The following is a 57,671-nucleotide window of genomic DNA, read 5'->3' as shown; positions in this document are numbered from 1 at the left end:
AAACCTCATGCTGAGGATGAGCGGAAACTCCGCTTGTCGCAAGACGTCGGAATTCGTTGACAAGATTGTGGGTTACTTTCGGGTGAAGGTACGAACCGCCTTCGGCTACTACTTTCACTGCCTCAATTAAAGTATCCGCGTCCATCTCTTTCAGGAGATAGCCTCTTGCGCCTGTTTTTAAAGCATGGGTCACATAGTTTTCATCATCATGGATGGAGAGGATAATCACCTTAGATTCAGGGTACAGCTCAACAAGCTGTTTAGTAGCCTCTACTCCATTTACATTCGGCATATTGATGTCCATTATGACGACATCGGGATGATAATGCTCGACGATACGAGCCGCTTCATCTCCATCGTCACCTTCTGCTACCACTTCAAAGGTAGGTTCAAAATCCAATATTCTTTTTACACCCTCACGGAATAGTTGATGGTCGTCGATAATAACAATATTTACTTTAGTCACACGCTACGCCTCCTTATCCTATTGTTCTATATACGCCGCTGTTCGGTCAATATGTCTTTTGGCTCTATTTAACAAATTATAGGCCGAGAGATAACGGAACCTTAATCATGATAAATGTCCCAAGACCTATTTTAGAGTCTATCGTTATCGTTCCTTCAAGCAGATCTACTCTTTCTTTCATTCCCAGCAAGCCGAATGACTTGTTTTTCTTTTGTTTAGCTTCCTTAATATCAAAGCCTTTTCCGTTGTCCTTAATGATAAGAACGACAAAATCAGCGGTTACTTCCACTTTTACCGTAATTTCCTCTGATTCTGAATGTTTGAGAGCATTTGTGACGGCTTCCTGAGCGAGACGGAAAAGCGCCACTTCAAATTGCGGGGCAAGCCTTTTGTTCTCCGTGTCTCCGATACACTGAAAATGTATTTTCACCTTTCCGTTGTATTCTTCAGTTGTATAAAGATATTTTCTCAGCGTCGGAATCAGCCCTAAATCGTCCAATGCCATCGGTCTTAAATCATATATAATCCTTCTGACTTCGTAAAGGGCATTCCGCACATTCTGCCGAAGATTTCTGATTTCCTGAAAGCCGTCCTCCGTACCGCGGTCGCGGAAGATCCGTTCTATCAATTCCGATCTCATCATGACATTTGCCAGCATTTGCGCGGGACCGTCATGAATTTCTCTGGAAACTCTTTTTCTTTCTTCCTCTTGGGCTTCGATAATTCTTAAACCGAAATCTTGTTTAGCCTGCGCATCGGCAAGCAGAAGCCCTACTTGGCGAAGGTCTTGATTCAGGTAATTCAGAACGACGGTTATTTGGCTGACCAATGATTCTGACCGTTCAATGATTTCCTGAAGCCCTAAAAGCCGGCGTTCCAAATCATCCCTGCGCTCCCGCAGCTGTTTTTCACGCTGCTGAATCATCGTCAGTTCCACTTGAAGTTTGTGCGCCTTTTCATAGGCGTTGCGAATTTCTTCTTCGCTGAACTTATGGAAATTCCTGCTTACTTCAGACAAACGGTTTCTTGCGTGCCGAGTATGAACTTCAAGTTTGTCGCCCAGCTCAATCACTTCGTAGACCTGCTGTTTGATCTGTTTAAGTTCTTCGACCAGCTGCTCATATTGCTGGCGCGACTGCTCTCCGATTTGAAAAACCTCGTCTTTGCTCCCGTCCACGGTTTTCAGCATTTTCATGAGTATAGAATCCAAAACTTTGGAGTCCATCTTCGATTTATTCATCTGTCTCCCTCCGTAACGGTGTTGTTATGTATTTTTATTATAAATGTAATTGAACTGCAATTTATGTCGAATTATAATGAAAGAATGCGTATATTCTAGAAAAAAACATTTTTATATAGTATCTTACTCTTTCATGATACCAAAATATGCGCAAAAATTCTAAAGTCTGTTCGAATTTGTAGAAACAAGTCTTTTAATGCTTGTCAGGAGGGTCCAGCAATCATGCTGCACAGCTATTTAACTGTTAAAGAAACGGGTGAACACGAGATTGTGATTGAAAAATCACGTTTCATCTGCCACCTGAGCCGTGCTGCTTCTGAAGAGGAAGCGCAGGAATTTATACAAAAGATAAAAAAACAGCACTGGAATGCGACTCATAACTGCTCAGCTTATCTGATCGGAGAAACGGATCATATACAAAAGGCGAATGATGACGGAGAACCAAGCGGCACAGCAGGCGTACCCATGCTGGAAGTGCTGAAAAAACGCGGCCTGAAAGATACCTGCGCGGTGGTTACCCGGTATTTCGGCGGAATAAAGCTCGGAGCAGGCGGATTGATTCGTGCATACGGGAAGTCAGTGTCTGAGGGGTTAAATCATATAGGGGTTACGGAGCGGAAGCTGATGCGGATTATGCATACATCGGCGGATTATACGTGGCTCGGCAAGATAGAGAATGAATTGAGGGAGTCAGTTTTTTTACTGAAGGATATCCATTATGCAGATCACGTCGAATTTGAAACGTACGTTGAAGAAAAAGACAAAGACGAGTTTATAAAATGGATGACAGAACTGACGAACGGCAAGAGTAAGAATACAGAGGGAGAACTGACGTATTTAGAAACAGACGTCAGCCCTAAAGGAGACTAATGTAATGGCTGAACGTGTAAGAGTGCGTGTTCGAAAGAAAAAGAAAAGCAAACGAAAGATTATTTTCAAGCGAATTTTGCTGCTGCTTACCCTCGTTTTGTTAGTCGCTGCCGGGGTCGGCGGGTATAAAGTATACAAAACGATCAATGCGGCAGATAATGCATATGATGCCCTTTCCCGCGGAGATAAATCAAAACTTCGGGATGAAGTCATAGATATGAAGAAAAAACCGTTCTCCATTTTGTTTATGGGGATCGAAAATTATGCCACTAGCGGAAAAGGCGGACGATCAGATTCTCTTATTGTCGTTACCCTTGATCCGAGAAATAAAACAATGAAAATGCTGAGTATTCCGCGTGATACGCGGGTGACGCTTGCCGGCGACACAACCGGTAAAAAATCAAAAATCAATGCGGCTTTTGCTAAGGGCGGAGCGGATGAAACCGTGGCGACCGTAGAGGACTTGTTAGACATTCCGATTGATAAGTATGTCACTGTGGATTTTAACGGATTTAAGGATGTTATTGATGAAGTTGGCGGAGTCAATGTAAAAGTGCCGTTTGACTTCGACGAGATGAGTGACGTCAGTAAAAAGAAACGGATTTACTTCAAGAAAGGAAACATGCATTTGAACGGTGAGCAGGCTCTGGCTTACGCGCGGATGAGAAAGCAGGATAAGCGCGGAGACTTCGGCCGGAATGACCGTCAAAAGCAAATCCTCAATGCACTGATCGACCAAATGTCGAAGGCTGGAAATATTGCTAAAATCGATAAAATCGCTGAAACAGCGAGCAATAACGTACAAACGAATATCCGAATCACTGAAGGGCTCGCTCTTCAGCAGATTTACAGCGGCTTTACCAGCAAAAAAATTGATACACTGTCCATTACAGGATCAGATTTATATTTAGGCGGCGGCGGAACCGCATCTACGGGCGGAACGTATTATTTCCAACCGGATCCGGCCAATCTCGAAAAAGTACGGCAAACCTTGCAGAAACATTTAGATTACCCGTCCGGAAACGGCACCGCTGCCGATTCTGCTTCTGACAGCACCGGAACGGACAGTACGACTGGTTCAACTTCCGGCGGCACAGGAACAGACGACGGGACGACTGATTCGACTTCCGGCAGCACGGGAACCGGCGGCACAACTGATTCAACCAGCGGTACTCCAGGTGCAAACGGAACGGACAGCACACAGTCCGAGAGCACAAATTCAAACGGCACAACAGGCTATTAACAGCAAACCCGATCCTTTGAGAAGGATCGGGTTTTTCTATATAATAAGAGAATAGAAGAATCCATAAAAAAGCAGACCATTCGCATGATCTGCTCTTTTTAATTTTTCTTTACCAATCTCTTGTAAAACTTGGTAAATGGTTTAAATTGTTCATTTACTAACCCTGTGACCTCTGCTATGATTTGCATAAATACAATCAATACAAAAATAATAAACAGCGAAAGCCATATGGTCGCGCTTTTCAGCAGGATTGCACTGATGCTGAAAATAAAGCCGATTAAATAAATGATGATGACAGCCGTACGGTGTGAAAGCCCGAAGGCCATCAGCCGGTGGTGTATATGTGACTTATCAGGCGCTGAGATCGGCTGTTTGTTTAAAATCCGCCTGATGACAGCGAATGTCGTATCAAAAATCGGCACGCCCAAAATAATGATCGGAATGATGATACTGAATAAAGTAACGCTTTTATAAAGACCCAATAATGAGAGTACTGAGATGACGTATCCGAGAAAGAGCGATCCGGTATCTCCCATAAATATTTTTGCCGGGTGAAAATTATAAAATAAAAATCCGAGTGTGCTTCCTATCACTACGAGAGAAAGTGACAGAATCAGGATTTTGCCTCCGGACAACGCCATTACTGCAATGGTGGACAGTCCGATGACTGACAGGCCCGCAGCGAGTCCGTCCAAACCGTCTATCAGGTTCATCGCGTTCGTGATACCGACGATCCATAACACAGTCAGCGGGTAAGCGATCCATCCCAATTCTAAACGTTCCGTTAAAAACGGCACGGAGAAAAAGTCCATTTTCAGTCCCGTGCTCACAATCATAATGGCCACGGCTAACTGGACGAAAAACTTTACCTTTGCGCTTAATTGGTATTTATCATCAAGGATTCCTAAAATAACAATAATAAACGCGCCCACCGTGATAGCGGTCATCTTCGTTTCATTATATATGCCGGCCGCGAGCACCCCTGCCGCTACGCCGATAAAGATAGCCAATCCGCCCATACGGGGCATTATTTTATCATGTACTTTTCGGTTGCTGGGCTGGTCAACTGCACCTATTTTGATCGCAATTTTTTTCACGATAGGAGTTAGGATTAAAACCGTTAGCAGAGAGACAAAAAACGCAACAACTATGCGAAACATGCGTTCGTCAAGCATAAAGAAGTCTCCTTTGGAATTATATGAAGTCTTTTCTGATATTGAACCGTTCCTTCCATTATAATTCTTACTAGTTATTATAACAAGCATCATCAAAAAGAAACACGCAAATCAAAAAATGCGCTTTCCCTTTTAATGGGATTGCGCATTCTTCAATATACCCGTGCATTCGAGCATTCGGCCGAATAAAACGTTCCAATCCCGTCTCCGGGCCAATTCACGGCGCAACGCCTCATATGATCCGCTCCGTTCCGATGCCAGCAGAGCGTCGCAGGCTGCGATGAAATCTGCGGGGTCGCTGCCTTCAACGTATTCATAAACGAAAGGCCTTTTGATTTTTGCCGTAGAAGTAAGGTTGCACCCGACAACCGGTTTCCCGGCAGCTAAAAATTCAAAAAGCTTGAGCGGAAATACCGCGTCATTATAAGGAGAATTTTTATAAGGCATAATGCCGATGTCGACGAGCTGCATATAGGACGGCACTTCATTCGGCGCGGCGGGTCCCGTCCAGATAACATTCGGGCGCTCCAGAAGCGACTTGAAATCCGGGTCATCCTGAGCCGTGTTCGGGCCTACCAATAAAATCGTCCAGTCCGGCCGTAAATCTGCCGTTTCCGCCAAAAGCGCGAAATCAAGCTTCGGTTTGATTCCGCCGATAAAACCGAGAACGTTTCCGTTTCTTCCCCGTAAAATGTCTGCATCCGGCTGTTGATTTTCCCGTGAAAACAGGTCATATTCCACTCCGTTTTCAATGGTGAACACTTTCTGGCGCGGATTCTCCAGCTTTTTTCCGACCTCCTGGTGCAGAAAGTCAGATGTGCAGGTAATGGAATCCGCCCGCTGAATGATTCTCATTTCCGCCTGTTTAATGATGTTTCTTCTTACATTTGACAGCACACCGGCACGGCCGCTGATCGGAGCGGCCCACAGATCGCTGCAATCGTAAATGACTTCATCCCAAGGGTAAAGATCTGATAAAAGCGGAAAACCGGGGAAGGTGTACCATAAGCAGCAGCGGGCCCCTTCTCCTTCTTCCTTCAGCACGGCCAGCAACGGTGAAAGCTTATGCCTGTAACACATATCTGTATACCTGCCGAATCGGAATGCTTTTTGCCTGAAGAGATCCTTTACCGCGAACTGCCGGATTCCCTCGGAAATTCCGGTCATCTGTCCGTCATTTGCCCGCGGAGACGGACATACCCAAATGACGCTTTTCGTTTCTTTTTGCCGTGCGAGAAATTCAGCCAGCCGGTGCCGTCTGTATCTCAGCCGGTCATGACCCCATTCCGCCGCTCCGACGATTACGTGAACAATCGGTTCCACCTTCATCACCCAGCCCCTCTTACGCCTACAGCCTTTTCATGACCGCGTTTTTCGCATATTGCATAAAACACCATGAAGCCTTGATAAAGTGCAGGCGCTCAATTTCTCTATAGACAAACCATGTTTTTTTGGCGGCTTTCCACTTGTTGCTTGAAATCGAATTCTGCACAAGTCTGTATTCTGAAAGACACTCATTCAAGCCGTAAGCTGTAAATCCCCTTTTCAGCAGGGAAAGCCAAGTCGCCAAATCCTGCCGCGTTCTGATATCAGGCATTTGAATCTGCCCCGTCTGCTCTCTGTCAATCATGACCGTTAAACATCCGATAATCGTGTTTTTTAAAGCTTCATCATATGACAGGCTTTCAGGCGCTTGAATCGTTTTATCCGTCGGCGTTCCGTCCTGCTCCATGACGCTGTAGCCCGTGAATGAAAAGGCGCAGGACCGCTCTGACATAAACGTCAGCTGTTTCTGAAGCTTTTCCTTCTTCCATCTGTCATCGCTGTCCAAAAATGCGACATAACGCCCCTCGGCATGCTCGAGGGCTGTATTTCTGGCAGCCGCGGCTCCCTTGTTCTCGTCTAAATAAACGACGCGGATCCGCTCATCCTTTTGTTCATATTGCCGTAAAATATCTCTCGTTCCGTCCGTTGAACAATCATCCGCAATGATCATTTCCCAATGCGGATGGCTTTGATGTAAAACGGATTGAATCGTGTCTTCGATATATTCACTTGCATTATAAGACGGTGTAATGACAGATACGAAAGGTTTCCAGTTTGTCATGGTCACATCTCCATCGCAGATTTTTAAAAGGACTCTCTAAAAAACTCAGGAATGACAATGAACATAAATGCAACTGCAATGCCGATCAAAACACCCAGAACCGCTTTCTTTTTCGGCGGCATGCCTTGTCCCGCCGTTTCACTCACCGGCTCTGAATTGATGACGGCGGCTGATTTCAGGTTCAGCTGTGTATTTTTCAATTCGTATAAAAATCGTTCCTTATCCACTTTGGCATCCGCGCTGACGGTTTCTCCTTCAAGTGCATCAATGCTCTGCCGGACCACTTTTGCCCGTTTCTCAAACAGCTCCTGATCATTCTTCAGAAATGTCTTCATGACGGCCTGAAACACCGATTCGGTCTCCTGCTTGTTTTGATCGCTGTAGCTGACCGTGATCAATGAATCTGATTGTGTTTCGACAGTCAGTTTACTTTTCACGGCCGTCCTTTCTTCGTCTGTTTTGTCAGGCAGAGCCTGTTTTAAAAAAGCATCGCTCGTCAAAAGGAGCGGAATTTCTTTTGTGTTGTTATAAAGCGGATGATCATAGTTTCCGGCGGCAATCGCGGCTTCCGATGTGAAACTGCTGCTTCCGGTGATTTTTGACGGCAATAGATAACCCGCCGCCCCCAGCACTACGGGCAGCGCAATGATCCAAATGATATTCTTTTTGATACGCCGGATTATTCTTGTCAACATATCCTTCATCTCGCATCTCCCTGTTTTTCATAGTACGCCGTAACGGCAGGCTCCTTTTGTAAACGCCTCAGAATATTGACCGCCGCAATTACGAGTGAGAGAAATACCCAGTGGAAAAATAAATTTGATACGGAGCTTGGGCTGATGCTGCTTACCAAAAAACCGGCCATTGCCGTGATGAGTCCTTCTGTGATCAGTCTTGACTGATTTACCGATTTTCTTTCATGGCATTTATAAAGTGTCCAAAAAAGGTACAAATAGACTGTCAAATAGCCGAGCATCGCAAGCACGCCGAAGTTCGCCATAATCTCGACGAGCCAGTTATGCACCTCAACTACGCCGCCCGTATCATAAACGGGCTCGGCTTTTAAATAGTACGAGACGTTTCCGGCACCCACTCCGAACCCCCAGGAATCAATCACGTAGTAAAAGGCGTTCTTTAAAAGATTCGCCCGCGCGAGGTTCGATGGAAGCGGGTGCTGTCCCGGCATCGCCTGCGGAGCTGAAAACAGATTCAAGACGGCATTTGTGATACGGCCCGCAAATAAAACCGCAAACAGCGCAGCACCCGCTCCCGCTGCGTACAGCGCGAGTTTTTTCAGCAGAGAAGGCAGCAGGATAAAGACGTATACAGCCGCCCCCGCGCATATGCCCAGCAGGCTCGCGCGCGAACCGGTCAACATGATTAAATACAAAGCGCTGATCGCAAAGAGCAGGCTGACGGCTTTTACATAGCCGTTTTTCACATTTTTCACCGCCGCCGCGTACAGAAAGAAACTGATGCACAAAAACGTCGCAAAATCATTTTGATTAAAGAAAACGGACGTCGGATAATGCTGTTTGTACTGCGGCCCGTTATAAAGCGTAGAACTCGGCAGTTGGTGGTGAGTAAAATGGTTGTAAAAGCCGATCGCCATCACAAAAATGGTCATCACAAGCCATATGCCGTAAAAAACCATCAGCTGATCAAAGCGCTGAATAAACATGACGATGAGATAAATCAGAAACATGCCCATCGCCATTAAAGCTAAATATTTGATCCCGTACGTCACGGATTTTGCCCACAATAACGATATGAGACCGTATGTAAACCATAAGGCGAAGAACATCAGGATGCCTTTTACATTCACCCGATTCCATCTGTCAATATGATGACGGTTTGTCAGGATGCCGGCGATGTGAAGAGCACCCGCCCCGATTAATAACAGACGGTATATAAATAAGCTGAAAAACCCGAGATGGATCGCAAAGAAGGCCTGATTTAAAAATGTACACGCGATCAAGACATAAATGAGCCCCATAAACATCTGACCGTTTGCGGTAAAGGCGGATAGCAAAGCAAGACCGGCAATCCCGATCATGGCGGCAAGCAGCAGCACGGTGATTGTTCCGAAGCCGGCATCCGCCCTGACCGCCTCCACCATGATAAATCCTCCTGTAATGACAGCGGCAAGCAGCACAAGAACATGTGCCGCTGAACGTTTGATAATCACATGGCAAACCCCTTTCCAAAACCGGCAGCCGAGCCGGGCCGCCGAGAGCCTGAAGACAAATCTTTTTCTATCTTGCCAGTTCTTTTATTTGCCGATCGGCATGAACCGCCGGACGTCCGACGGAATGATAAGTGAATCCTGAAACCCGCATATATTCCAGCGGGAACATATTTCTGCCGTCAATGATGACCGGCTGTTTGAGCAGCTGCTTCGCCCTCTGAAGATCCATCTCCCTGACTTCCGGCCAATCGGTTGTAATCAGGCATGCATCCGCATTTTTGATGGCGCTGTACAGCTCTGTGTAATAGTCAATGCCGCCGTTTCCTAATGCCGCAGACGCTTCGGGAATCGCGATCGGATCATACGCTTTTACGTGAGCGCCCTGCTCTTTAAGATGCGGAATGATATCAAGAGCCGGGGCGGAGCGGACGTCATTTGTGTGCGGTTTAAAGGCCAGCCCCAGTACGGCCACGGTTTTCCCTTTTACCGAACCGATGGCGCGGTTTAATTTTTCCGTTATTAGAACCCGCTGCTTCTGATTGGTTTCTATGACGGCTTCCATCATTTGAAACGGATATCCGGCGCTGTTTGCGATATGCAATAAAGCCGTTGTATCTTTCGGAAAGCAGGACCCGCCGAACCCGATGCCCGCCTGGAGAAATTTATTCCCGATCCGGCTGTCAAGGCCGACGCCTTCTGACACGTGAGAAATGTCCGCGCCGACACGTTCGCAAATATTTGCGATATCGTTAATAAAAGATATTTTGGCGGCTAAAAAAGCATTTGCGGCATACTTAATCATTTCCGCGCTTTCAAGATTGGTCTTCACGATCTTCGTACGGAACGGCTTGTGAAGCTCTTCAATAACCGAAGCGGCATGTTCGCTTGTGGCGCCGATGACCGCCCGCTCCATCTGCATCGTATCCCGCACCGCCGAGCCTTCGCGGAGAAATTCAGGATTTGACGCGACATCAAACGGATATTTCCCCTTCGACGCTTCGCTGACGATTTGGTAAACGAGCTTTCCCGTCCCGACCGGAACGGTGCTTTTGCTGACAATGATTTTGTATCCGTTCAGCTGTTCCCCGATTGTTTGCGCCGCGGCCTTGATATAGGTCAAATCGGCTTCACCCGTCTTTGACATCGGTGTACCGACGGCAATATAGATGATATCAGCGGCTTTCACAGCCGGCCCAATTTCTGCCGTAAAGGACAAATGCCCGGCACTGACGTTTTTTTCAGCTAATTCCTCAAGCCCCGGTTCATATATCGGGATAACTCCGTTTTGCAGGCTTCTGATTTTCGCTTCATTGATGTCACAGCAAGTCACATGATGGCCGATTTCAGCAAAACAAGTTCCAGATACGAGACCTACATACCCTGTTCCTAATACAGCGATTTTTTTCACAGCTTCATCCCTCTTTCGAAAGGTTCTCCTCTTGCCCGGCCCGATTCATGACGGTCCGGTATTTCTCTTTCAGCGCTTTTGCGTTTTGGCTTGCGTCAAAATACGTGCGGACGGTTTGATAAAGTTCTTCGGCTGTTTGCGTTGTCCATGCCTCTCCTTTTTCATATTGCAGGATGGATTCCGCCAGCGTTTCGGGTGAACCCGGTCTGATCAGCAGCCCCCGGTGTTTACCGAATAAAGAAGCCGCTCCTCCGACATCAGTGCAGAGCACCGGCACCTTCAGAGCAAGCGCCTCAATGACCACGGTCGGCATGCCTTCACTGTAAGACGGCAGGGCCATGATATCCGACGCCAGCAGATAGTCCTGTATCTTGTCATTCGGCACTTGCCCCGTGACGATGTGAGCGGCTTCCCGCAATGAGGATGCGGCGGGTCCGTCACCGACAAAGACGGCTTCAAATCTTTCATCCAATGACTGAACGGCTTTTGATAAGTCGAAAACGCCTTTCTCTTTGACAAGCCTGCCGATGAACACGATCAGCTTTTTATCCGGAGGAAGGCCGAGGCGTTTTCTGATGGCTTCTTTCGTCTCGTTTCTTTTTTGGAAGGCGTCAAGCGTGATGCCGATCGGAAGCACGCTGCAATCCGCTGCGCTCAGCTTCTTCATTTGTTCACGCAGACTGCCGCTGACGGCATAAATGTCGGCAGCCTCCCGCACCGCAAATGTGAATGCGCGATGAGCGCTTTTGCTGTAATGCGGATAGACATTGACATCACTGCCATGCAAGGTCAGGACATACGGAATTCCCAGGGCCTTTGACACAATGGCGGCCGCTCCGCCTGACGGCATGGCGAAATGCGCGTGAATCAGATCAGGCTTCAGACCGTTCTTTTTGATCGCAGAAAGAACCGATGCCGCCATTCTTTTATGCGGCTGCGCCCATTTCAGCTGCCCGGGGACCGCCTGATAAAACGGCCGGTGTACGGACACGCCTTTCCGCCATTCATGCGCAGGCCTTATATCCTTTTGCCGATATGTCTTTTTCAGCAGCCGGAATGGCGCGGCGAGTTTCGGCCGCGGACAGATGACGGTCATCTCCGCGCCAAGCTTTCTCAGTTCTTGCGCCTGTGTTTCATGAAAAACGCCTTCCCCCGGCTTTTCACTGCTCGGATAGACACTTGTCATCCACAATACCTTCATAGCAAACGCCCTTTTCTTAATTTACTTTTCATCTGCGGATAAGCTTTGATTAAAAGAAATAAATAACACAATGCGCCGCAGGCTACTGAGATCGCCAGACGCAGCTTTACATCAAGGCTGATCCGCTCCGTTCCGAGGCTGGCTGTAAAGGCGATGACACCCATCGCCGCCGTAAGCAGAAACGGTTTGGCCACGGCTTTGAAGTAAGCCGACAGCCGCAGCTTAATGACATATGCCAACAGCCAGCGGCCGATCAGGAAATTCAAGATGCTGATGAATGCGTACGTCCAGGCTACCGTCAAGAGATTTCCGGACAGCACGGCGGCGTACAATGATGCACCATACAGCAGCATCACCCCGGCGTCCCAATAAAACGCCAGATCGGCCCGCCCTTTTGCCAGCAGCACAGATCCGTTCGGGTTCATCAGGACCCTTAAAATCCCGACAATGGCGAGAACATTTAAGACCGGGACAGCCGCCAGCCATTTTTCTCCGAATACCGACGCCACGAATGCATCCGACACTGAAACCAAACCGAGCAAAAGCGGAAAGGATATCAGCGCGAGCATTTTGGTCATATTGAGAAAGCCTTCTCTGATGGCGCTGTTTTCATGCTTGTTTTTCGCAAAGACGGGAAACGCGACTCTTGTAATGATCGGATTAATTTTTAATACCGGAAGCGTGACTATCTGATAGGCCAGATTATAAATGCCAAGGGCCTCGGCGCCGATAAAACTGCCGATCAGAATCATATCAGTATTCGCCCCGAGCCGGTTCACAAGCCGGGAAGACAGCTGAAAGGCTCCGAAAGAAAAGAAGCCTTTCATTCCCTTCAGATCAAAAACGAACGACGGACGCCATGTTTTTCTGCAGGCCATCCAGTACAGAATCCCCTTCGACGATTGCAGCAGCACCTGTGAAATCACATATGCGAGAATCGGGTCCGTATAAAAAACCGCAGCCGCCAAGTAAACGAAGGACAGCACATTTGAAAAGATTTCAATTTTGCTTAACGTGTTAAATGCCAGCGCTTTTTGCAGCATATACTGATATTGCTGACCGATCGGTGCGATTAAAAACATGACGGCCAGCACGCGGACTAAATAGTCAAGCTCCTCCCGCTGATAAAAATCAGCAATGAGCGGGCTGCTGAAAAACAGCAGCGCAAACAGTGCAAGCCCTGTTATGATATTCAGCCAGTACAAGGAAGACATCTGTTTTTCAGTGACATGATCTTTTTGAATGAGCGCGGCGCCAAACCCCATATCAAGCGCAATTTGGGCAAACACCGCTACCGTTGTGATCATGCCGACAAGGCCGAATTCAGCCAGTGACATGACCCGCCCGAGCAGGGCGAATTGAACGATTTGAATGACCGTAATACACGCTGTCGAAATACTTGTCCATTTGGCGCCGCTCAAAATTTGATTTGTAATACTAGGCATCGTTTTCCCTACTTTTTTGTCTGCTGACCAGAATTTTTATCGTGCCCCGTCACCGGTCCAGATTACTTTGCACGTTTTGAGCATAATCTTCAGTTCCAATGAAAAGGTCAGGTTGCGGATATAATATAAGTCAAACATCAGCTTTTCCCTCGGTGTCATGTCATATCCCCCATTGACCTGCGCCCAACCGCTTAATCCCGGCTTAACAGCCAGCCGCTCCGTAAATCCCGGGATTTCTGCCTGAAACTGTTCCGTAAACACGGGCCGTTCGGGGCGCGGGCCGATCAGGCTCATTTCTCCCCGAAGCACATTTACCAGCTGCGGCAGCTCATCAATACGGGTCCTTCTGATAAAAGCGCCGACCTTTGTCACGCGGGGATCCTTTTTCAGCGCCCAGACCGCACCCGATTTTTCAGCATCTATTTTCATAGAGCGGAGCTTATACAAATAAAACGGCTTCCCGTCTTTGCCTACCCGCTCCTGCTTATAAAAAGCCGGGCCGGGCGACTCCAAACGAATCAGTATGGAGAACAGGCCTATTATCGGAAGCGCCGCCAAAAGCCCCGCAAGCGCAAACACAATATCCATGAATCGCTTAAAAGCCAAATAACGGGCCGTTCTTTCCGTTACGGCAGCGGAAGTCCCCTGCCGCACTGCATAGTTATTATTTACATTCATGCTTTTCTCTGCTCCCACTGACACACACCTCACGATTTGTTGGGATGTTTGATGACCTATGCCGTGAGTTTAGCAGATGGATGTTAATTGGAAGTAAAGGAAACGTTAATGTTTATTAGAATGTTTCGATTATTGTTTTTTTATTGTAAATCTATTCATATCCATATTTGAGTCAAACCATAATGAAAAATAAAAAAACAGACCGGTATGAATCGGTCTGTTTTAAATGGAAAATACTATCTGAAATAGGAGGAAACGCCTTGGGTGATCCCCGCCGCGAGTCTGTCCTTTTTCGTTGATTGTTTTAAAATATTGGCATCAATCGGGCTTGTGACAAAACCGGTTTCTAACAAGACACTCGGCATTTTAGAATACTTAATGACGTAAAATCCGGCAGTTTTCACACTGCGGTCACGCGTGCCGAGAGCAGAAACCATTCTCGGCTGAATATTTTGGGCAAGCCTCAGACTGTTTGCGGATTGGTAGGTTGGATCATAATATGTCTCCGTACCGTTTGCACTGCTGTTATCATTCGCGTTTGCATGGACGCTGATGAAAATATCGGCGTTCGCCTTCGCCCCTTTGCTCACTCTCTCCTCAAGCGAATCAAAGGTGTCGCCTGTCCTCGACATTACAGTAAGCGCACCCGCACCGTATAATTGATTGTTTAGGCGTGTTGCGATATCAAGGTTCACATTTTTTTCAAGCAGGCCATTGCCCGTTGCTCCTGAATCCTGGTAGCCGTGTCCCGGATCAATAAAGACCGTTTTGCCGACAACTGGATTTTTAAGCTGCGATGCCGCATTGTTGCTTAAAGATGATGCACTCCCTATGACGGTGAAGCTGGTGATGCGTTTACTTCCGATATACGTCCGGACGTCCTTTGACAGACTGTCCCCATTCGTCATGAGGTGAACTCTTCCCTGTTTGGCACTTAAAACGCCTGCGACAATGGTATCCGGCTCTTTAAAACCATTGGTAACAAACGTATAGCCTGTGCTGAGGCCTGTCTTTTTCGCAAGATTCACAGACAGGTTATAGCGGTTTTTGCCGCTGACTCTTGAAGGATTCGGCAGCTTATTGTAAAGTGAGCTGCTGATGCTGCCGGTGCCGCCGATGACAATCGTATTTTTAATCCCCAGGCTTTTGATCGCATTTGACGTGGATCCATTCAGTGTTGAATCATTGGTAAATAAAATCGGATATTTTTTCGCAGATGCATAAGAAATCGCAGCCATCCCATCTGCATCAACAAACCCGTTTACCACTAAGGCTGTAGAAGATCTTGTCATTTCACCCGCCACTTTTGCGGCTGTGGCATATCTCGTGCTTCCTGATAAACGTTTGACGCTGATGCCTAATTTAGCAATTTGATTCTCGGTATTTTTCGAAACGGCAGGTGTACCGCCTACGATAATCACATTTTTCGTTTTTAAATCAATTAATCCCTTTTTTGTGCCGGCAGACAGCTGATCTTTATTGGTAAACAGCAGCGGCGCATTTTTTTGATATGAAAGCGGCGCAGCAGCAATCGCATCGGCATATGAAGTTCCGCCGGTGATAATAACCGTTTTTGCTTCGCTCCATGATTGTTTTGCCGCCTGTACAGCCGTATCATACCGGGTGCTTCCGCCGATCCTTTTGACCGTATTGTCAGCCAAAGCGGACGGGACAAAAAGAATGACCCCGAGAATGAAGACAGGGAGACATTTTATGATGAATTTCAATCCGATCTCCTCCACAGAAGTTTAGTAGTTTGTAAGTGCTGTATTAGGATAATAGAACGCAAGAATAGAAGTATACGGCTCTCCGGCCTCCGCTCTTTCTCTCGCTCCGTATTGACTCATTCCCACGCCGTGTCCGTATCCCTTTCCTGATATCGTGATTTTCGCAGAATCAGCGGACGCACTGGCGTATGTACTTTTAAAAGATGAAGCTCCGATCATCGTTCTGAGTTCTGACGCCTTCACCTCAAAGGATGCAGTCTTGTTCATGACATAGCCTTTCGACTTGTCATTCACATGGTATGTCACCTTCACCGCGGCGTCTTCTGCCCGCTGCCCTTTTGTTTTTCCGGTGAGCGAGAGATCAGAGATGCTTGCAATTTTTATGGAATTTGCATTGGTTTCTTTATTTTTCATCAGCCAATTTTTTATTCCGTTGAGCTGCGCAGCATTTGCTTCGTTTGTTTTGGACCACCAGGATGCGGGGTTTTTCATATCCAGACCTGCTGGCAGCTGCTGTTTCTGCAATGTTAAAGACCAGCTGATTTCCGGATCTTTTGTATCCTTTTTGGCTACTAAATACGGCACTTTTGAGCCCCATACTTCATCGCCGGCTTCAGTGTAGCCGCCATTGCTTGACGAGTAGGTGGCATCTATCAATCTGCCGGAATAAGTGAGCACTTTCCCCTTTGTTCCGTCAACGGCTGCGGTGGCGTTTGGATACCAGCTGTATCCCCCGTACACCTGAAAAGCCGTTGAATCCGCAACTGTTTGTCCCGTCTTGCTGATAGAGTAGGTGCGGGCGGCAACAGCCTGAGCCTTCAGCGCTTCTGTCGGCCAGCTTCCCGGCATTTCATTCGGCAGGACACCTTTCAAATAATCCTCAAAAGGAATGTTTTCATTTACAGGTCTTACATATTTGCCGGATTCCGCAGAAAAACTCATATTCCCCAAATACGGTTTTCCGTCAATGCTGATTGTGTTCGATGTTGAATATTTTTCAGGAACCGCCTTGAAAGACGTTTTTCCGCTGTTAATACCGGCAACGCCTAGTTTGCCGCCGGATGTTTCAATGCGGTACGTTTTCCCGTTTACGAGATAAAACTCTTTTGCGTAAGCATCCTTAACTGAATCTGCAATTGAATTCGTGCTGCCTATTAATGTATAAGAATAGGTGCCTTTTGCTTTAAAAAGGCTGGCTTCGTCGGCCGGCGTTTCACTTTTTTTGATGTATACAAGCGGCATATGATTTGCGGCGGCAATATTCGAGCCGACAACGATGTCCGCTAATTTTGTCCCGTTGGCAGCAACTGCTTTGCTTACATCCATGCCCAGCGAAGTGACTGCATTTGCTGATATTTGATATCTGTTTGAACCGGTAATTCTTTTTGTCACTGAAGCTTTCTTTTTAATTTGATTCTCCACATCTTTGCTGACGCTTGAAGTGCCTCCCATGATGATCACTTTTTTAGGCAGACTGTAGCTCGGGAGGGAGTCTTTTTTCGTCAGGAGAATCGGATAGCCGTTTTGCGCGGCATAAGGTGCGATTGCCAGCGCATCCGTATAAACATCTCCGGTTACTACGATTGCCTGGTCATAGCTGCCCATTTCGGCCGCGATATTTTTGGACAGATCATATCTGTTTTTTCCGCTGATCCGTTTCGTGCGGCCGTATTTTTTCAATGTTTTTTCCGCAGCTGACGAAATACTGTTCGCCCCGCCGATGATTAAAATATTATCCGGGTTGTATTTTTTGATTTGCGCTTCCGTGCTGCTGCTGAGTTTTTTCGATTCAGTCAGCAGAACAGGCGCTTTCAGTTTATTCGCTAAAGGAATGACGGAAAGCGTGTCCGCAAAATAAGCATCCGTATTAACGACGACTACGTTGGACGGATTTTTCCAATACTTTGATGTCGCGGCGTTTGCCGTATCATATTTGGATGCGCCTCCCAATCTGACAACGGAGGACACACCGCTTCCCGTCAGTTTATAAGTTCCGGAAGGTTCGATATTCAGAGTCGATTTATTACCAATATAATTCGTCAGTTTTACTGAGATATCAGAACTGGCCGCAAAAGTGCTTTCCGGTAATAAAGCCAGGCTGAATATCACAGAAAAACAGACAGCCCATATTGTTTTCTTCAATTTTTATCCCGCCTTTTGCTGATCATGATGTATTATTTTGCTTTCTCGATTTCCTTGATCTCTTTTTGGCCTTTATCATTTGTGAAATAAGTAATGCTGACTTTGTCATTTTCGCTGAATTTATTCAGAACATCAGAGAAGTCGTCAGAAAATTCAAAGCTGACAGGCTGATCATCGACTTTTACTTCAATTGTGTGCGTATCCGCCATACCGACATAATATGCCGTTTCTTTTTGAGCCTGCGTTTCCGAAGAACCGCTTCCCTTCTTTGATTGATCCGCCGTTCCGCATGCTGCTAACACAACTGAAAAAAGCAGTATTAAGAACGAAGCTGCAACAGTTTTTTTCATTTTTTTCACCTCATCTTTATGTATCGTCTTATACTAACTTTTTTTTAAGGTAATTTTAAGGTCTTTTTGTAACCTTTTTTTTAAGAATTTCGTCTATTACACGGTTAGAAGTAAAAATATGACTGGGTTTATAAAGATTAGTAAATTGCATCGTGAAAGTTAATAGAAAAGGTGATGACAAATGAGGGCTGAACGAAAAAGAAAGAAGAAAAAAGTTCTTCTGACAATCGTAACGATCATCGGGCTGTTAGTTTTATCATCAGGAGGCTACGTCTACTACTTGTGGCACAAAGCAGCTTCAACGGTGGCAAGCATTCAGGAAGACTTAAAAAAATCGGACAAACGTGACACAGATATAGATCTCGGAAAGAAGGACCCGATTTCTGTTTTAATCATGGGCGTCGATGAACGGAAAAATGATAAGGGGCGCGCGGATACGATGATTTATATGACCGTCAACCCTAAAACGAATACAACAGAAATGGTCAGCATTCCGCGTGATACGTATACGAAAATCTCCGGCAAAGGTACGATGGATAAAATCAACCACTCCTATGCTTTCGGCGGGACGCAGATGGCCGCGGATACCGTCGAGGACCTGCTTGACGTGCCGGTAGATTATTTTGTGAAAGTAAACATGGAGAGCTTCAAAGATACGGTGGATACACTCGGCGGGATTACGGTGAACAGCACGTTTGCCTTCAACTACGACGGGCACTCTTTCGGAACGGGGAATATCAGCCTGAACGGTGAAGAAGCACTCGCCTACACGCGTATGAGAAAAGAAGATCCCCGGGGGGATTTCGGCAGGCAGCAGCGCCAGCGCCAAGTGATTGAAGGGATTATATCTAAAGGGGCAAACATCTCGTCTGTCACGAAATTCGGAGATATGTTTAAGGTCATTGAAAACAATATGAAAACAAACATGTCATTCGATGATATGTGGACGGTTATGACTGACTATAAAAACGCCCGCGGCAAAGTTATTCAGCATGAACTGAAGGGAACGGGAACGAGAATCAACAATATCTATTATTACAAATTAGATGAAGCAAGCCTCGCTTCAGTCAAAAAAGAATTAAAAGAAAGCCTGAAATAATAAAAAACTCTGCATGCGATGCAGAGTTTTTTATTCTGTAAAAGGCTGCGGACGTTTTTTTCTATAGCCGTACCGATAAAGCAGCTCCTCCGCAATCCGTTTTGACGCAGATCCGTCACCATAGGGGTTGGACGCCTTTGACATCCGTTCATATTCGGCCTGATCGGTTAAAAGCCGTTTTGTCAGCTGATACACGGTTTCCTCATCTGTGCCCGCAAGCTTTAATGTTCCTGCTTTCACTCCCTCTGGGCGTTCGGTTGTATCCCGGAGCACCAGCACCGGCTTACCGAGGGAAGGCGCTTCCTCCTGCACTCCGCCTGAGTCGGTCATAATGAAATGGGCTTTCGCAGCGAAATTATGAAAATCCACAACCTCCAGCGGCTCTATTAAATGCACTCTGTCCGAATCAGCGAAATGGGCTTCTGCGGCCTCACGTACTGCGGGATTCAAATGGACGGGATAAACGACTTGTACGTCCTCAAACTCTTCAATGACTCTTCTGACAGCCTTAAACATCTGTTCCATCGGCCTTCCTAAGTTCTCACGTCTGTGCGCTGTCAGGAGGATCATCCTGCTTCCGTCCAGTTTCTCAAAAATCGGATGAAAATAATCTTCCCGCACTGTCGTTTGAAGCGCGTCTATCGCCGTATTTCCCGTGACAAATATAGAATCCGGCTTTTTATTTTCCGCAAGCAGATTCTGTTCAGCCTGGCTTGTCGGCGCAAAATTCACATCAGCGATCACGCCCGTCATCTGCCGGTTGATTTCCTCAGGGAAAGGAGAGTATTTATTTTGCGTACGCAGACCGGCCTCCACATGGCCGACCGCGATTTGATGATAAAAGGCGGCAAGGCTTCCCGCGAAAGTTGTCGTCGTATCTCCGTGGACCAAAACGATATCTGGTTTTACTTCTTGGAACAGCTTGTCCAGTTTCAGCAAGGCGTGAGATGTAATTTCAGAAAGCGTCTGACGCTCTTTCATAATGTTCAAATCATAATCAGGCTTAATGCTGAATGCTTCAAGCACTTGATCCAGCATCTGTCTGTGCTGTGCGGTTACAGTCACCAGTGAATCAATTTCCGGATATTTTTCAAGCTCTAACACGAGCGGAGCCATTTTAATTGCTTCAGGTCTTGTACCGAATACGGTCATTACTTTTAGTTTTTTCAACGGTTTGTCTGCACCTCGTTTTATATGTCGGATATTCCCTTCATGTTAACATATTTATGCCGTTTCTTAGATATTGTAAAGCTTAACGGCAAACAAAGCAAAATCCTTTACAAGACTCTTTGAAAGCGGATTAAAAGGTGTGAATTTTAATCAATTGTGGTAAAGTGGAAAAAGACTAGGTTATAGTTCTGAAAAAAAGATTCAGCAGAAACAAGGATGGTGTTATTCAGTGAAGAAAGTACGCAAAGCCATTATTCCGGCAGCAGGTTTAGGCACACGTTTTTTGCCTGCCACAAAAGCAATGCCTAAAGAAATGCTTCCAATCGTTGATAAACCGACAATTCAGTATATTATCGAAGAAGCTGTCGAATCCGGCATCGAAGACATTATTATCGTAACCGGAAAAGGAAAAAGAGCCATTGAAGACCATTTCGACAATGCGCCTGAACTGGAGCGCAATTTGGAAGAGAAGGGTAAAATCGAACTGCTGCAAAAAGTGAAAAAATCATCAAACATCGCGGATATCCACTATATCCGCCAAAAAGAGCCAAAAGGACTCGGTCATGCGGTTTGGTGCGCACGCAACTTCATCGGCGATGAACCTTTCGCCGTTCTTCTCGGCGATGATATTGTCCAGGCCGAAAAACCGGGACTTCGCCAGCTGATGGACGAATATGAAAAAACATTGTCTTCCATTATCGGGGTTCAGCAAGTTCCTGAAAGTGATACACACCGATACGGAATAATTGACCCGTTAACAAATGAAGGACGCCGTTACCAAGTCAGAAATTTCGTAGAAAAGCCTGAAGCGGGCACAGCTCCTTCCAACTTGGCGATTTTAGGAAGATACGTTTTCACTCCTGAAATTTTCATGTATTTGGAACAGCAGGAAGTCGGTGCAGGAGGAGAAATTCAATTAACGGACGCCATTCAAAAGCTCAATGACATTCAGCGTGTCTTCGCTTATGATTTCGAAGGAAAACGTTACGACGTCGGAGAAAAACTGGGGTTCATCGAAACGACGCTTGAATTTGCCTTACAGGACAAAGATATCCGCCATAAATTAATTCCGTTTATGAAGGATCTTCTTGAAAAAGAAGAAGCTGACGAATAGAAAAAGCTGCCGAGTCCGGCAGCTTTTTTTATGTGATCTTTACTTTTTAGATGTTACGGTCAGTGTTTGATCAGCGTTGTTCACAGAGAAAGTATATTTCTGGTTTTTAAGCATGAACAAGTTCTGATTGATTTTGCTGCCGCCTTTTTCACTTAAAGCTGAGATGTCTGCGGGACGCGATAAATGAAAAATCACTTCGGAGACTGTATCATTGTCAATCACAAAATCCGTTTTCGCATCGGATACTTTTAATACTTTCCGTCCGTCATCCGTTTGCCCGTCAGCTGGATTTTTCAATTTACTCCGCACGTCGTCAAGGCTCTTATTGATATATGAGAGAAACTCTTCTGTCGTTTCGCCTGATAAACTGCTGCTTAAATCACTGAGCTGAACATCCGTCGTTCTTAAAGCGTTCACTTTATGCAAATCAGTCTTTTTCATAAAGTACTCTTTATCGTTTAATCTCACTTTGGCCGCTTGGTTATTCTCGGCTTCTACCTGCACCTTCGTACCGAAATTTACACTTGCCGAGATTTTCCCTTTTATATCTTTTCCGGCGTAAAGATCCGCTTTTTCAGCTTTTACCAAAGCAGGTTTATTCACAGACTCATAAAGGCCGGCATCGCTCTGTTTGACGTCGCCGAAAGATGCGATCGCACGCAGAGGCTTGTCTGAAAACATCGAAGCAGCCGCTCCTGCAGCCAGCAATGCAAGCAGCGTAATCTGAATCGTATTGGCAATGAATTTGGGCTTCGCTTTCTTTTGCTGCGCCTGAGTGATTTGCTGTTCCTCGGCAGCCCGCGTTCTGCCTTCAATCTGCTCATTTTGATATTTCTTTTTTTCTTTCTTTGAAAGCTTGTTGAACCAATCCACAAAAGCTTTATATTCTTTCACAACCGCTTTTGTTTCATCAAACATACGCATTTCGCCGTAATGCATCCAAGCCACCCGATCACACATTTTCTCAATCTGTCCGATTGAATGACTGACGAAAAAGATCGTTTTGCCGCGTTCTTTAAATTCCGTAATGCGGTCCACACATTTTTGATAGAAAGTCTGGTCCCCTACTGAGAGCGCCTCATCGATAATAAGGATGTCAGGGTCCATATGCGCCGATATGGCAAAACCGAGACGGGATTTCATACCGCTTGAATAGCTTTTAACAGGCTGATCTATAAAGTCGCCGATATCCGCGAATTCAACGATTTTTTCATAAAGCTCGTCTATCTGCCGATTGCTGAGACCCATCATCAAGCATTTCAAACGAATGTTGTCCTTACCGCTTAATTGATTGTTTAATCCGGCAGAAATGGCGATTAAAGACGGCTGCCCGTTCATATCAATCTCACCGCTTGTCGGCGGAATGATTTTTGCAAGCAGATTAGACATCGTTGATTTTCCCGAACCGTTGATTCCTACGAATCCGATCGTTTCTCCTTCATAGACGTCAAAAGAAACATTTCGGACAGCGAAAAAACCTTTTTGATTTCTGTTTGGGAAAAACAGCCCTTTAATTTTGTCAGACTGTTTTTTATATAGAAAATACTGTTTTGAAACATTTCTGAACGAAACTTTTAGTTTCATCGTATAATCTCCTTACTATATTAAAGAAAGTCAACAAACTTATCTCTGAATTTCATATGAAGAAGTGAACCGACTGTTAACAACAGCAGTGTGACGAACCAGAAATACAGCGTATATTTCATATCGTGGAAAAACCACTGCCCTTCCATAAAGCTGTCTCTAAAGCCCTCAATAATATAGAAAAGAGGGTTTAACTTCAAGATGGTCAACACTTCAGGTCTGTTTCCAAATTTCTCGGCAATGTCCCAGAAAATCGGCAGAAGAAAAAAGAGAAGCCTTGTAACGGCCTGAAGCAAAAACTGATAGTCCCTGATTAATACGCTGATGGTCGAATTAAACAGGCCAAAAGCAAACATAAAACTGATCATGCAAAACAAGTAATAAATATATTGCAGCCAGTGAAGCGTCGGAAACAGCCCGTTGCTCAGCAGCACAATAATATAAATCGCCATCATCACAAAATAACTGAATAAATTCGAAGCTATCACTACAGAAGGCAGTGAACTGATCGGAAAATTCATTTTCGATACTAAATTTATCCGTTTAAAAACGCTGTTAGATGCATCCAATATCGTCGGACTGATAAAGAACCAAGGAATTAAGCCGGCCAGCATCCAGACGATGAACGGTACGCTGTCTCCATTTCCAAGCACCATATCATGTCCGCCGCGAATCCCGAGACCAAATACGAACCAATAAGCCAGCATTTGAATCATAGGGTTGAGAAACTGCCACAATATACCCAAATAGTTCACTTGATACTTTGATTTCGTTTCGTACACTGCAAGCCGCATAATCAGCGGAAATGAGTTGAATTGCTCTTTCAGAATTTTTACCAATGCATTCATTCTAATCTTCCTTAGTCGTAAGTTTTGGTAATAGCTTTGACTTACAAAAGCACCGCTCATAATTGTAACAGATTACGATGTATTTTTCACTTCATAACAAGCCTGCGTCCGGTGAGCTCAACATGCCGTCTTTTAAGCAAAAAAGCATAATTAACGTGGTTAAATTATGCTTTTTTGCACTTATTTACTTGTCCCCGAAAATCACTTTTACGGCTTTTTCAGACGATTCCCCGGTCTCTAAATAACAGAACTTCTCATAAAAAGGCCCGAACGAATCCGGAAGCTTATAATTGTCTGATTCCGTTTCATTCACCCACTTGATAACGTCACCCGTTTCTTTGACCAGCGGGCCGGGCGCTTCTTTTTCAAAGTCAAAGTAAAACCCTCTGAGTTTATCCCGATACGTTTCGATATCAGGCACATAAAACAGCATCGGTCTTTTCAGATTTGCATAGTCAAAAAAGACAGATGAATAGTCCGTTATGAGTAAATCAGAGACCATATACAGCTCACGGATATCTTCGTAGCTGGAGAAATCATACGCAAATCCTTCATACGGTCCGAGATCAAAGTTTTCCGCAACCAGATAATGCATCCGTAAAATAATGACGTAACGGTCGCCGATCGCTTCTCTCAATTGGTGAAGGTCTAAATCAAGGTCAAACTTGTATTTTCCCTTCTTATAAAATTGGTCATCCCGCCATGTCGGTGCGTAGATGATCACTTTTTTATCTTGCGGAAGGTTCATTTTTTCTTTCAGCGCTTTGATGACAGAAGGACTGTTATCCGTCTGAAGGAAGTCATTCCGCGGATATCCAGATTCAATCATGGTTTTATTAAACTGAAACGCCCGAGCGAAAATTTCTGTTGAATATGCGTTCGGTGAAATCAGATAATCCCATTTTGAAGCCTCTGTCGTAAAATTGCGCTTATATTTTTCAGTGTTTGTTCCCGGCATATGCACTTCATCCATATCAACGGCAAGACGCTTTAAAGGCGTTCCATGCCATGTCTGGACATATGTCGTATGCTCGGGTTTCGGGATCCACAGCGGCATACGGCTGTTGACAATCCAGTACTCGGCTCTTGCCATGGCAAACAGCCATTTAAACGTAAAACGTTCGATATAAGGAATTCCTTTATCTTTAAATGTCTGTGTATAAGCGGGATTTACACTCCAGCACAGACGGTATTCAGGCATTTCTTTGCTCATGTATTCGTAAATTGCCCGCGGATTGCAGCTGTACTGTTTTCCGGCAAAGCTTTCAAACATGACAAATTTCTGTTTGACGGGCATTTTCCCTGCAAGCCTGAATCCTGCTTTATAAGTGTTTTGTATTCTTTTCTCAATAAACTTTTTCAGCTTATTCTTTCTTTTGCGTATAAAGGATGCGCCCCGTTTCAGCTTTCCTTTTACAAAATACTCGACGCGGGTGCTGAAACTGTAATCATTCATTCTCAGATGGAGATTTTTTGTTTTCTTTTTCGTGAAAACATGAAATCTGGCAGGTCCTTTTTCCGTTTTCAGAATCGTGAATTGGTTAGGGTTTACTTGTTCAGATTTCAGTGCCTTTAACGGCTTGCTGTTGGTGATAACCTCTTCACCCGTCCCGGCATCTTCAAAAATGAATTGAATATGGAATTGAAAGATAAGCTGCTGATTCAATTCTTTATAAATGGCATTCAAATCAATTTTTGTATCAAAGCCTATCGTGTCAAGTGCCGTTGTATCCTGAACATATTCATCAAGGTCGTGTCTCGGCACGTCATGAAGCGGATACTTCAGAATGAGAGGCTCCTCTTCTTTACCTTTTTTCATTTTCAGAATCAGGTTTTTTTCTTTTATCTTTAAGGTTTCTGCTGCATTCAGCCGGAATGCAAAACCTTTCAGATGTAAGCTGCCGTCAGATTCAAGCTCCATTTCATCAATTCGCGTGACGAACTTTCTCTGCAGCAGCTTTAAGGAGAAATTCCCTTTCTTGGTCGTGTAAGGGAAAAAGAACATATGATGAGCCTCATCTTTATAAGAAGACAGTTCAATAGGTTCAAGGCTGGATTTTAACCGTTTTTTATTGATATCACTGTCATCATTGATAAAGGAGACATAGAAATCAAGACATCCTTTGCCGTCCGTATGTTCAGAAAGCAGCTCCGTGCCCATAACAGCATGGTACTCCCCGCCTTCTCCGGGCAACCTTTTCAGAGGGACGGAAAGTTCCGCTTTTGTCTTACGATTTATAATCTGAAGAGAAGGCTCTTCCTCTAAAGCGGCATTTTCACAGGATATCGTAATACTGAATGTATCTTCCTTTATATTAAGATGTTTTAACTTGTATCTGACAGGATTTTCTATACCCATAAAATAAGTCTACTCCTCTGTTTCAATTAAACATATCCAATCACAATCATCATTTTGATACTTTCAGCGATAGGTTCTCCTTCACTGTCCGGTAGAATTGATAGTGCAGTCCGTTCGCTTCTGCAGTTACCTTTTCATCGTCTTCTCTGTTTAACATGACCCGTTCATAATCGTTATAAATGACATACATAATATAACCGCCAAGTCCGACTTTTTCAATGTCACGTAACGGGAGTTCAAGGACGTACCGCCCGTCTCCCAGTGACTGTACCGGAAACTGGTGGTATTCTTTCATTTTTTCTCTGTGCTGAAACTGAATATATTGGGCATTATTTCTGTCCTGTCCGAACAAGCGGAACGTAATGGTGAATTTATCATCGGCGAACACCGCGCTTTCCGTTTCCCCGTGCATGCGCAGTTCGACCAGTTTATTTTCTTCATCCGTCAGCGGGCTTTCTAAATAAGCCAGTCCGTCCCGGGTCACGATGTTTTTATTGGGCTCTTTTTTAGACCATCGGAACAGCTTTTCGACTTCATCATACCGTTTTTGAATCAGCAGGCGGTAGGCTGTTTTATGGATCGGATGAAAAAACGTCTCGGAAATATCGTACTTCGTCTTCTTTAATACATTCAGAATTTCATTGAATTTATTGTAGTAAGCTTCTTTATTTTCGCTTTTCAGGAAGTGCATCCGATCGAAAAGCCGCGTAATGGAATCGAATTCAATCAGACGGTTCATCGCCATCTTTTCTTTCTCAGTATCTAATTTTTTGTTCAGAATATACTTCATTACGGCTATGTTCGTATCGGTTTTTTCCATAATATTCGTCTTTTTTGTCAGCGACTCATTATTGTCCATTCTGTTCAAATAATAAACCGGTTCTGTTGACGTTGAAATATCTCCGCACGACAAAAGAACATCCATAAAAAATTGCTTATCTTCAGCAAATTTCATTTCCGGATATCTGATATCATTATCTTTTAGAAATTGTAAGCTCATCATTCTTGCCCGCGGGCCGAGATGATAGAAAATATGCCGGATTGAAAAAGGCGATACTTTCGCTCTGTTCAGTGAGGACTCATGTTTCCCGATTGTTTTTTGCCCGTTCACCTGCATTTCGATCGTTTTTCCGACCGCATAATTCACATGATCTCTTTCAAGCATGTCGAATAAAATTTTAACGCCGTTCGGCGCAAACCAATCATCCGCATCTAAAAAGGTAATGTACTTTGCATTTGCAAGCTCAATTCCCAAGTTTCTAGGATAAGCGGGAGTTCCCGTATTGTCTTTCAAAAATACGACCGTAATATTTTCATACAGCTCGGCGTATTCAGTCAGAATGTTTCTGGAATCATCAGTTGAACAATCATCGACCAGAATTAAAGAAATATGCTGAAAGCCGATATTTTGAAGGATTACTGAATCAACTGTTTTCCGTACATATTCTTCTGCATTATAAACAGGAACAACTACCGCTACCTTCTTTTCATCCGCCAATGCTTCTTTGTTTAAAATGGTATATTCACGTTCTTCTATGGACGGCTTGGACTCTTTTTTATTCAATTTAAAAAAGTTACTAAGATTCATTTTAAATTCTCCTCTTATTGTCTAGCTTTTTTAAAAAAGCGCATAACAAATATAGCGAAAATAACCTTATATTACAAGAAGTACTCCCTATCCGGAGGGAGTACTTCTTTATCATCTGCATATCCGAATGTTTCAATTACACCCCGGCAATTTCTTTTTTAATCTGAGTAGTGGAAATGCCTTCGGTTCTAGGGAGATAGATGACTTCGCATTGATCTTTAAGGAAGTCGAACTTGCCTTCCCAATCGTCTCCCATTACGAACACGTCGATGTTGTGCTCCGCTACGTCCCGGACTTTTTGATCCCAGCTGTTTTCCGGAATAACTTCGTCGACATAACGGATTGTTTCAAGAATTAACTTTCTGTGTTCATAGCTGTGGTAGGCCTTTTTTTGTTTTTGAAGGTTGAACTCGTCTGTTGAGATGGCAACGACAAGATAATCTCCAAGCTGCTTCGCGCGCTCGAGCAGTTTAATATGACCCCAATGCAGTAAATCAAACGTTCCGTAAGTAATGACCTTCTTCATGAAACAAAAGCTCCTTTCTATCATCATACGTATAACAAGCAACTGCCCTGAAATGCTGTGCAGCTGTATCCTTAATCACTAAAGTGCCAATTGCGTTCTCATGGAACCTCATTATATCACATAGCCCTGAAAAGGTTAAGCTAATGTAAAACGAAGTTAAATTCCACTTATTAACAAATGTTATTGCGATAGGAGTTTAGCAGGGTTTTTGCGCGTATGATTAAAGAAATTGTTATCTTATTTATATTTTTGTAAAACTATTGTTAAGTTTATCTGAAGGTATTATGTTAAAATAAAGCTTAGCTTAAGTCACGAAAAAGTGAAAGAAAATCCCGTACAAAAAGGAGGACGGCAGATGCAGACTGAAATGGTGCACAACCTTTCTTATGTTAATGGAAATTTACAGGAGTTTATTTCATATTTAGACACTTATTACATCGCACAAAAGCAAGGAGCCGTCATTGCGACGGTCAATCCAGAGATCGGATACGCTGCGGCGAAAGACAAAGGTTATCATCAAGTCATTTCTTCCGCGGATTTCGTCCTGCCGGATGGTATCGGCGTCGTGTTAATGTCACGTTTGACGCAGCACCCGCTGAAATCAAGAATTGCGGGATTCGATGTGTTTCTGTCGCTGCTCGGTCTCGCAAACCGGCAGTCTAAAAAAATATTTTTATACGGAGCTAAGCAAGACGTGCTTGACGCCGTTTTGAACCGGATCGGCAAAGAGTATCCGAATATCGAGGTTGTCGGAGCCAGCAACGGCTATGAAGCCGATAAACGCTTCGTCGCTAAACAGATTTCCCGGGCGAAACCCGATCTCGTGTTTGTCGCCTTAGGATATCCGCATCAGGAGCAATTTATTTATGAATACAAACATCTTTTCCCTCAGGCTGTTTCAATCGGTTTGGGCGGAAGCTTTGATGTGTTCAGCGGAACGGTAAAACGCGCCCCTGAATGGATGATCAAAACAAATCTGGAATGGCTGTACAGACTGGTGACGAATCCGTGGAGATGGAAAAGGATGCTGAACATTCCGAAGTATGCTTTTACCGTTTTGAGAAACAATAAATCAAATAAGAGCCTGTACTCCAAGCAGGCTGAAGATCAAACGAAACAGCTTTAAACAAATAAAACAGCAAAAGAGATTGGTAATCTATGAACTTGCGATCTTTATTCGCCGCTTTCTATTCTATATATCTGTCGGTTCTCGGCGTTTTGTTCAAGCCTGTAAAGCCAAAGAATCACCTGGCCCTGCTGGTATCTTTTGAAGAAAATGCGCAGGCTCTCATCCGTTCTTACAAGGCGCACGCTGAATCGCTTTCTTATGAAGTGACGGTTCTGTATACGAGACATGCCGTCAGTCTGAAAAAGGAGCTGGAAGGTCTCGGCTCTTTTTATCTGAACGAAAAAAACCCGCTGCATCTTGTGAAGGCCGTTTTCATCCTTTTTAAGAGCAAAGTGGTCATAACGGATAACTATTTTCTCCTGACAAGCGTCTTAAACCGCCGGCCGCAAACGACATGCATTCAAGTATGGCATGCGAACGGCTCTTTGAAAAAGTTCGGCCTTGAGGACGTGACGAACCAAAGCCGGCCGGCATCAGATATCAGCCGCTTTAAAAAAGTGTACCGTTCGTTTGATTTTGTCACCGTCGGTTCAGATGAGATGGCTGACGTTTTTAAAAAGTCGTTCGGTATACGGGATGCCCAGCTGTTAAAAACGGGAGTTCCCCTGACTGACGTCTATTATGAAGAAAACAAGCCGGAACCGGAGCGCAAATGGCCGAAAAAAATCATTCTGTACGCACCGACATTCAGGGATTATGATATGCAATCCTTTCGGCTCCCATTCACCGAAGAGCAGCTCACAAACGAATTAAACGGAGAGTATCTGCTGCTTGTAAAGCTTCATCCTGCCGTTTTGCATCATATTTCAGCTTCGTTTGAAAGTGAATCGATCAAGAACGTATCTGACATGCGTCTTCATGATCTCTTAAAAGCGGCTGATATTTTAATTACGGACTACTCTTCCGTGCCCTTTGAATTCGCGCTCTTAAATAAACCGATTTTCTTTTTCACCTATGATCTGGAGGAATACGATCAAAAACGCGGTTTGATCGACAATTATGTTTCGGTCATCCCCGGAAGAGCTTGTCATGACAGCAAAGCCCTTCTCGAGGAAATGACGAAAAAGCCATTTCATGCAGAAGAAATGAAGCGGTTCTCGGACAAATGGAATATGTATTCAAATGGGAATTCGAGTGAAGCGTTATTGAAATTTGCGGAAACAAAAATGAAAAATTGCGCTGAAGCACCTGCCTGAATCCGAGGCGGGTGTTTTTTTGCATGAAGAAAGGCTGAAGCAACAGCTTCAGCCTTTTTTTATACTTTCATATACACAGGAACATCATAGTAAAGCGTGTAGTTGTCCAGCAGTGAGTATAAGCTGTACATGCGGTTTACCTGCTTATACGCCCAGCCGATGTCTGTGGCATACTGATGGGACGCGGCTGGAGACCATCTCATTTTATACAGGGTATCCTGCTCGTATGCGGAGTTGTGAATATATGACGCACCGATAAATTGGGCTCCGCCGATAATCGCGGCTTCCGGAGTAAACCAGCCTTGATTATATGCGTATTGTGCGCCGTAATAATTCGGGTTGCTGTCATAAGCCCCGATGCCGTACATGTTATAAACCTTTTTTCCATTATACGTAATGCCGTTTGCAAGCTCTGACGTGCCATTGCCCGTTTCAAGCAAAGCATGCGAAATCAAATACACTTCATTGATGCTGTATTTTCCGGCGGCTGTAATAAAGGCCTGGCCTTTGCCTGTCAGAATTCCTTTATTGACCAGCACTTTTTGATTCAATTCAGATGCGTTCAATCCCGCTGTCTGAGAGAGCTTCAGAAATTGAAAATAATACTTGCTGTCTTGTGCGAAGTGATCGGGATTGACGTATTGCTCGACTTCATCACTGCTGGCGTTTCTCCAGCCCATGCTGAGTTTGGCCCAGCCGTTTGTCTGGCCGGTGATGCTGACTTTATCGCCTTTTTTCAATTGCCCGATAATATTGCCTGAGCTGACTTCCGGAGTTGAGCGGACGTTCAGGACGTCGGCTGTGACCGTCCCGGAAGCCGTATTGATGTAAGTAAGCGACGCGTAAGCCGAGGCATCAGTCTGCGGGCTGACTGTCATTTGTTTTTTGACCATATCTGCAAGCGACATGTTGTAATTGGTATTCATAATTTGCGGTCCGTTTTTTATTTTCAAAATAGTCATCGTCCATCCGTACAGCTTTTTCAGCTTTTGAGAGGCGGCGTCCGCAGACTGCGCGCCCGTGAATTGATCGCGGAGATGGAGCTCATAAACCGGATGGCTTTCACTCGTATAGCCGGCCTGCAATTGTTTGGCGCTGAAATAGCTCATGCTTTTATTTAAAACGGTTTTACCGGTGAACTTTTCGGTTTTGATGACGTACTGTGAATAGGCGGTTTTCCCCGTCTCCTTTACAGTGCCGGCCGCTTTGTTTTGTTTGAAAAAGGCAGTCACGCGGTCAATGTCTTCCTTCTTAAGCAGCGGGGCCGTTTCAATCCTGAATTGTGTATACGCTGTTTCACCTGTTTTCTGTGAAGAAGCGGATACTTTTCTCCCTTTGAAGAAATCCAGCGTTCGATTGATCTTTGCCGTATCAAGCAGTGATTCAGTTGCGACTTGGTATGTTGTTCCCGTTTGCTTGGCTGCTGTTTTGGAAACGGCACTCAATTTATATCCGGCCAGAAGATTCAATCCTTTTTGAATCTTCGATTGGTCTGCCGTCTGCTGAGAAAGCAGCTGATATTGGTTTTCTGCTGTTTTTCCTGCCGCGGTTCTTGCCGTCTTTACATGCTGCTGGCGGAAAAACGCCTCCGCTTGATCTGCCTGTGCGGCGGTAAGCTGTCCTGCTGTAATCCGGTAAACGGACGCTGACGCTGTCTTTTTGACAGGCGTTGTGTCGCAATGCCATTTTTTCTTTTTAAAGAAGGATTGAACGCTTTGCAGCTGCTGAGCCGTCAGTCCGCTCATCGCGACCGTATAATTATTTTTCGTGCCGGCTTTTTGATAGCTGCTGCTGACGCCTGTATTCTTCTTGATTTGGCTGACGGCATTTTGCACGGCGCTTACTCCGTTAAAATATCCTGACCGCACGTTGTACACGGCAGCTGTTTTGCTTTGGGCATACGTTTGAACATTCCCTTTGATGCCCGTTTTCTGCTGCAGCTGTTTCGCTAAGCCTGCCGCTTTATTTGCATCCGGAATGCCGGAAGCTGTCACGGTGATATTCGGGCTTCCTTTTGTTATCACCTTCAGCGACGATTGTAATCCTGTTTCCTTTTGAAAATCAGTTTGGATTTGAGCAGCTTTTTGATCGCCGGTAATTGTTCCTGATTGGATCTGAAACTGGGCTGTTTCCCGCTTGATCGGGCGGTATGATGCCTTCACGCCCGTCTGCTTCGTCAAATCTTGAGTGAGCGTTTTCGCGTCTGCTTCGGCTGCGATCTCAGAAGTCACGACCTGCATGTACGGCTGCTTCGTTCCCGACTCCTTGACGGCGCCGGTCACACCCGTTTCTTTCGTCAATTTGGCAAGAAGGTTTTTCGTCTGCTGCCCGTCTGATAGAGCTCCTGATGTGACGGTCACGTACGGCTGTTTGCTTCCGCTTGCGCTGTAAGTGCCGGCCACACCCGTCTGCTTCGTAAAATCTTTCAGCACGGCTTTCGCGTCCGTTTCATCGTGTAAGCCTGAAACGGAGATTTGATAAGCAAGCGGCGCATTACCGGCTTTCTTTGCGTCAGCCTGCCACCCCGTATCCTTTTTCAATTTCGCTGCCGCTTGAAGCGCCTCATTCTCAGAAGCGAATTGCTGCTTCGTTTCCAGCTCATAAACGGAATAGTCGCTGTATGCAGCCTGGGCGTGCTGTGTAACGGTGCTAAAGACAAGGAAAACGGCGGACAATAACATAGGTGCAACGAATCTCTTTTTCATTCCTTCTCCTCTTTCTGATTCAATTGGTTTCTATCAAACTAGTTTATTTATCGGCCGGCTTTCTTCATTTTTACAGAGAGAAATCATCCAATTATCCAAATAAAAAAACTTAATCCCATCGCTGGGATTAAGTTTCGGTGATTTATATATGAGAAACGATGATTGTGCATTCTCCGGTTATCGTAAAGTCAGGCATCTGATCCGGCAATATGAAATGCGCGCCTTTTTCAAGTGTTGCGGTCTTGCCTTCACAAGTGATGGAGCCGCTTCCTTCTATGACGCTGCACAGCATAAACGGAGCGTCCTGGGTCATTTCCGCCGTCCCGCTGATATCCCATTTGTAAACAGAAAAATATTCTCCCTGCACAAAGGTTTTGATAGTGATTCCTTTTCTCGTTTCAGTTGATTCATCTAAAAATCCGTCCACATGAGGAACAGTGGCGGCGTTGACGGCATCGCGGATATGCAGCTCACGCGCCTCGCCGTTTTGATCTGTGCGCCCGTAATCATATATCCGGTAGGCGGCATCTGAATTCTGCTGTATTTCCAGCACGAGCGCCCCGGCGCAAATGGCATGGATGGTTCCGCTCGGCACATAATAAAAATCGCCGGGTTTGATCTTCACGCGGCGCAGCAGGCCTTCCCAATCACCGCTGTTAATCATGGTGACAAGCTCTGCTTTCGAACGGGCCGTATGACCGTATATAATCTCCGCATTTTCTTTACAATCGATAATATACCAGCACTCAGACTTCCCCGTTTCGCCCAGTCCATGCTCCTCGGCATCATAATCGTCAGGGTGGACTTTGACGGACAGGTGATGTTTGACGTCCAGTATTTTCGTCAGCAGCGGAAAGCGGTCCCCTTCCGTTCCGCCGAATAATTCTCTATGCTGATTCCACAGTTCGATCAGGGTTTTCCCTTGATACGGACCGCTTTTGACCGTGCTCATCCCATGCGGGTGGGCTGATATCGCCCAGCATTCACCGGTTGTTTCTGAAGGTATACTGTATCCGAATCGTTCGCGTAATAACGTGCCGCCCCATATTTTTTCTTTACATACAGGCTGTAAAAAAATCGGCTCTTGCGTCATGTTCGTTCCCCTCCCATTAAAAAGCGGCTCATATCCCATTCCCCCTGTACCTATTTTAAAACACGGAGGGAGCCGCAGTTAAAAACAATATGTATAAATGGCTGACCTGCTCATTATACCATTCGGATGGGGCGGAATGCTCAGTCATTTCCTATTCCAGAATAAAATCCCTTGTTTGTCGCAAATTAAAATAACTGATGAAAGGGGGGAAACATTGTGACGATAAATGCTGAACTCGGACAAAACCTTCAAGCGCTGAAAAAACGGTTCGGCCAAAGCGATGACATGATGTTTTATTCATTTACGTACGGAAACGGCAAATGTGACGCCTGTCTAGTGTATATAGACGGACTGACTGAAAATCAATTGCTTGCCGAATATATTATTTCGCCCGTGCAGGCGGCCGCCCGGCATCAAGAGGAACCGGCTGAAACACCGCCGGCATCCATTTCTTTCGGATATCACCACACCCGGCTTTCTTCACTTAAGGATGTTGAGGCAGACATTCTTTCCGGCAAATCGGTTTTGCTGGCGGAGGGATGGAAGGAGGCCCTTTCCTTTGATACGGAAACATTTAAAATGCGGGATGTCGAAGAACCGGCATCAGAAGTGCTGGAACGTGGACCGAGGATAGGCTTTGTCGAAAAGCTTCGGACAAACACGGCGCTTTTGCGTGAGCAGTCCGGTGACCCCAACCTCCAGATCAAGGAACTGACACTCGGCGAACGGACAAAAAAACGGATCGCCGTTGCCTACATTCGGGATATCGCGCCTGATGATGTCGTAAAAGAAGTGATGAAAAGACTGGAGTCCATCACCATTGATGATATTCCGGAATCAGGATCGGTCGAACAGCTCATTGAAGATAACACGTATTCCATTTTCCCGACCATTTTGACGACCGAACGGCCTGACCGGGTTATGGGCGCTCTTTTGGAGGGAAGGGTCTCCGTTCTTGTAGACGGAACGCCATTTACCCTTTTGATGCCGGCTACCATTGATGAATTTATCCACTCCCCTGACGATTATAATCAGCGGTGGGTTCCGGTTACCTTTCTCAGGCTGCTTCGGTATTCGTGCATTTTAATCACGATTTATTTACCCGGCCTTTACATCGCGCTCGTTACGTTTCATACCGGGCTTTTGCCGACGAGAATGGCGGTGACGATTGCCGGGAGCAGATTGAATGTTCCGTTTCCCCCTTTTGTTGAAGCATTTATTATGATTTTTACGATTGAAATGATCAGAGAAGCCGGGCTCAGACTGCCGAAGCCGATCGGCCAGACGATCGGCCTGATCGGGGGAGTGGTGATCGGCCAGGCCGCCGTACAGGCGAATATCGTCAGCGCAATGATGGTGATTGTCGTATCCGTTACGGCATTGGCCTCTTTTACGGCGCCCTCCTATGTGTTCAATTTCCCGCTGAGGCTCATCCGCATTTTTTCGATGATTTTATCGGCGATTTTAGGTTTATACGGACTGATCATGTGTTATCTGCTCGTCGTCGGCCATCTGATGCGCCTGAAAAGCTTCGGCCAGGATTATATTATTCCGATCATGGCGCAGCCGGGCCAGGACTTAAAGGATACGATTGTCAGGCTGCCGACACCGCTTTTGAAAAAACGGCCGACCCGAAAAGAGACAAAAGATAAAAACAGACAAAGGTGATCCCCATGATAAAACCGGAAGACAAGCTGTCTTTTATGCAGACCCTTCTCATGGTAAGCGGAACAATGATCGGAGCGGGCGTGTTAACATTGCCGCGCTCCGCCGCAACAGCGGACAGTCCGAGCGGATGGATCATTATTCTGTTGCAGAGTGTCGTGTTTATCGGCATCGTCCTGCTCTTTATGCCGTTTTTGCAGAAGAACAGCGGGGAAACCATCTATGAGCTGAATCAAAGCATCATGGGCCGCGCCATCGGTTCTCTTCTGAATTTATTCATCAGCTGTTATTTTGTCGTCACCGTCTGTTTTCAAGCCCGGTTTCTCGGTGAAGTCATCAATTACTTTTTATTGAAAAATACGCCGATGGGTGTCGTCATATTCATTTTTCTGGCGGTCGGCATTTACCATGTGACCGGCGGGGTCTATCCCATTTCAAAGCTCTATGCTTATCTCTTTCCGGTTTCGATCGTCATTCTGCTTACACTGCTCATATTCAGCCTGAGACTGTTTAAGCTGGATTTCGTCCGCCCGGTCTTTGATGGGGGCTACAAAAGCTTTTTTGAGCTGTTTCCGCGAACCCTTCTGTATTTTTCGGGGCTTGAAGTGATTCTTTTTCTGGTGCCGTTTATGAAAAATCCGAAGCAGGCGAAAAAGGCGGCTGTCTTCGGCATCGCAGGCGCGAGCTTATTTTACAGCTTTACGCTGCTTATCGTGATCGGCTGTATGTCAGTTGCTGAAGCCAAAACGGTGACGTATCCGACAATTTCCCTGATTCACGCTTTGGAAATCCGCGGTATTTTCATCGAAAGGTTTGATATCTTTCTTTTAATTACGTGGACATGCCAGCAGTTCACCTGTATGCTCGGTTCTTTTAAAGGAGCGCATCTCGGATTCAACACCATTTTCAGGCTGAAAAATAAAAACAATGGCTGGCTGCTGGGGGGATTATTGGCGGTGACATTCGGCCTTTCAATGTACCCCGATGATATCAACAGTGTGTTTGCATTCGCTAATATTCTCGGATATGCGTTTTTTGCCGTCATTATGATTCCTTTTCTCATTTGGTTTGTCAGCTGGATGAAGAAAATAGCGGGGAGGAAACAGACGTCATGACACATTTCATAAAATGGGCGGCGGCGCTTTTCATACTGATCATGCTTTCAGGATGCTGGGACGCGAAGGAAGTCGAAAAACTCTCGTTCGCCCGGGGAGTGGCCATAGACGAGACGAGTGACCGCCGATATAAACTTACCTATCAAAACCTGCTGCCCCAAAGTGAAAACAGCCAGGCTTCCGGCCGGCCCGTGTTTGTCAATGTGACGACGCGGGGGGATACCATTCTTGAAGCCGTCAGTGAAGTCTCCTTAAAAGATCCGCCCGTTTACAGCGATCATTTAAAAGTGCTGATATTCAGCGACAAATTGCTGGCCGACCAAAATATCCTGCAGATGATGAATCATTTTATCCGTGATGATGAATTAAGGCGGAGCAGCTATCTTTTCGCGGCAAGAGGAAAAGCGTCCGACATTCTGACGGAGCCGACGCCGAATCAGCAGCAGCCCATGGCCGCGGAAAAGCTCATCGACCTCACAAACAACGGCGGCTACAACGGAAAAATTTTAAAACCGCTCAGAATCGGGAGAGCTTCGATTTACTGCCATAATAAACTCAGCTTTCTCATGCAGGCCGTCAGCAATCAAAAAGGAAAAACGGTGTATGACGGAGCGGCCATCATCAAAAACAAAAAACAAAACAGACTGGCGGGATTCCTGTCATCATACGAAGTACAGAGCCTGAATTGGCTGACGGGAACGATACAGGGCGGCGTGCTGCCCGCTATGGATAAAGGAGGGCACCCGATTACCTTCGAGATCAAAAAATCAACATCCTCCATCACCCCCCGGCTGAAAAACGGGAAGCTGTCATTTCACGCAGCGGTGAAAACAAAAGGCATCTTGTCGGAGGATCAATATGCCGGCGAGGATTCATTCAATCAGCATTATTTAAACGGGCTCGAAAAGATTTTCGAAAAAAAACTGAAAAGCGATATAAAAGAAGTCATTGATAAGCTTCAGAATCAATATGAAACGGACCCTGTATTCTTTTCTGACAGAGTCCGCATTCAATATCCCGACTATTGGAAGAAAGTGAAGAATCATTGGGATGAGACCTTTTCCAAAGCGGCATTTGACTATGATGTTTCCATTCAGATTGTCAACTTCGGAACGATGGGTCGGTAGCCTTCAGCGTGTTTTTTCGACACGCAGGAGGATTTGGTAAATCCGGCTTTGTTCGGGCAGCTGTGTTACCGGAAATTGCATCGCCTGCGCCATTCGTGTGATTTCTTGTAAAAACAGCTGCACCCGCTCATCAACGTGAACATACGTATAGGACTGCTTTTTCACGTCAAATGTCTCTTCCGGAAAGAGCGTGCGGACCGTCTGCGGCGTAAAAAACCGCAAGTGGGTGCGGTCGAGAATGCCGGCGTCCTTGTATGTCCAGTCACCGAGCAGAAGCGGAAACAGCGCTTCGGCATGAGAAATATTCGGAATGCTGCAAACGATTGATCCGGCAGGCGCCAAATAGGCTGAGTACGTTTCAATGACACGCCAAGGGTCTTTTAAGTGCTCAAGGATGTCTGCAAAAATGATGCAATCAAAAAAGCCTTCCGGATACGGGAGCTTCACTTCTTCGACATCTTCCTGCAGAACCGCTTTATAGTGTCCTTTTGCCGCTTGCGCCGCCAGCGGGTGCAGTTCTATTCCGTACAGTTCACAGGGCTGTCTGTTTTGAAGTTCCAGTCCCGTAGCTCCCGCGCCGCAGCCGACATCAAGTACCCTTTTCGCTTCCCGGGGAACAAGCTCCGCAATTTCCGGTCTCGGGTGGGTAAAGTACGTAAAATCAGTGCCCCATTTTTCCGTAAAACGCTGGCGGTTCTCCACATATAATTGATTGATATTGATATCCTGATTAGCCGTAAACGTCGCGTGCCCGTGATGATGCACAAAGGCATCGAGGGCGATGTGCAGGCTGTAGCCTTTTTGCAGGGCGCGCAGACATAGGTCATCATCTTCAAAAGAACCGTATCCGAATTGTTCATCGAACGGGCCGATGTCTTCAATGACGCTTTTTTTCACCAGAAGGCAGAATCCGACAAGGCGGAGCACCCGCTTCGTATTATGCTTTTCCCGGGCGCAATAGGCCTCCGCGAATGACTCCAGTTCATCAAGCGATTGATACGCGTCATGGATCATCTGCGCGCCGCTGACATAGTTGCTGACGGGACCGACCATGCCGTTTTTTTCAGATTGATACAGCACTCTCAGCATGGCGCTGAGCCAATTTTTCGTGACCATCGTATCGTTGTTCAAAAACAGCAGATTGTCCCCCGCCGCCGCTTTGATTCCTTGGTTGCAGCCCTTGGCGAATCCGAGATTTTTTTCATTTAGGATGACTTTGACGTCAGGAAGATTTGATATGTACTCTCTCGTTCCGTCTGATGAACCGTTATCAACGATGATCAGCTCTATCTCTTCTTTGTCGGTGTATTGATCAATGCTGGCCAGACATTTTTTGGTCAGCTCCAGCTCATTATATGTAAGGATAATAATGCTCGTTTTCACCGGCATCCCCGCCTTTATCGTGACTTTATACTAACGTATGACATATTCCTGTCATTTATGTGACCGGGCGCGGGGCGCAGTTTTAAGGGGCCGGTGTATAACCGCCCCCTCTCACACTGGAATTAAGGATGAACTGTCTGCCGATTGGATTCTGATTCCGAGTCTCCGTTACGGCTTCGCAAATCCTGTTCGATTTCTTCAAGGCTTTTCCCTTTCGTCTCGGTCACTTTAAACCAAACGAACAGGAATGCCATTATCCCGATCGCGGCATAAATGATAAATAGATAGCTGATGCCGACGGCCTCCATTAATATCGGATAGGTTAATGAAACAAGCAATGTTCCGGCATGCAGCATCAAAGTCGAGACACCCGTGCCGATACCGCGGACATGCAGCGGGAATAATTCCGGCAGCATAACCCACACGACAGGCCCCCAGCTGATCGCAAACACGATGATAAACAGGCCTAAACAAATGACCGTCGTCCATGATGCAGCTGCTGAATGTTCAAAGAAGAGATTGACCGCGGCCAATACGAGCAGACTGATGACCATGCCCGCATTTCCGGCCAAAAGCAGCGGCTTCCGACCGATCTTATCAATGACTTTGATAGCCGCAAGCGTCATGATGACATTGACGGCGCCGATTCCGACGGTTCCCAGGATAGACGCGGAATTGCCGAACCCGACACTGGTAAATGTTTTCGGGGCGTAATAAATAATGGTATTTGTCCCGATGAATTGCTGTAAAAAGGCTAGCCCGAGACCGGCAATCAGCGCGGGCCTCACCCACGGCTCAAACAATTCTTTCAAACCGCCTTCATTTTCCTTTTCCGCTTCTTTCATCTGGTCAATTTCGCCATCAATATTCTTCGTTCCCCGCAATGACGAAAGAATTTCTCTTGCTTTATCTTCTTTGCCGATTGTAAACAGCCAGCGCGGGCTTTCCGGCATGAATAATATTCCGATCAGCAGAATGACTGACGGCACGACCGCAAGACCAAGCATCCAGCGCCACGCGCCTGCATCGGCAAATATATAATTCACGATATACGAAACGAGGATTCCGACCGAAATCATCAGCTGGTTCAGTGATGAAAGCGCCCCCCGTTTATGCTTCGGAGCCAGCTCCGATAAATAGAGCGGAACGATCGTTGTAGATGTTCCGACAGCCAGTCCGAGAATGATCCGGAATAGAACCATCACCTGTGTATTCGGGGCAAAAGCGACCCCTAGCCCGCCAATACAAAACAGCAGCGCCGCTCCCATGATGGCTTTCCGCCTGCCGAACCGGTCGGTCAGCTTGCCGGCGAATCCCGAACCGAGAATCGCCCCCGCCAATAACGAACTGACGACGAGGCCTTCCGTAAAGGCGTTCAGCCCCAGCTCTTTTTTCATAAATAAAATAGCCCCGGAAATGACTCCGGTATCATATCCGTATAAAGCGCCGCCGAGAGCGCCGAAAAAATAGAGCCATTTATTCGAGTGTATGCTTTTCATGTGATATAGACTCCCTTTCATCCAACGCTTTATCCGCGCGGAGTTGTTCTACTGCTTCTTTTGCCTGATTCCGATCGTTTCAAACCTTCCGTACGGTTAACATCCATTATTTTACTGATTATTTTTTACAACCCGACGAAACATTTTCCGGTTCCTGCCGTCCAATATAATGTGAACCTGATGTAAAAATAACAGTAGATGTTGTCGAAATAGAGAGAAAGATTTGGAATTTTCTCATTTACAGATTTGCTCCAAGCCAACAATTATGGTACGCTTCACAAAGAATAGAAACGAGAGGTAATGATATGGAAGAACGATCTCAACGCAGAAAAAAGAAAAAACGCCTCAGAAAATGGGTGAAATTCGTACTGGTTTTTGCCGCTTTCTTATTGGTGATCGCCGGTTCCGTAGGCGCCTACGCATTTGTGAAACTGAACAATGCGACCAAGGAAGCGCACGTCAGTCTTGACCGCGGCGACCAGTCCGTGAAACGGATTAAAGAATTTGATCCGAAGAAGGATTCTTTCACCGTATTGCTTTTAGGAATTGACGCCCGTGACAATAAGGGCGAATCAGTGGATGACGCAAGAAGTGACGCCAACGTGCTCGTCACCTTCAACCGGAAAAAGAAAACAGCGACGATGCTCAGCATTCCGCGGGATTCCTATGTCAACATCCCGGGACACGGCTATGACAAATTCGCGCACGCACATGCTTACGGCGGTTATAATTTAACTTATAAAACAGTAGAAAACATGTTTGATATTCCGGTAGATTATGTGGTTGAGAGCAACTTCGACGCGTTCCGCGATGTCGTCAATGAATTGAACGGCGTGACGGTAAATGTAAAAAGCCAGAAAATTGCCGATCGTATTAAAGTCGATACAAAAGGAAAAGTCGTGCTGAAGCCGGGCGTCCAGACGCTTGACGGTGAGCAGGCACTGGCTTATGTAAGAACACGTAAAGCGGACACCGATCTGATGCGCGGACAAAGACAGATGGAAGTGCTGAGCGCCATTATTAAAAAGTCTAAATCGTTAAGCTCGATCCCTTCTTATGACGATATCGTCGACAGCTTAGGGAAAAACTTAAAAATGAACTTATCTCTGAATGACGCCATCGGCCTGTTCCCGTTTATCACATCGCTGAAATCAGTGAACTCTTTACAGCTGACAGGTTCTGACAGCTATATTTACACTCCTCAATACGGCAAAAATATTTATTATTTCAAACTGAATGAGGAGAACCTTCAAGAAGTGAAAACGAAATTAAAAAAGGATTTAAACGAGTAAGATGTCACGGCGGGGTTTCAGAATCCCCGCCGTTTTTCTGTTGAAAAATAGGGCATGAAGGTATAGCCTTTTAATTGACGGCTTTCTGCTGATTTCGCAAAAAGCTGAACATACTACAGGAAGCAGCTTTATTTTTAAGGAGGGCATCCATACATATGAAATTGATAGCCATTGACTTAGACGGCACATTACTGAACTCGGACAGTGTGATTTCTCCGGAAAACAGAGCGGCTTTACAAAGAGCGGATGAAGCGGGCGTTCTTGTGGCCATCTGCACGGGCAGAGCCACTTTTGATGTAAAATCACTCCTGGAAGATTTGGATATTCCGATCATTGCGGCAAACGGCGGGACGGTTCACGACAAAGGATACCGGCTCGTCAGCCGGCTCTTAATGGATCAGCAGGCCGGTAAGGATATCGCCGCTTATTTAACGGGAAAAGACATTTACTTCGAGGTTTATACAGATCATCACCTGCTGTCCCCGTTTGACGGCGAGTCCAAATTGCAGGCAGAATTGGACATTCTGAAAAGCGCCAACCCAAAGGAAGATATTCAGACATTATGGGAGGGCGCAAAGACGCAGTTCAAACAATTCGGCATCAAACCCGTGCAGGATATACAGGCGATTTTTAACGGAGACGAACATATTTACAAGCTTCTTTGCTTCTCTTTTGATATGGAAAAACTGAAAAACGCCAAAGAAGAAATTACACACCATCCGAAATTATCCCAGACTTCTTCCGGAAAACACATCATCGAAATCCTCCCTGCCGGTTCCGGTAAAGGACGGGCCCTGACGGAGCTTGCCTCACTGTACGGAATTGAAAAACAGGATATTTACGCCATCGGCGACAGCCCGAATGATTTCTCCATGTTTGAAGCAGCCGGAAACCGCATTGCCATGGGCAACGCGATTGATGAACTGAAGGAAAAAAGCACGTATATTACAAAAAGCAACGATGAAAACGGCGTTGCCCATTTCATCAACCGGCTTCTCGACAACGAACAATAAAAAATCCGTCCGTCAAAAGCCAGGTCTTTCACGACCTGGCTTTTTCATGTTTTCTAAAAAGCAATTTCCAAAATTGAAAATAAATTGTAAAATAAAGAAAAAAGGAGCGTTATTATGTCGAATGCAATCGCTATTATTGGATTTTTGGCTTTTCTCTTCGCACTTGGATACGGAATATTCCATCTCATATGCAAAGCGGCAAAAAAAGAAAAACGTTTTTCAAAAAAGCTGTTTTGGCCCCTTCTCATCGGCGGGCTGATCTTGCTCCTGACAGGCGCCTCCCTCACAGAGCCGGACGCCGCGGCTGCAAAGGCAGAGCAGAAATACAGCACCCTTGATACGGCCTATCAAAAATTAACGAAGGACCACCAAGCGCTTGAGAAAAAATATGAAAGCATCAGTGCCGCGGCTGAAAAAGAGAAATCCGAAGCCGAAGCAGGCAATGAAAAAAAACTCAGCGAACTCAGCCAAGAAATAAACGAGCTGAAAAAAACAAATAAATCACTCAAACAAGACAACGAGAAATTAAAAAATTCACAAAAGAAACTCGAAAAGACCGCTAAAACGCTTCAATCAGAAAATAAAACATTAAAGCGGCAAAAAGAAGAAACAAAAACATCCGAGCACACGGAAACGGCGCAAAATACCGCCCCTTCCTCCGGCGGACATGCCGGGACGAAAGCAGCCGACACCTCACAGGGATGCGACATTAAAGGCAGCCGAAACGGCATTTATCACACGCCGGGAAGTACATACTACGATCGGACGACAGATCCAGTGGAAATGTTCTGTTCTGTAGAAGAAGCGGAAGCGGCCGGATTCAGAGCCCCGAAACGGTAAAAGAAAAAGACGTCAGAGACACTCTCTGACGTCTTTTTTTATGGGAGCCGGATGCTGCCAGCATATTTGTCCTTCCAATAAGCGCTTGTATTCATATTTGTTATGGTTACGCCTGCGGACACAGTGACATGAATCACTTGTCCGTTCCCGATGTAAATGGCCGGATTTAAGCTCTCCGCTTTAAAGAAGACCAGATCGCCGGGCTTCAGATCCTGTTTATCGACCGGAGCGCCCGCCTGCATCTGCTTGTCAGCGTAACGCGGCAGGCTGATTCCTTTCGCTTTTTGATAGACGTATTGAACAAATCCGGCGGTATCAAAGCCGGTTTCCGGTGAAACGCCGCCTTTCAGATAAGAAATTCCGATATGATCAGCCGCTGTTGACACAACGGGATTATCTTTAGAAATAGTCAGGTTGCTGAATCGGCGCACTCCTGTAAAATGCTTTTTCCAATAATCTTCCGCCAAATAAGAAATGGTGACTTTTTCGGAGCGGCTCGCTTGGATGAATCTTCCTTCTCCCGCATAAATGCCCGCATGGGAAATTCCTTTTTTATAGGTGTCGCTGAAATAAATCACGTCCCCGGGCTTTATGTCGCTCAATTTGATTTTCTCACCGACCAGCCACTGTTGCTCCGCAGATCTCGGCAGGTAAATGTGAAGCTTGTTTTCGAAAACATATTGGACAAGCCCTGAACAGTCGAAACCCGTTTCAGGCGTGCTTCCGCCGAATACATACGAAATGTCGAGATAACGGGCCGCCTCCTGAACGATCGGATTATCAGCCAGCTCCGGATCTTTTTTAATCCGTCTCGCGCCAAGATATAAATTCATCCAATAACTGCTTTTTTGAAAGCGCGTGATCGTCACACCTTCTGACGGAGAACTGTGTATCATCTCTCCGTTTCCGATATAAAGACCATCTTGGACGGGCGTGTTTTTTGTTGAATCCGACTTTTTGAAAAAAACAATATCTCCCGGTAAAAGGTCATTGTCTTTGACGGCAGCTCCGACTTTCCATTGATCACTGACCGTTCTCGGCAGATGGATGTTCTGTCTGCTGAAAAGATAATGGATCAATCCGGACGGATCAAAACCGTCCTCAGGCTCTTCGCCTCCGTAAACATATTTATTTCCGACAAGTTTTTGTGCATCTGAAACAATCAGGACAGAAACTTGAGAATCCGCTTCAGCAATCTCCGTTCTCGTTACTGCAGGTGCCACAAGACAAATCATAAGGCCGGCAAGGATGTACTTCCTCCAGCTTGTGAGCATGTTTTTTGTTCACTCTCCTTATTTTTAGTAGTTTTTACATCGGTAACTTTTAACAAATGTTTAGAGAGCATAAAAAAAGAATGCCCGATATGGGCATTCTTTACTGGATTCGGTGCAAACAATATGCCGGCAAGCGGAATCATGCGCTTATTTTGCGCCCGCTGTGTCCTCTTGCTGAATTTTTTGCATTTCCGTGTCAATTTTTTGTTTTTCCTGATCTGTGAGCTGATCATTGTATTTAAAAGCTGACATAAACATAAATACCATAATGATCGCGGCAAACGGCCATCCGGCTTTAATGATTTTCATTTGTTTTTCCCTCCGCTTTCTTTTTTAAGATATTGCTGTGGTCCACATCAAACGTTAACTTTCCGTCCTTGACGCTCCACTTGAAATTCGATTCTTTCGTCAGTTCGCGTATGATTGTTTTATGATTGATGCTGCCTTTTTTAACCGGCGCAGGCGTCGCTTCATGAATGTTCATCGGCGTGACTTCAAAGCGTCCCGTGCCGTTTTTCTGCAAATGATATTGTACAAGCGCCGTGTCTCTCGTTCTTGTCCATCCCTGGTCAAATACGAAGTTGCCCAGGCTGTAGAAAATAACGGTGCCGTGGTACATTTCGATCGGTTCAAGCACGTGCGGATGGTGCCCGACGATGATATCCGCTCCGGCATCCGACATTGCTCTTGCCAACTGGCGCTGTCTGTCATTCGGATCATTATCGTATTCCTGTCCCCAGTGTGTTTGAACAATGACAAGATCGGCTTTCTTTTTGGCTTTGGAAATCATCGGAATGAACAGCTCAGGATCGGCCGGAAGCACACCCGGCGCATTTCGTTTAGCTGCAAAGCCTTTTCCGGAAACATCGGTGAATCCCAGTGTTGCAATTTTGATTCCGTTTACATCTTGATATGAAATGTTTTGCTCGGCCTCTTTAAGCGTCAGGCCCGCACCGACAAGTTCAAGGTTCTGCTTAGAAAATTCTTCAACAGTATCCCGCATTCCTTGAGGGCCGTAATCCATCGCATGGTTGTTGGCTGCCGTCAGAACGGTGAAATTCGTGTCCTTCAATACTTTTACGGCATCTTTGTCTGACTGAAGGTGAATATTTTTGTCTGCTTCTTTGTAGTTCTTTTTATATGTAACCGGGTTTTCAAAGTTTCCCGACACATAGTCAGATGCTTCAAAAAATGGCTTTGCGTAGCGGAAGACGCTTTCCGTTCCGTTATGCTTTGTCACTTTCTCCACATTCCGGCCCATCATAATATCTCCGACGAACGAGGCTGATACAAGGTCATCGGCATTTCTTTTCACACTCGGCGTCTCCGCCTTCCCTGTCAGAATGCAGATGAACATCAGGCAAAAGACGATCGGCAGTGCGATAAAAACGTGAAGATTGGTTTTCTTTTTCTGCTGTTTGGTCAGCTTCAGCAGTTTCTCTTGAAAGCTTAATTGTTTTTTCATCGTTTGACACACCTTACATTAGATTAAGTAGTAAGCAAACATAATGGCAAAAGTTGCGCCGCTTAAAAACAGCGTGCTGGCAAATGTAATCGTTAATCCCTGTTTCTGAATGGTATTGGCGATCAGACCCGGTACAATGATACCGATTCCGCGGAATTCTGATATCTCAAACGGTACGATCGGGTAGAGAAAATCCAGAGCGATTTTTAAGCAGATTCCCGTAATCAGCATAGCTGCGAATTTTCTGCGTCCGTATAAAATCATAAATCTTGATAAACCGTATTTGACGATCACGTATGTAAGAAGACTCACTAACAATACGAGTAAAATAAAGACCGGCTGGTTAAAAACGAGCCCTAAATAACCCGGTACGACTAACCCGGCAGGTACGATACCTGTTTTTTTCGCAAAAATTAAACTGATTAACACGCCTAAAATAAGTGAGATATATAAATCTGATCCGAACATTTATCCTTTTCCTCCTAGCTAACGAGCTGTTTCACCTTATACTCTTGGATTTTTTCAATTAATGGTTCCGCTGAACCGTGGATGTTGCCGACGCCATATATGACACGGTTTTGCATTCTTGTTTTCAGCACGTCCATGATTTCGTCTGTTGATTTATATTCGAGATCGTGCAGGGTATCGGCAGGAATCTTGCCTTCTTCATAAGCTTTGACGATCGGTTCTGTCGTCTCGCCGATGAGAATGAGTTCCTTCGTTTTAATGTACGGAAGCACGTCATTGGCAAACTGAATCGTTCTGTCCACGCGGTCGGCGCGGCAGTTCATGATGACGATCGGTTCATCTGTCGGATAGCCGATTTCCTTTACACGTTTCCATATATTCAAAGTAGAAGATGCATCATTTGCGGCAAAGCCATTTACGAAATGACCGGGCTCTTTTGTGCTGAGCAGCGGCAGAATTCTCATGGCGCCTGGATCAGGCGGCGCATTCAGCATGCCTTTAAACGCCGTTTCTTCATCTATACCAAGAGCCTGGGCAACGCCGAGCGCAAGTGAAGCGTTATCAGGAAAGACCATATATTCGAATTTCCGCAGGTATTCATCAGTAATTTTAGAGTTATCCGCAATAATGACTTCAGTATTTCGCTCTGCGGCTTTTTCTTTAAAGAAATCTGTGTATTCACTGTCTGTAATCACAAGATGGCCGTTATAAGGAATCGTCGCGGTAAAAGCTTCAGCGATTTCATCAAGCGTCGGCCCCATAACGTCCATATGGTCTTCAAGCACATTCACGATGACGCCGATGTTGGCTTGAAGGAGCTCTTCCTGAAAGATAATCTGATAATCCGGGTTTACCGCCATACATTCACTGACAATGGCATTGGCGCCCCGTTCAACGGTTTCCTTCATTACTTCTTTTTGCTCGCCGATATTCGGGCCCTGCGGTTTCCGTTTGATCGGTTTCTCCTCAGGTGTATCCCAATAGATCATCCTTGCATCTGTTCCCGTCGTTTTTCCGACTGTTTTGTAGCCCGCCTCCATCAGTATTCCGGTTGTCAGCCTCGTTACGGTTGACTTTCCGCGGATACCATTAATATTGACGCGTACTGGCAGAGCATCGATATTCTTCTGATGCCGCCTTTTTTCAATGATTCCGATGATTAGTACGGCAGCACAGGCTATAATGAGTAACCACATTGATTTTTGACATCTCCTTCTGTATTGATAAATTCATTCATCAGTATATAGCTTCACTATGAATTCTCAATCGGCATTATGTAACATAATCTTTCCGCTTTCACTGAGCCAAACTTCTCTATTAGTGACGCTATTCTTCCTATTATCGAATTGCTTTTTCTGGGAATCGGCAGGACTTAGAACTTACTTCGATTTTTTTTAGAAAAAATGAAAGCGTTTACATTTTCCTTCGTCTATTTATTTGGACTAATAGAACTATTCACGTTCTGTAAGAAAAAGATGCAATCATAATCCATCTTATCCAGCCTTTTATACCAGTGTTTTCCGCACTGCGCATACGTTCTCGGACTCTTTGTCCGCTGGATGCAGACTTCCTGTTTTGTTAAGAATAAGGTCTTAAAGTCATTCATTTTTCCCCTGTATTCTGCTGTCAGTCCCATTCCAAAATAACTATCGGGATGTCTTGTACATGACAGAAACAGACGGGTCCGGAGTGTTTACAAGAAATATACATTTTATATGCGGAAAGCCTATCTGCTTTCGTACCGTTTACAGGCCATTTCTCACTCTTTTGAAATAATTTTAATAAATCTTTAATTCGTTCAAGAAAAGTTCATCCATAATTGTGAAGTTCATGGAAAAACAGCAAGCAGCATCACGAAATTCCTCTAATTTATAAAATGCATAAAAAAGGAATGGCTACTGATCCCCGCCGGCATCTGAAAGTGAAAATTCGTTTAAAGCTGAATGCATGTGTCTTGGAATATCCGAAAGACAAGCTGAATTCCTATGCGGCTATCGCCAAAATGAACAAACAAGCCTCAGTCAATCTGAACGAGCGGAGCAAGCATCTCAATTGGGCGTGAGATCTATCCTTCCATAGAGATTGTCCCTGATATCAAAGTGAACATCTCTCAAATCAGTACCGTGAATGAATAGAGGCTCCGGCCTCTTTTTTTTTGTTGCCAAGCGAAAATATTCGTGATACTCTTTTTATGTAAACGATTACATAAATAGAGGAGGAGTGTTTGTTGGCAACGATTAAAGATGTCGCAGGCGCTGCCGGCGTCTCTGTTGCCACGGTCTCGCGTGTCCTCAATGACAACGGCTACGTGCATGAAGATACAAGAACGAAGGTCATGCTTGCCATGGAGAAGCTGAATTATTATCCGAATGAAGTTGCCCGTTCTCTTTATAAAAGAGAATCCAGACTGGTCGGACTTTTGCTTCCGGATATTACGAATCCCTTTTTCCCGCAGCTTGCCCGCGGCGCTGAAGACGAATTGCAGCGGGAGGGGTACCGGCTGATGATCGACAACAGCGATGAGGAATTGGAAAAAGAGCTCGACTATCTGCAGACATTTAAACAAAATCAAGTTGCCGGAATTTTGGCGGCCACCAATTACCCCGATCTTCCCGAATACAGCGGGAGCCTTTACCCGGTCGTATTTCTGGACCGGGCAAAAGAAGGCGCTCCTTCCGTATTCAGTGACGGCCGGGCAGGCGGAAAACGGGCGGCTGAGGAAATGCTCCGCGGCAAAAGCACAAGCATCACGCTCGTCAAAGGCCCCGGCCGCCTTCCGACCGCTCAGGAACGTTTTAACGGCGCACGTGACGTGCTGCAAAAAGCGGGCGCGCAGTTCAATGTCATCTCCGCCGCTTCATTTTCCATCAAGGATGCCGCCATTTTAGCGGAAGAATTGTTTGCCGCATTCCCGGAAACTGACGGCGTCATTGCCAGCAACGATATTGCGGCGGCGGCCGTCCTTCATGAGGCGCTGCGGCTCGGTAAAAAAGTTCCCGAGGAGATTCAGATTATCGGATACGACGATATTCCGCATAGCAGTCTCTTGTTCCCGCCTCTTTCAACCATCCGCCAGCCTGCATATGAGATGGGAAAACGAGCGGCAAGCCTGCTGCTGCAATTAATAAAGAAAGAGCCGCCAAAAGAGACGTCCATTCAAATGCCAGTCACATACATGGAAAGACAAACGACGAGAAAGGATGAGTACAAGTGAGTGAAATTTGTGTTATCGGAAGCTGTTCTATGGATCTTGTCGTCACATCCGAACGGCGTCCGAAAGCGGGAGAAACCGTACTGGGCGCAGACTTTCAAACCGTGCCCGGGGGAAAAGGCGCAAATCAGGCCGTAGCCGCTTCCCGCCTGGGAGCTGACGTATATATGGTAGGGAAAGTAGGCAGTGACAGCTACGGAAAAGCGATTATTGAAAACCTGCAGGCAAACGGTGTCAATACGGACTATATGGAAACGGTTACACACCAAAAAAGCGGAACGGCTCATATTGTGCTCGCAGAAGGAGATAACAGCATCGTCGTCGTAAAAGGCGCAAACGATGACATCTCCCCCGCTGATGCCAAAAGCGCGCTCGCGAAACTTCCCGGCATTGATATCGTGCTGATCCAGCAGGAGATCCCCGAAGAAACCGTTGAAGAAGTGTGCAGCTACTGCCGCGAGCATCAAATTCCGGTGATCCTTAATCCAGCGCCGGCCCGTCCGCTGAAACAATCAACGATTGAGGATGCCGCTTATCTTACGCCGAACGAACATGAAGCATCCATTTTATTTCCTGGCCGGACGAAAGAAGAAGCGCTAGCCCGATATCCCGGCAAACTGTTCATTACCGAAGGGAAACAAGGCGTGCGGTATGCTGACGGCACTGCAGAGAGACTCGTTCCCGCCTTCCCTGCGGAAGCGGTCGACACGACGGGAGCCGGTGATACTTTTAACGCGGCACTTGCCGTCGCACTTGCGGAAGGACAGGACATCGAACAAGCGCTTCTGTTTGCCAACCGCGCAGCCTCCCTATCCGTGCAGCATTTCGGCGCCCAGGGCGGTATGCCGGACAGAAAAGCAGTCGAGGAGTTGCTGTCATGAAGAAACACGGAATGTTAAACAGCCACATTGACAAAGTATTAGCCGATCTCGGGCATACAGACCTCATCGCGATCGCCGATGCGGGTCTCCCCGTCCCAGACGGTGTCCCTAAAATTGATTTGTCCTTAACGGCGGGCGTTCCCGCCTTTCGGGACGTGAGCAGCCTGGTGGCCGGGGAGATGGAAGTCGAAAAGGTGATAGCCGCCTCCGAAATCAAAGACGCCAATCCTGAGAATGCAAGTTTTCTAGAAAGCTATTTCTCAGAGCGGACAATCGAGTACATGCCCCACGAAGAATTCAAGCGGCTCACACAGAAAGCAAAAGCCGTCATCCGTACGGGTGAAATGACACCATACGCCAACTGCATCCTGCAGACGGGAGTGATTTTCTAGAAGGAAGGGATCCAGCATGCACATCAGCATGACAGACATTCATAAAGCATTCGGGAAAAATCAAGTGCTCTCCGGCGTCTCATTTGAGCTTCTGCCGGGAGAAATCCACGCTTTAATGGGAGAAAACGGAGCGGGCAAATCGACGTTAATGAACCTGCTCACCGGGCTGCACCGCCTCGATAAGGGAAACATTACGATAAACGGAACAAATATGACCTTCTCCAATCCAAAAGAAGCCGAAAAGCACGGAATCGCCTTTATCCATCAGGAGCTGAATATATGGCCGGACATGACGGTGCTTGAAAACCTCTTTATCGGCAAAGAGCTGACGACGGCATTCGGTGTTTTGGAAACGAAGAAAATGAAAGCGCTAGCAAAATCACAACTTGAAAAACTGGGAGTCTCTCTGCCTCTTGACCGGGAAGCCGGACAATGTTCCGTCGGCCAGCAGCAGATGATTGAGATTGCTAAAGCGCTGATGACAAACGCCGAAGTCATCATTATGGACGAACCGACCGCGGCGCTGACCGAACGGGAAATCAGCAAGCTGTTTGACGTAATGACGGCGTTAAAGCAAGACGGCGTTTCAATCGTCTATATATCGCACCGAATGGAAGAGATATTTTCAATTTGCGACCGGATCACCATTATGCGGGACGGTCTCACTGTCGATACGGCGCATTTGAAAGATACTAATTTTGATGAAGTGGTCAAAAAAATGGTCGGCCGGGAGCTGACTGATCGGTATCCGACACGCACGCCGTCACTCGGCGATAAGGTGCTCGAAGTGAAAAACGCCTCAAAAAAAGGAAGCTTTTCACAGGTCAGTTTCCATGTGCGCGCCGGAGAAATCCTTGGTGTTTCCGGCTTAATGGGTGCCGGACGGACAGAAATCATGAGAGCGCTGTTTGGAATTGACCGGCTCGATTCCGGAGAGATCTGGATTTCCGGCCGAAAAATCGGCATTCGGGGTCCGGCTGATGCCATCCGCAAGGGACTCGGCCTGATTACAGAAAACCGGAAAGATGAAGGACTGCTTCTGGATACGTCCATTCGTGAAAACATCTCATTGCCGAACCTGACCAGTTTTTCTCCGAAAGGCATCATTGACCGAAAACGCGAGGCGGAGTTCGTCGAGCTGCTGATCAAGCGGCTGACCATTAAGACCGCGTCTCCGGAAACCGCCGCGCGGCATCTATCCGGAGGAAATCAGCAGAAAGTCGTCATCGCCAAATGGATCGGAATCGGGCCAAAAGTTCTCATCCTTGATGAACCGACAAGGGGCGTCGACGTAGGCGCGAAAAGGGAGATCTATTCATTAATGAATGAGCTGACCGACCGCGGAGTCGCCATCATCATGGTTTCTTCCGAGCTGCCGGAAATTCTCGGCATGAGTGACAGAATTATCGTCGTCCATGAAGGACGCACCAATGGAGAAATCAATGCGGCCGGCGCAACACAAGAACACATCATGACACTTGCCACGGGAGGGCAGCAGAATGAAAACTGAACCAATGACTTCAATTGAACAAAAGCGTTTTTCCATTCATACCTTTACGCAAAAACTCGGTCCGTTTCTCGGCTTACTGATTCTTGTGCTGATCGTTTCCGTTTTAAACCCGAGTTTTCTTGAACCCCTCAATATTCTGAACCTTCTTCGGCAGGTTGCGATTAACGCGCTGATCGCTTTCGGAATGACGTTTGTCATTTTAACGGGAGGCATTGATCTCTCTGTCGGAGCCATCCTCGCCTTATCGAGCGCAATGATCGCCGGTATGATGGTATCAGGCATCGACCCGATCTTAGCCGTTATCATCGGCTGCGTGATCGGCGCCGTACTCGGCATGATAAACGGTTTATTAATCACAAAAGGAAAAATGGCTCCGTTTATCGCCACTTTGGCGACAATGACGGTCTTTCGCGGACTGACCCTCGTCTATACGGACGGAAATCCGATTACGGGACTCGGTACAAATGACGCGTTTCAATTATTCGGGCGCGGTTATTTTCTCGGCATCCCCGTACCCGCCATTACCATGCTGATTGCATTCGCGGCCCTATGGGTTCTTCTGCACAAAACACCGTTCGGCCGCCGGACATACGCCATCGGCGGCAATGAGAAAGCGGCGCTGATTTCCGGTATCAAAGTGCCCCGCATCAAGATCATGATCTATTCTCTGACAGGTTTATTATCGGCGCTGGCCGGAGCGATTCTGACATCACGCTTAAATTCCGCACAGCCGACGGCCGGGGAATCATACGAGCTGGACGCTATCGCAGCGGTCGTACTCGGCGGAACGAGCCTGTCCGGCGGACGGGGACGCATCATCGGTACGCTGATCGGGGTTTTGATTATCGGAACGCTGAACAACGGCTTGAACCTTCTCGGCGTATCGTCTTTTTATCAGCTCGTCGTCAAAGGAATCGTCATTTTAATTGCGGTGCTGCTGGACCGCAAAAAATCGGCATAGTAGGAGGATCATGATGAAGAAGGCCATCATCGCGATTGCGGCATTATCACTGTTTTTGCTGTCCGCCTGTTCACTTGAACCGCCCCAATGGGCAAAACCGTCAAACACCAAACATAAAAAAGAATTCACACTCGGACTTTCCGTCTCCACTTTGAACAACCCGTTCTTCGTTTCATTAAAAGACGGCGTGGTAAAAGAAGCCAAAAAACGGGGCATGAAGGTCATCATTGTCGATGCCCAAAATGATTCATCAAAACAGTCGAATGACGTAGAAGACCTGATCCAGCAGGGAGTCGATGCGCTGCTGATCAATCCGACCGATTCATCAGCGATTTCAACCGCCGTCGAATCTGCAAATTCCCTCAGCATTCCCGTCATTGCGCTTGATCGTTCAGCCGAACACGGCAAAGTCGAAACGCTTGTCGCTTCTGACAATGTCAAAGGAGGAGAAATGGCGGCCGGCTACCTCGCTGATCAGCTCGGAAAAGGCGCCAAAGTCGCGGAATTGCAGGGAGTTCCGGGCGCATCCGCGACCCGGGAACGCGGTACGGGCTTTCATCATATCGCCGACAAAAAGCTGAATGTCGTAACAAAGCAAGCGGCCGATTTTGACCGTACAAAAGGATTGACCGTCATGGAAAACCTGCTCCAGGGCCACCCTGACATCAAAGCCGTGTTCGCCCATAATGATGAAATGGCGCTCGGTGCGCTCGAGGCGATCAACAGCTCGGGCAAACACATTCTGGTTGTCGGTTTTGACGGAAATAAGGATGCGATTTCCTCCATTAAAAACGGGAAGCTGACAGCCACGGTCGCCCAGCAGCCGGAGCTGATCGGAAAACTGGCGGCGGAAGCGGCGGAACAAGTGCTGAAAGGAGAAAAAATCAAAAAAACCATTTCCGCCCCATTGAAACTTCAAACGCAAAAGTAACCGTCCGATGTTTAGATTTCCGGAAAAACGTGAAAAGAAGATGTAAAAGGAGAGATAGAGATGAAGAAAACAGCCAAAGCGGCATCCATCCTGACCCTTGCAGCGGGAATATCAGCGGCTTCAGCTTTCGGAATAACGCCTCTTCCCAAGACACACGCGCAAGAAGCGGGCAAGATTGACGATCTGTACAGCTATCCGCTTGACTCTTATCTCGTTTCCGCGGAAGCATTGAACGTCAGAACAAAAGCATCGGCTGTCAGCTCGAAAGCAGATGTCCTTCATTTAGGCGACAGCTTAAAAATCGTTTCATTCCAGAACGCTGACTGGGCAAAAGTTCATTATAAAAACGGAAAAACAGGATTTGTATCTACTCATTATATTGTTAAAGCAGCAACAACCGTAAAAACGACCGCAAAAACTAAAGTATATACAGAAAACCGAGCAGTCAAAGCTTCCCTTGCTAAAAATACGAGCGTTTCTTTCTTAGGATGGAAAAAAACTGCCGGCGGCGGCATTGACTTCGGCTGGGCGCTTGTCGATTACGGCGGCGCAACTGGATACATCAGCACAAAAGATCTGCAAAAACTGACATAATTTCAAAAACGGATTATGCACATTCACCGCGAAATCCGTTTTTTTCTTTCTGACAGTCAAAATTGTCGGGAATTCGAAATATTTCTCAGGAAATATTGTCACATAAAGACGAATGCATACTGCATCCGCTGATCATTTTAAAATGATTTCTTTATGTAATCCGCCAGGCTTCTCGCATTGTCACGAATATTCGCCGCACCCGCCCCATTTACACCGTACAGCGTGAAAGCCGGCAAATAGGTCATACCCGTAAAATTAGCCATTGCCTGAAACGGCCTTAAAAGCTCGCTCAATGTAAAGTGGTTGGAACCGCCTGCCTGGTATGCATCCTCGCCGGCACCTACGGAAACAGCCAGCAGTAATTCTTTGCCGTGCAGCGCCTTGCCTTTAGAGCCGTAAGCCCAGCCGTACGACAGCACATGATCCATCCATGTTTTTAAAAGCGGAGGCGCACTGTACCAGTACAGCGGAAATTGAAATACGATCCGGTCATACTGTTCACACAGCTGGCGTTCCTTTTCCGCATTGATTTTCCCGTCCGGATATTCTTTATAAAGCTCACGGACCGTAATGTCATCGTGATTTTTTAATTCTTCTGTCCACGCCTTATTGACCACTGAGTTTTCCATGTCAGGGTGAACCGCCAATACCAAAACTTTCACAGCTACCACACCTTTCCCTTTTGACTGTATTTTACCTAATCATTTCCGATTCAGCCAAATAAAAAGAAAGCCCGGGAGAAAAACGGGCTTTCTTTTTTCATTTATTCAGGGCTTCCTTCGGTTGTTTCAATATCCTTCGCGAAATTCGGATTATCTAAATTCGCGTTGAAAAAGTCCGCCGTATTCGGAAGCTTGAGATTCATGTTCATTTTTTGAGAAATGGTCACTTTGCAATCTTTAATGATATAGTCAAACACATGTCCGCCGGAATTGCGGCCTTCATCAATGAAGTGCAGGTGATACCCGGAAACAGCGATGCCGTTTGCGTAACCCGGCGTCCAGAAGCCGGCGATCGTTCCCTGAATGTCGTCAAAGTTGAACACAGGCTGTGTTTTCACCGCTTCGATCATCGGAACGTACGGTTTCTCCTGACGTTCTACCGTTCTCGTCTGCACCTTTTTAAATACACCGTCTAAACGGATCGCATAAAATAAGTTTTTACTAGGCAGAAGGCTGGCCATTTCCTGCTCGAATTCTTCACGAGTCATTTCGCCGTCGATCGTATGCGTCATATCCGGTGTGAAAAATGTGAATGAACAGAATGGTGACAGGTCTCCGCCTTTCACAGGCGTAGCCGTTCCATCGCCGCGCAGACGGTAAAATTGTCCGTCAAATCCGATTAATTCGCCGTCCAGTTTGTTGAAAGTGCCGATTCCGAAATCACCGAACTTCGGAAT

The 57,671-nt window shown here is 46.1% G+C and carries 50 protein-coding genes and 1 pseudogene (2 of these 51 cut by a window edge); 20 read left to right on the top strand and 31 right to left on the bottom strand.

Features of this window, described 5'->3' with window-relative positions; translation table 11 throughout:
• Positions 1 to 466: the 5' portion of a two-component system response regulator DegU gene (gene degU / locus AUL54_RS13265; RefSeq protein ID WP_003219701.1), read on the bottom strand. Its footprint begins 224 nt before the window's first position; 466 of the gene's 690 nt are visible here — the first part of the coding sequence; the start codon lies at positions 464 to 466; the stop codon falls past the left edge of the window.
• A gap of 76 nt (positions 467 to 542) precedes the next feature.
• Positions 543 to 1,706 (bottom strand): two-component sensor histidine kinase DegS, encoded by a 1,164-nt coding sequence (gene degS / locus AUL54_RS13260; RefSeq protein ID WP_047475788.1) that lies wholly within the window; start codon positions 1,704 to 1,706, stop codon positions 543 to 545.
• A gap of 222 nt (positions 1,707 to 1,928) precedes the next feature.
• On the opposite strand from degS, the gene AUL54_RS13255 reads away from it, so the two are divergent.
• Together AUL54_RS13255 and AUL54_RS13250 are read left to right on the top strand one after the other, a co-directional pair.
• Positions 1,929 to 2,576 carry a YigZ family protein gene (locus AUL54_RS13255; RefSeq protein ID WP_007614107.1) on the top strand — a complete coding sequence of 216 codons (648 nt, stop codon included), beginning with the start codon at positions 1,929 to 1,931 and terminating at the stop codon, positions 2,574 to 2,576.
• A 4-nt stretch (positions 2,577 to 2,580) separates the two neighbouring features.
• Positions 2,581 to 3,819, top strand: coding sequence for an LCP family protein (locus tag AUL54_RS13250; RefSeq protein WP_060964143.1), 1,239 nt, complete (start codon positions 2,581 to 2,583; stop codon positions 3,817 to 3,819).
• A 98-nt stretch (positions 3,820 to 3,917) separates the two neighbouring features.
• Here AUL54_RS13250 and AUL54_RS13245 read toward each other — a convergent pair whose 3' ends face one another.
• The 12 genes from AUL54_RS13245 to AUL54_RS13190 all read right to left on the bottom strand — a co-directional run bounded on the left by AUL54_RS13245 (position 3,918) and on the right by AUL54_RS13190 (position 18,240).
• Positions 3,918 to 4,994 carry a glycosyltransferase family 4 protein gene (locus AUL54_RS13245; RefSeq protein WP_060964142.1) on the bottom strand — a complete coding sequence of 359 codons (1,077 nt, stop codon included), beginning with the start codon at positions 4,992 to 4,994 and terminating at the stop codon, positions 3,918 to 3,920.
• 132 nt (positions 4,995 to 5,126) lie between these two features.
• Positions 5,127 to 6,323: a teichuronic acid biosynthesis protein TuaH gene (gene tuaH / locus AUL54_RS13240; RefSeq protein ID WP_060964141.1), complete on the bottom strand. Its 1,197-nt coding sequence runs from the start codon at positions 6,321 to 6,323 to the stop codon at positions 5,127 to 5,129.
• Positions 6,324 to 6,342: 19 nt separating this feature from the next.
• Positions 6,343 to 7,101: a teichuronic acid biosynthesis protein TuaG gene (gene tuaG / locus AUL54_RS13235; RefSeq protein ID WP_060964140.1), complete on the bottom strand. Its 759-nt coding sequence runs from the start codon at positions 7,099 to 7,101 to the stop codon at positions 6,343 to 6,345.
• A 23-nt stretch (positions 7,102 to 7,124) separates the two neighbouring features.
• Entirely contained in the window at positions 7,125 to 7,805 is a 681-nt protein-coding gene (gene tuaF, locus AUL54_RS13230) for a teichuronic acid biosynthesis protein TuaF (RefSeq protein WP_060964139.1), read from the bottom strand.
• On the bottom strand, positions 7,802 to 9,289 hold the full coding sequence (gene tuaE, locus AUL54_RS13225) for a teichuronic acid biosynthesis protein TuaE (protein WP_060964138.1): 1,488 nt from the start codon (positions 9,287 to 9,289) through the stop codon (positions 7,802 to 7,804). Before tuaE ends, tuaF begins: the two co-directional genes overlap by 4 nt.
• Before the next feature lie 67 nt (positions 9,290 to 9,356).
• Positions 9,357 to 10,697 (bottom strand): UDP-glucose 6-dehydrogenase TuaD, encoded by a 1,341-nt coding sequence (gene tuaD / locus AUL54_RS13220; protein ID WP_060964137.1) that lies wholly within the window; start codon positions 10,695 to 10,697, stop codon positions 9,357 to 9,359.
• Positions 10,698 to 10,701: 4 nt separating this feature from the next.
• Entirely contained in the window at positions 10,702 to 11,898 is a 1,197-nt protein-coding gene (gene tuaC / locus AUL54_RS13215) for a teichuronic acid biosynthesis protein TuaC (protein WP_060964136.1), read from the bottom strand.
• Positions 11,895 to 13,343 (bottom strand): teichuronic acid biosynthesis protein TuaB, encoded by a 1,449-nt coding sequence (tuaB, locus tag AUL54_RS13210; RefSeq protein WP_060964135.1) that lies wholly within the window; start codon positions 13,341 to 13,343, stop codon positions 11,895 to 11,897. The genes tuaC and tuaB overlap by 4 nt, the downstream gene beginning before the upstream one ends.
• A 36-nt stretch (positions 13,344 to 13,379) precedes the next feature.
• On the bottom strand, positions 13,380 to 14,039 hold the full coding sequence (locus AUL54_RS13205) for an exopolysaccharide biosynthesis polyprenyl glycosylphosphotransferase (RefSeq protein ID WP_060964134.1): 660 nt from the start codon (positions 14,037 to 14,039) through the stop codon (positions 13,380 to 13,382).
• 218 nt (positions 14,040 to 14,257) lie between these two features.
• Positions 14,258 to 15,748, bottom strand: a complete 1,491-nt coding sequence (locus AUL54_RS13200) for an N-acetylmuramoyl-L-alanine amidase (RefSeq protein WP_060964133.1) — start codon at positions 15,746 to 15,748, stop codon at positions 14,258 to 14,260.
• A gap of 21 nt (positions 15,749 to 15,769) precedes the next feature.
• Complete coding sequence (locus tag AUL54_RS13195; RefSeq protein ID WP_060964132.1) at positions 15,770 to 17,890, bottom strand: SpoIID/LytB domain-containing protein; 2,121 nt, start codon at positions 17,888 to 17,890, stop codon at positions 15,770 to 15,772.
• 32 nt (positions 17,891 to 17,922) lie between these two features.
• On the bottom strand, positions 17,923 to 18,240 hold the full coding sequence (locus AUL54_RS13190; RefSeq protein WP_016937755.1) for a hypothetical protein: 318 nt from the start codon (positions 18,238 to 18,240) through the stop codon (positions 17,923 to 17,925).
• A gap of 181 nt (positions 18,241 to 18,421) precedes the next feature.
• Between AUL54_RS13190 and tagU the strand changes: the two genes are divergently transcribed.
• Positions 18,422 to 19,339, top strand: coding sequence for a polyisoprenyl-teichoic acid--peptidoglycan teichoic acid transferase TagU (tagU, locus tag AUL54_RS13185; RefSeq protein WP_060964131.1), 918 nt, complete (start codon positions 18,422 to 18,424; stop codon positions 19,337 to 19,339).
• A gap of 30 nt (positions 19,340 to 19,369) precedes the next feature.
• Here tagU and wecB read toward each other — a convergent pair whose 3' ends face one another.
• A complete protein-coding gene (wecB, locus tag AUL54_RS13180; RefSeq protein ID WP_060964130.1) occupies positions 19,370 to 20,509 on the bottom strand; it encodes a non-hydrolyzing UDP-N-acetylglucosamine 2-epimerase in 1,140 nt (379 codons plus the stop codon).
• A gap of 229 nt (positions 20,510 to 20,738) precedes the next feature.
• Between wecB and galU the strand changes: the two genes are divergently transcribed.
• Positions 20,739 to 21,623, top strand: a complete 885-nt coding sequence (gene galU / locus AUL54_RS13175; RefSeq protein ID WP_016937752.1) for a UTP--glucose-1-phosphate uridylyltransferase GalU — start codon at positions 20,739 to 20,741, stop codon at positions 21,621 to 21,623.
• A gap of 39 nt (positions 21,624 to 21,662) precedes the next feature.
• Here the strand turns inward: galU and tagH are convergent, their stop codons facing one another.
• The 5 genes from tagH to tagD all read right to left on the bottom strand — a co-directional run bounded on the left by tagH (position 21,663) and on the right by tagD (position 28,528).
• On the bottom strand, positions 21,663 to 23,207 hold the full coding sequence (gene tagH, locus AUL54_RS13170) for a teichoic acids export ABC transporter ATP-binding subunit TagH (RefSeq protein WP_060964129.1): 1,545 nt from the start codon (positions 23,205 to 23,207) through the stop codon (positions 21,663 to 21,665).
• Positions 23,208 to 23,227: 20 nt separating this feature from the next.
• A complete protein-coding gene (locus tag AUL54_RS13165) occupies positions 23,228 to 24,055 on the bottom strand; it encodes an ABC transporter permease (RefSeq protein WP_016937750.1) in 828 nt (275 codons plus the stop codon).
• 184 nt (positions 24,056 to 24,239) lie between these two features.
• Entirely contained in the window at positions 24,240 to 26,414 is a 2,175-nt protein-coding gene (locus AUL54_RS13160) for a CDP-glycerol glycerophosphotransferase family protein (RefSeq protein WP_060964128.1), read from the bottom strand.
• Between the two features lie 49 nt (positions 26,415 to 26,463).
• Positions 26,464 to 28,002, bottom strand: coding sequence for a glycosyltransferase family 2 protein (locus tag AUL54_RS13155; protein WP_060964127.1), 1,539 nt, complete (start codon positions 28,000 to 28,002; stop codon positions 26,464 to 26,466).
• Positions 28,003 to 28,138: 136 nt separating this feature from the next.
• Positions 28,139 to 28,528, bottom strand: coding sequence for a glycerol-3-phosphate cytidylyltransferase (gene tagD / locus AUL54_RS13150; RefSeq protein ID WP_016937747.1), 390 nt, complete (start codon positions 28,526 to 28,528; stop codon positions 28,139 to 28,141).
• 355 nt (positions 28,529 to 28,883) lie between these two features.
• On the opposite strand from tagD, the gene AUL54_RS13145 reads away from it, so the two are divergent.
• On the top strand, positions 28,884 to 29,654 hold the full coding sequence (locus AUL54_RS13145; RefSeq protein ID WP_060964126.1) for a WecB/TagA/CpsF family glycosyltransferase: 771 nt from the start codon (positions 28,884 to 28,886) through the stop codon (positions 29,652 to 29,654).
• A 32-nt stretch (positions 29,655 to 29,686) separates the two neighbouring features.
• The gene (locus tag AUL54_RS13140) at positions 29,687 to 30,853 is read left to right on the top strand and encodes a CDP-glycerol glycerophosphotransferase family protein (protein ID WP_060964125.1); all 1,167 of its coding nucleotides are present in this window, start codon (positions 29,687 to 29,689) and stop codon (positions 30,851 to 30,853) included.
• Positions 30,854 to 30,912: 59 nt separating this feature from the next.
• Here the strand turns inward: AUL54_RS13140 and AUL54_RS13135 are convergent, their stop codons facing one another.
• On the bottom strand, positions 30,913 to 33,558 hold the full coding sequence (locus tag AUL54_RS13135) for an N-acetylglucosaminidase (protein WP_060964124.1): 2,646 nt from the start codon (positions 33,556 to 33,558) through the stop codon (positions 30,913 to 30,915).
• Positions 33,559 to 33,700: 142 nt separating this feature from the next.
• Entirely contained in the window at positions 33,701 to 34,651 is a 951-nt protein-coding gene (gene manA / locus AUL54_RS13130; RefSeq protein ID WP_060964123.1) for a mannose-6-phosphate isomerase, class I, read from the bottom strand.
• 216 nt (positions 34,652 to 34,867) lie between these two features.
• Here manA and AUL54_RS13125 point away from each other — a divergent pair, with 216 nt between their 5' ends.
• From AUL54_RS13125 to AUL54_RS13115, 3 genes are read left to right on the top strand one after another with little or no spacing between them, the layout of a single operon-like run.
• Positions 34,868 to 36,319 carry a spore germination protein GerBA gene (locus tag AUL54_RS13125; protein ID WP_060964122.1) on the top strand — a complete coding sequence of 484 codons (1,452 nt, stop codon included), beginning with the start codon at positions 34,868 to 34,870 and terminating at the stop codon, positions 36,317 to 36,319.
• Between the two features lie 5 nt (positions 36,320 to 36,324).
• Positions 36,325 to 37,431 carry a GerAB/ArcD/ProY family transporter gene (locus AUL54_RS13120; protein ID WP_060964121.1) on the top strand — a complete coding sequence of 369 codons (1,107 nt, stop codon included), beginning with the start codon at positions 36,325 to 36,327 and terminating at the stop codon, positions 37,429 to 37,431.
• The gene (locus AUL54_RS13115; protein WP_060964120.1) at positions 37,428 to 38,558 is read left to right on the top strand and encodes a Ger(x)C family spore germination protein; all 1,131 of its coding nucleotides are present in this window, start codon (positions 37,428 to 37,430) and stop codon (positions 38,556 to 38,558) included. The genes AUL54_RS13120 and AUL54_RS13115 overlap by 4 nt, the downstream gene beginning before the upstream one ends.
• Positions 38,559 to 38,561: 3 nt before the next feature.
• On the opposite strand, the gene AUL54_RS13110 is transcribed toward AUL54_RS13115, so the two are convergent.
• Complete coding sequence (locus AUL54_RS13110) at positions 38,562 to 39,947, bottom strand: glycosyltransferase (RefSeq protein WP_060964119.1); 1,386 nt, start codon at positions 39,945 to 39,947, stop codon at positions 38,562 to 38,564.
• Between the two features lie 116 nt (positions 39,948 to 40,063).
• Positions 40,064 to 41,440 (bottom strand): sugar porter family MFS transporter, encoded by a 1,377-nt coding sequence (locus tag AUL54_RS13105; protein ID WP_060964118.1) that lies wholly within the window; start codon positions 41,438 to 41,440, stop codon positions 40,064 to 40,066.
• A 305-nt stretch (positions 41,441 to 41,745) separates the two neighbouring features.
• Between AUL54_RS13105 and AUL54_RS13100 the strand changes: the two genes are divergently transcribed.
• From AUL54_RS13100 to AUL54_RS13090, 3 genes are all read left to right on the top strand, one after another.
• A complete protein-coding gene (locus AUL54_RS13100; protein ID WP_060964117.1) occupies positions 41,746 to 42,732 on the top strand; it encodes an LCP family protein in 987 nt (328 codons plus the stop codon).
• A gap of 155 nt (positions 42,733 to 42,887) precedes the next feature.
• Positions 42,888 to 43,745, top strand: coding sequence for a Cof-type HAD-IIB family hydrolase (locus tag AUL54_RS13095; RefSeq protein ID WP_016937736.1), 858 nt, complete (start codon positions 42,888 to 42,890; stop codon positions 43,743 to 43,745).
• 114 nt (positions 43,746 to 43,859) lie between these two features.
• Positions 43,860 to 44,585, top strand: a complete 726-nt coding sequence (locus tag AUL54_RS13090) for a sunset domain-containing protein (protein ID WP_060964116.1) — start codon at positions 43,860 to 43,862, stop codon at positions 44,583 to 44,585.
• A gap of 38 nt (positions 44,586 to 44,623) precedes the next feature.
• Here AUL54_RS13090 and AUL54_RS13085 read toward each other — a convergent pair whose 3' ends face one another.
• The 5 genes from AUL54_RS13085 to pgsB form a co-directional block, all read right to left on the bottom strand.
• A complete protein-coding gene (locus AUL54_RS13085; protein WP_060964115.1) occupies positions 44,624 to 45,859 on the bottom strand; it encodes a C40 family peptidase in 1,236 nt (411 codons plus the stop codon).
• Positions 45,860 to 46,006: 147 nt separating this feature from the next.
• Positions 46,007 to 46,168: an extrachromosomal elements maintenance protein EdmS gene (locus AUL54_RS21220; RefSeq protein WP_003151344.1), complete on the bottom strand. Its 162-nt coding sequence runs from the start codon at positions 46,166 to 46,168 to the stop codon at positions 46,007 to 46,009.
• Positions 46,155 to 47,324 carry a CapA family protein gene (locus AUL54_RS13080; RefSeq protein WP_060964114.1) on the bottom strand — a complete coding sequence of 390 codons (1,170 nt, stop codon included), beginning with the start codon at positions 47,322 to 47,324 and terminating at the stop codon, positions 46,155 to 46,157. The genes AUL54_RS21220 and AUL54_RS13080 overlap by 14 nt, the downstream gene beginning before the upstream one ends.
• 18 nt (positions 47,325 to 47,342) lie before the next feature.
• Positions 47,343 to 47,792 carry a poly-gamma-glutamate biosynthesis protein PgsC gene (pgsC, locus tag AUL54_RS13075; RefSeq protein ID WP_060964113.1) on the bottom strand — a complete coding sequence of 150 codons (450 nt, stop codon included), beginning with the start codon at positions 47,790 to 47,792 and terminating at the stop codon, positions 47,343 to 47,345.
• Between the two features lie 14 nt (positions 47,793 to 47,806).
• Positions 47,807 to 48,988 carry a poly-gamma-glutamate synthase PgsB gene (pgsB, locus tag AUL54_RS13070; RefSeq protein WP_016937732.1) on the bottom strand — a complete coding sequence of 394 codons (1,182 nt, stop codon included), beginning with the start codon at positions 48,986 to 48,988 and terminating at the stop codon, positions 47,807 to 47,809.
• Between the two features lie 701 nt (positions 48,989 to 49,689).
• Between pgsB and AUL54_RS21350 the strand changes: the two are divergent.
• The 8 genes and pseudogenes from AUL54_RS21350 to AUL54_RS13030 form a co-directional block, all read left to right on the top strand.
• A pseudogene (locus tag AUL54_RS21350) lies at positions 49,690 to 49,927 on the top strand (Ger(x)C family spore germination protein); the annotation flags it as partial.
• A 92-nt stretch (positions 49,928 to 50,019) separates the two neighbouring features.
• Positions 50,020 to 51,006, top strand: a complete 987-nt coding sequence (locus AUL54_RS13060) for a LacI family DNA-binding transcriptional regulator (RefSeq protein ID WP_060964111.1) — start codon at positions 50,020 to 50,022, stop codon at positions 51,004 to 51,006.
• Positions 51,003 to 51,884 (top strand): ribokinase, encoded by an 882-nt coding sequence (gene rbsK / locus AUL54_RS13055; RefSeq protein ID WP_060964110.1) that lies wholly within the window; start codon positions 51,003 to 51,005, stop codon positions 51,882 to 51,884. The genes AUL54_RS13060 and rbsK overlap by 4 nt, the downstream gene beginning before the upstream one ends.
• Positions 51,881 to 52,276, top strand: coding sequence for a D-ribose pyranase (rbsD, locus tag AUL54_RS13050; RefSeq protein WP_060964109.1), 396 nt, complete (start codon positions 51,881 to 51,883; stop codon positions 52,274 to 52,276). Before rbsK ends, rbsD begins: the two co-directional genes overlap by 4 nt.
• 16 nt (positions 52,277 to 52,292) lie before the next feature.
• Positions 52,293 to 53,786: a sugar ABC transporter ATP-binding protein gene (locus AUL54_RS13045; RefSeq protein WP_060964108.1), complete on the top strand. Its 1,494-nt coding sequence runs from the start codon at positions 52,293 to 52,295 to the stop codon at positions 53,784 to 53,786.
• Positions 53,787 to 53,790: 4 nt separating this feature from the next.
• On the top strand, positions 53,791 to 54,747 hold the full coding sequence (gene rbsC, locus AUL54_RS13040; RefSeq protein WP_420913149.1) for a ribose ABC transporter permease RbsC: 957 nt from the start codon (positions 53,791 to 53,793) through the stop codon (positions 54,745 to 54,747).
• Between the two features lie 13 nt (positions 54,748 to 54,760).
• Positions 54,761 to 55,678, top strand: coding sequence for a ribose ABC transporter substrate-binding protein RbsB (rbsB, locus tag AUL54_RS13035; RefSeq protein ID WP_060964106.1), 918 nt, complete (start codon positions 54,761 to 54,763; stop codon positions 55,676 to 55,678).
• Between the two features lie 60 nt (positions 55,679 to 55,738).
• Positions 55,739 to 56,272, top strand: a complete 534-nt coding sequence (locus AUL54_RS13030; RefSeq protein ID WP_060964105.1) for an SH3 domain-containing protein — start codon at positions 55,739 to 55,741, stop codon at positions 56,270 to 56,272.
• A 137-nt stretch (positions 56,273 to 56,409) separates the two neighbouring features.
• On the opposite strand, the gene AUL54_RS13025 is transcribed toward AUL54_RS13030, so the two are convergent.
• Both AUL54_RS13025 and budA read right to left on the bottom strand, forming a co-directional pair.
• The gene (locus AUL54_RS13025) at positions 56,410 to 56,934 is read right to left on the bottom strand and encodes an NAD(P)H-dependent oxidoreductase (RefSeq protein WP_060964104.1); all 525 of its coding nucleotides are present in this window, start codon (positions 56,932 to 56,934) and stop codon (positions 56,410 to 56,412) included.
• A 101-nt stretch (positions 56,935 to 57,035) separates the two neighbouring features.
• Positions 57,036 to 57,671, bottom strand: partial view of an acetolactate decarboxylase gene (gene budA / locus AUL54_RS13020; RefSeq protein ID WP_016937721.1) — the 3' portion only. It continues 132 nt past the right edge of the window; the window shows 636 of its 768 coding nt (coding positions 133-768); its start codon lies off the right edge, out of view; the stop codon is at positions 57,036 to 57,038.

This window comes from Bacillus sp. SDLI1, assembly GCF_001553895.1.
Taxonomy (GTDB): Bacteria; Bacillota; Bacilli; order Bacillales; family Bacillaceae; genus Bacillus; species Bacillus siamensis.
This window is presented reverse-complemented; position numbering and strand designations above follow the sequence as displayed.

Excerpts from the sequence above, each read along its gene's own strand:
- AUL54_RS13100 (WP_060964117.1), top strand. The coding sequence starts at position 41,746 with ATGGAAGAACGATCTCAACGCAGAAAAAAGAAAAAACGCCTCAGAAAA.
- AUL54_RS13140 (WP_060964125.1), top strand. The coding sequence starts at position 29,687 with ATGAACTTGCGATCTTTATTCGCCGCTTTCTATTCTATATATCTGTCG.
- pgsC (WP_060964113.1), bottom strand. The coding sequence starts at position 47,792 with ATGTTCGGATCAGATTTATATATCTCACTTATTTTAGGCGTGTTAATC.
- AUL54_RS13160 (WP_060964128.1), bottom strand. The coding sequence starts at position 26,414 with ATGGGTATAGAAAATCCTGTCAGATACAAGTTAAAACATCTTAATATA.
- AUL54_RS13120 (WP_060964121.1), top strand. The coding sequence starts at position 36,325 with ATGATAAAACCGGAAGACAAGCTGTCTTTTATGCAGACCCTTCTCATG.
- AUL54_RS13145 (WP_060964126.1), top strand. The coding sequence starts at position 28,884 with ATGCAGACTGAAATGGTGCACAACCTTTCTTATGTTAATGGAAATTTA.
- rbsD (WP_060964109.1), top strand. The coding sequence starts at position 51,881 with ATGAAGAAACACGGAATGTTAAACAGCCACATTGACAAAGTATTAGCC.
- AUL54_RS13135 (WP_060964124.1), bottom strand. The coding sequence starts at position 33,558 with ATGAAAAAGAGATTCGTTGCACCTATGTTATTGTCCGCCGTTTTCCTT.
- tuaG (WP_060964140.1), bottom strand. The coding sequence starts at position 7,101 with ATGACAAACTGGAAACCTTTCGTATCTGTCATTACACCGTCTTATAAT.
- tagH (WP_060964129.1), bottom strand. The coding sequence starts at position 23,207 with ATGAAACTAAAAGTTTCGTTCAGAAATGTTTCAAAACAGTATTTTCTA.
- manA (WP_060964123.1), bottom strand. The coding sequence starts at position 34,651 with ATGACGCAAGAGCCGATTTTTTTACAGCCTGTATGTAAAGAAAAAATA.
- rbsB (WP_060964106.1), top strand. The coding sequence starts at position 54,761 with ATGAAGAAGGCCATCATCGCGATTGCGGCATTATCACTGTTTTTGCTG.
- rbsC (WP_420913149.1), top strand. The coding sequence starts at position 53,791 with ATGACTTCAATTGAACAAAAGCGTTTTTCCATTCATACCTTTACGCAA.
- AUL54_RS13245 (WP_060964142.1), bottom strand. The coding sequence starts at position 4,994 with ATGCTTGACGAACGCATGTTTCGCATAGTTGTTGCGTTTTTTGTCTCT.
- AUL54_RS13190 (WP_016937755.1), bottom strand. The coding sequence starts at position 18,240 with ATGAAAAAAACTGTTGCAGCTTCGTTCTTAATACTGCTTTTTTCAGTT.
- AUL54_RS13105 (WP_060964118.1), bottom strand. The coding sequence starts at position 41,440 with ATGAAAAGCATACACTCGAATAAATGGCTCTATTTTTTCGGCGCTCTC.
- AUL54_RS13090 (WP_060964116.1), top strand. The coding sequence starts at position 43,860 with ATGTCGAATGCAATCGCTATTATTGGATTTTTGGCTTTTCTCTTCGCA.
- tuaB (WP_060964135.1), bottom strand. The coding sequence starts at position 13,343 with ATGCCTAGTATTACAAATCAAATTTTGAGCGGCGCCAAATGGACAAGT.
- AUL54_RS13045 (WP_060964108.1), top strand. The coding sequence starts at position 52,293 with ATGCACATCAGCATGACAGACATTCATAAAGCATTCGGGAAAAATCAA.
- AUL54_RS13115 (WP_060964120.1), top strand. The coding sequence starts at position 37,428 with ATGACACATTTCATAAAATGGGCGGCGGCGCTTTTCATACTGATCATG.
- AUL54_RS13110 (WP_060964119.1), bottom strand. The coding sequence starts at position 39,947 with ATGCCGGTGAAAACGAGCATTATTATCCTTACATATAATGAGCTGGAG.
- degS (WP_047475788.1), bottom strand. The coding sequence starts at position 1,706 with ATGAATAAATCGAAGATGGACTCCAAAGTTTTGGATTCTATACTCATG.
- AUL54_RS13085 (WP_060964115.1), bottom strand. The coding sequence starts at position 45,859 with ATGCTCACAAGCTGGAGGAAGTACATCCTTGCCGGCCTTATGATTTGT.
- AUL54_RS13250 (WP_060964143.1), top strand. The coding sequence starts at position 2,581 with ATGGCTGAACGTGTAAGAGTGCGTGTTCGAAAGAAAAAGAAAAGCAAA.
- tuaH (WP_060964141.1), bottom strand. The coding sequence starts at position 6,323 with ATGAAGGTGGAACCGATTGTTCACGTAATCGTCGGAGCGGCGGAATGG.
- AUL54_RS13155 (WP_060964127.1), bottom strand. The coding sequence starts at position 28,002 with ATGAATCTTAGTAACTTTTTTAAATTGAATAAAAAAGAGTCCAAGCCG.
- tagU (WP_060964131.1), top strand. The coding sequence starts at position 18,422 with ATGAGGGCTGAACGAAAAAGAAAGAAGAAAAAAGTTCTTCTGACAATC.
- AUL54_RS13095 (WP_016937736.1), top strand. The coding sequence starts at position 42,888 with ATGAAATTGATAGCCATTGACTTAGACGGCACATTACTGAACTCGGAC.
- AUL54_RS13165 (WP_016937750.1), bottom strand. The coding sequence starts at position 24,055 with ATGAATGCATTGGTAAAAATTCTGAAAGAGCAATTCAACTCATTTCCG.
- pgsB (WP_016937732.1), bottom strand. The coding sequence starts at position 48,988 with ATGTGGTTACTCATTATAGCCTGTGCTGCCGTACTAATCATCGGAATC.
- AUL54_RS21220 (WP_003151344.1), bottom strand. The coding sequence starts at position 46,168 with ATGAAAATCATTAAAGCCGGATGGCCGTTTGCCGCGATCATTATGGTA.
- AUL54_RS13030 (WP_060964105.1), top strand. The coding sequence starts at position 55,739 with ATGAAGAAAACAGCCAAAGCGGCATCCATCCTGACCCTTGCAGCGGGA.
- tuaF (WP_060964139.1), bottom strand. The coding sequence starts at position 7,805 with ATGAAGGATATGTTGACAAGAATAATCCGGCGTATCAAAAAGAATATC.
- tagD (WP_016937747.1), bottom strand. The coding sequence starts at position 28,528 with ATGAAGAAGGTCATTACTTACGGAACGTTTGATTTACTGCATTGGGGT.
- AUL54_RS13255 (WP_007614107.1), top strand. The coding sequence starts at position 1,929 with ATGCTGCACAGCTATTTAACTGTTAAAGAAACGGGTGAACACGAGATT.
- AUL54_RS13080 (WP_060964114.1), bottom strand. The coding sequence starts at position 47,324 with ATGAAAAAACAATTAAGCTTTCAAGAGAAACTGCTGAAGCTGACCAAA.
- tuaC (WP_060964136.1), bottom strand. The coding sequence starts at position 11,898 with ATGAAGGTATTGTGGATGACAAGTGTCTATCCGAGCAGTGAAAAGCCG.